At 62.2% G+C, this 56950-nt stretch carries 54 protein-coding genes and 3 pseudogenes (1 of these 57 cut by a window edge); 36 read left to right on the forward strand and 21 right to left on the reverse strand.

Features of this window, described 5'->3' with window-relative positions; genetic code table 11:
• Window positions 1-627, reverse strand: a 627-nt coding sequence (locus J5Y21_RS09085; RefSeq protein ID WP_210574762.1) for a M20/M25/M40 family metallo-hydrolase, incomplete at its 3' end; no start/stop codon positions are given.
• A 6-nt stretch (window positions 628-633) separates the two neighbouring features.
• Between J5Y21_RS09085 and J5Y21_RS09090 the strand changes: the two genes are divergently transcribed.
• From J5Y21_RS09090 to dapD, 3 genes are all read left to right on the forward strand, one after another.
• Window positions 634-1566, forward strand: a complete 933-nt coding sequence (locus tag J5Y21_RS09090; protein ID WP_210574764.1) for a succinyltransferase — start codon at window positions 634-636, stop codon at window positions 1564-1566.
• Between the two features lie 95 nt (window positions 1567-1661).
• Window positions 1662-3032 carry an amino acid permease gene (locus tag J5Y21_RS09095; protein WP_210574766.1) on the forward strand — a complete coding sequence of 457 codons (1371 nt, stop codon included), beginning with the start codon at window positions 1662-1664 and terminating at the stop codon, window positions 3030-3032.
• A 129-nt stretch (window positions 3033-3161) separates the two neighbouring features.
• Window positions 3162-4127, forward strand: a complete 966-nt coding sequence (gene dapD / locus J5Y21_RS09100; RefSeq protein ID WP_210574775.1) for a 2,3,4,5-tetrahydropyridine-2,6-dicarboxylate N-succinyltransferase — start codon at window positions 3162-3164, stop codon at window positions 4125-4127.
• An 81-nt stretch (window positions 4128-4208) separates the two neighbouring features.
• Here dapD and J5Y21_RS09105 read toward each other — a convergent pair whose 3' ends face one another.
• The 8 genes from J5Y21_RS09105 to typA form a co-directional block, all read right to left on the reverse strand.
• On the reverse strand, window positions 4209-6071 hold the full coding sequence (locus tag J5Y21_RS09105; protein WP_210574777.1) for a hypothetical protein: 1863 nt from the start codon (window positions 6069-6071) through the stop codon (window positions 4209-4211).
• Between the two features lie 36 nt (window positions 6072-6107).
• The gene (locus J5Y21_RS09110; RefSeq protein ID WP_246875130.1) at window positions 6108-6641 is read right to left on the reverse strand and encodes a GtrA family protein; all 534 of its coding nucleotides are present in this window, start codon (window positions 6639-6641) and stop codon (window positions 6108-6110) included.
• Window positions 6642-6825: 184 nt separating this feature from the next.
• Window positions 6826-7929 carry a succinyldiaminopimelate transaminase gene (gene dapC / locus J5Y21_RS09115; RefSeq protein ID WP_210574779.1) on the reverse strand — a complete coding sequence of 368 codons (1104 nt, stop codon included), beginning with the start codon at window positions 7927-7929 and terminating at the stop codon, window positions 6826-6828.
• A gap of 5 nt (window positions 7930-7934) precedes the next feature.
• On the reverse strand, window positions 7935-8258 hold the full coding sequence (gene fdxA / locus J5Y21_RS09120; RefSeq protein WP_210574781.1) for a ferredoxin: 324 nt from the start codon (window positions 8256-8258) through the stop codon (window positions 7935-7937).
• A gap of 44 nt (window positions 8259-8302) precedes the next feature.
• Window positions 8303-8689, reverse strand: a complete 387-nt coding sequence (locus tag J5Y21_RS09125) for a hypothetical protein (RefSeq protein ID WP_210574783.1) — start codon at window positions 8687-8689, stop codon at window positions 8303-8305.
• Window positions 8689-9573, reverse strand: coding sequence for an N-acetyl-1-D-myo-inositol-2-amino-2-deoxy-alpha-D-glucopyranoside deacetylase (gene mshB / locus J5Y21_RS09130; protein ID WP_210574880.1), 885 nt, complete (start codon window positions 9571-9573; stop codon window positions 8689-8691). Before mshB ends, J5Y21_RS09125 begins: the two co-directional genes overlap by 1 nt.
• Window positions 9563-11266: an ABC transporter family substrate-binding protein gene (locus tag J5Y21_RS09135; RefSeq protein ID WP_210574785.1), complete on the reverse strand. Its 1704-nt coding sequence runs from the start codon at window positions 11264-11266 to the stop codon at window positions 9563-9565. The genes mshB and J5Y21_RS09135 overlap by 11 nt, the downstream gene beginning before the upstream one ends.
• Before the next feature lie 46 nt (window positions 11267-11312).
• The gene (gene typA, locus J5Y21_RS09140; protein WP_210574792.1) at window positions 11313-13229 is read right to left on the reverse strand and encodes a translational GTPase TypA; all 1917 of its coding nucleotides are present in this window, start codon (window positions 13227-13229) and stop codon (window positions 11313-11315) included.
• A 255-nt stretch (window positions 13230-13484) separates the two neighbouring features.
• Here typA and J5Y21_RS09145 point away from each other — a divergent pair, with 255 nt between their 5' ends.
• Together J5Y21_RS09145 and J5Y21_RS09150 are read left to right on the forward strand one after the other, a co-directional pair.
• Window positions 13485-14219, forward strand: coding sequence for a hypothetical protein (locus J5Y21_RS09145; protein ID WP_246875122.1), 735 nt, complete (start codon window positions 13485-13487; stop codon window positions 14217-14219).
• A gap of 38 nt (window positions 14220-14257) precedes the next feature.
• A complete protein-coding gene (locus tag J5Y21_RS09150) occupies window positions 14258-14848 on the forward strand; it encodes a DUF402 domain-containing protein (protein WP_210574894.1) in 591 nt (196 codons plus the stop codon).
• A gap of 10 nt (window positions 14849-14858) precedes the next feature.
• Here J5Y21_RS09150 and J5Y21_RS09155 read toward each other — a convergent pair whose 3' ends face one another.
• Window positions 14859-15233: a DUF2218 domain-containing protein gene (locus J5Y21_RS09155; RefSeq protein ID WP_210574794.1), complete on the reverse strand. Its 375-nt coding sequence runs from the start codon at window positions 15231-15233 to the stop codon at window positions 14859-14861.
• Between the two features lie 77 nt (window positions 15234-15310).
• Here J5Y21_RS09155 and J5Y21_RS09160 point away from each other — a divergent pair, with 77 nt between their 5' ends.
• The 3 genes from J5Y21_RS09160 (at window position 15311) to J5Y21_RS09170 (ending at window position 18910) form a co-directional block, all read left to right on the forward strand.
• On the forward strand, window positions 15311-16222 hold the full coding sequence (locus J5Y21_RS09160; protein ID WP_210574796.1) for a DUF808 domain-containing protein: 912 nt from the start codon (window positions 15311-15313) through the stop codon (window positions 16220-16222).
• An 11-nt stretch (window positions 16223-16233) separates the two neighbouring features.
• Entirely contained in the window at window positions 16234-17421 is a 1188-nt protein-coding gene (locus J5Y21_RS09165; RefSeq protein WP_210574798.1) for a hypothetical protein, read from the forward strand.
• 67 nt (window positions 17422-17488) lie between these two features.
• On the forward strand, window positions 17489-18910 hold the full coding sequence (locus J5Y21_RS09170) for a DUF4185 domain-containing protein (RefSeq protein ID WP_210574800.1): 1422 nt from the start codon (window positions 17489-17491) through the stop codon (window positions 18908-18910).
• A 26-nt stretch (window positions 18911-18936) separates the two neighbouring features.
• Here the strand turns inward: J5Y21_RS09170 and J5Y21_RS09175 are convergent, their stop codons facing one another.
• A complete protein-coding gene (locus J5Y21_RS09175; protein WP_210574802.1) occupies window positions 18937-19359 on the reverse strand; it encodes a DUF4298 domain-containing protein in 423 nt (140 codons plus the stop codon).
• Between the two features lie 113 nt (window positions 19360-19472).
• Here J5Y21_RS09175 and J5Y21_RS09180 point away from each other — a divergent pair, with 113 nt between their 5' ends.
• The 4 genes from J5Y21_RS09180 (at window position 19473) to J5Y21_RS09195 (ending at window position 24834) form a co-directional block, all read left to right on the forward strand.
• Window positions 19473-19886: a cupin domain-containing protein gene (locus J5Y21_RS09180; RefSeq protein WP_210574808.1), complete on the forward strand. Its 414-nt coding sequence runs from the start codon at window positions 19473-19475 to the stop codon at window positions 19884-19886.
• Between the two features lie 347 nt (window positions 19887-20233).
• On the forward strand, window positions 20234-22300 hold the full coding sequence (locus J5Y21_RS09185; protein WP_210574810.1) for a bifunctional UDP-sugar hydrolase/5'-nucleotidase: 2067 nt from the start codon (window positions 20234-20236) through the stop codon (window positions 22298-22300).
• A 152-nt stretch (window positions 22301-22452) separates the two neighbouring features.
• The gene (locus tag J5Y21_RS09190; protein ID WP_246875124.1) at window positions 22453-23898 is read left to right on the forward strand and encodes a DHA2 family efflux MFS transporter permease subunit; all 1446 of its coding nucleotides are present in this window, start codon (window positions 22453-22455) and stop codon (window positions 23896-23898) included.
• A gap of 75 nt (window positions 23899-23973) precedes the next feature.
• Entirely contained in the window at window positions 23974-24834 is an 861-nt protein-coding gene (locus J5Y21_RS09195) for an SDR family oxidoreductase (protein WP_210574812.1), read from the forward strand.
• A gap of 265 nt (window positions 24835-25099) precedes the next feature.
• Here the strand turns inward: J5Y21_RS09195 and J5Y21_RS09200 are convergent, their stop codons facing one another.
• Window positions 25100-27289, reverse strand: a complete 2190-nt coding sequence (locus J5Y21_RS09200; protein ID WP_210574814.1) for a YhgE/Pip domain-containing protein — start codon at window positions 27287-27289, stop codon at window positions 25100-25102.
• Window positions 27290-27452: 163 nt separating this feature from the next.
• Window positions 27453-29852 carry an ATP-dependent DNA ligase gene (locus tag J5Y21_RS09205; protein WP_210574816.1) on the reverse strand — a complete coding sequence of 800 codons (2400 nt, stop codon included), beginning with the start codon at window positions 29850-29852 and terminating at the stop codon, window positions 27453-27455.
• A gap of 64 nt (window positions 29853-29916) precedes the next feature.
• On the opposite strand from J5Y21_RS09205, the gene J5Y21_RS09210 reads away from it, so the two are divergent.
• From J5Y21_RS09210 to J5Y21_RS09230, 5 genes are all read left to right on the forward strand, one after another.
• Entirely contained in the window at window positions 29917-30867 is a 951-nt protein-coding gene (locus tag J5Y21_RS09210) for a Ku protein (RefSeq protein ID WP_210574832.1), read from the forward strand.
• Window positions 30868-30921: 54 nt separating this feature from the next.
• Window positions 30922-31611 (forward strand): type 1 glutamine amidotransferase domain-containing protein, encoded by a 690-nt coding sequence (locus J5Y21_RS09215; RefSeq protein ID WP_210574834.1) that lies wholly within the window; start codon window positions 30922-30924, stop codon window positions 31609-31611.
• 10 nt (window positions 31612-31621) lie between these two features.
• Window positions 31622-32713 (forward strand): hypothetical protein, encoded by a 1092-nt coding sequence (locus J5Y21_RS09220; protein WP_210574842.1) that lies wholly within the window; start codon window positions 31622-31624, stop codon window positions 32711-32713.
• A gap of 223 nt (window positions 32714-32936) precedes the next feature.
• Window positions 32937-33617, forward strand: coding sequence for a hypothetical protein (locus J5Y21_RS09225; RefSeq protein ID WP_210574844.1), 681 nt, complete (start codon window positions 32937-32939; stop codon window positions 33615-33617).
• Window positions 33618-33687: 70 nt separating this feature from the next.
• Window positions 33688-34365, forward strand: a complete 678-nt coding sequence (locus J5Y21_RS09230) for a YoaK family protein (RefSeq protein WP_210574846.1) — start codon at window positions 33688-33690, stop codon at window positions 34363-34365.
• Here J5Y21_RS09230 and J5Y21_RS09235 read toward each other — a convergent pair whose 3' ends face one another.
• Entirely contained in the window at window positions 34366-34917 is a 552-nt protein-coding gene (locus tag J5Y21_RS09235) for a DUF1707 domain-containing protein (protein ID WP_210574847.1), read from the reverse strand. It abuts the gene before it with no gap.
• Between the two features lie 105 nt (window positions 34918-35022).
• On the opposite strand from J5Y21_RS09235, the gene J5Y21_RS09240 reads away from it, so the two are divergent.
• The 5 genes and pseudogenes from J5Y21_RS09240 (at window position 35023) to J5Y21_RS09260 (ending at window position 39577) form a co-directional block, all read left to right on the forward strand.
• Window positions 35023-35676, forward strand: coding sequence for a hypothetical protein (locus tag J5Y21_RS09240; RefSeq protein ID WP_210574849.1), 654 nt, complete (start codon window positions 35023-35025; stop codon window positions 35674-35676).
• Window positions 35677-35914: 238 nt separating this feature from the next.
• Entirely contained in the window at window positions 35915-36994 is a 1080-nt protein-coding gene (locus J5Y21_RS09245) for an FUSC family protein (protein WP_210574859.1), read from the forward strand.
• A gap of 21 nt (window positions 36995-37015) precedes the next feature.
• Window positions 37016-37246, forward strand: a pseudogene (locus J5Y21_RS09250) (alkane 1-monooxygenase); the annotation flags it as partial.
• Between the two features lie 82 nt (window positions 37247-37328).
• Window positions 37329-37688, forward strand: coding sequence for a metalloregulator ArsR/SmtB family transcription factor (locus tag J5Y21_RS09255; RefSeq protein ID WP_210574861.1), 360 nt, complete (start codon window positions 37329-37331; stop codon window positions 37686-37688).
• The gene (locus J5Y21_RS09260) at window positions 37685-39577 is read left to right on the forward strand and encodes a cation-translocating P-type ATPase (RefSeq protein ID WP_210574863.1); all 1893 of its coding nucleotides are present in this window, start codon (window positions 37685-37687) and stop codon (window positions 39575-39577) included. The genes J5Y21_RS09255 and J5Y21_RS09260 overlap by 4 nt, the downstream gene beginning before the upstream one ends.
• 78 nt (window positions 39578-39655) lie before the next feature.
• Here the strand turns inward: J5Y21_RS09260 and J5Y21_RS09265 are convergent, their stop codons facing one another.
• Window positions 39656-40636 carry an NAD(P)-binding domain-containing protein gene (locus tag J5Y21_RS09265; RefSeq protein WP_210574865.1) on the reverse strand — a complete coding sequence of 327 codons (981 nt, stop codon included), beginning with the start codon at window positions 40634-40636 and terminating at the stop codon, window positions 39656-39658.
• Between the two features lie 240 nt (window positions 40637-40876).
• Between J5Y21_RS09265 and J5Y21_RS09270 the strand changes: the two genes are divergently transcribed.
• From J5Y21_RS09270 to arfB, 4 genes are read left to right on the forward strand one after another with little or no spacing between them, the layout of a single operon-like run.
• Window positions 40877-41122 (forward strand): ribbon-helix-helix domain-containing protein, encoded by a 246-nt coding sequence (locus tag J5Y21_RS09270; protein WP_210574867.1) that lies wholly within the window; start codon window positions 40877-40879, stop codon window positions 41120-41122.
• A gap of 45 nt (window positions 41123-41167) precedes the next feature.
• Window positions 41168-41518, forward strand: a complete 351-nt coding sequence (locus J5Y21_RS09275; RefSeq protein WP_210574869.1) for a VOC family protein — start codon at window positions 41168-41170, stop codon at window positions 41516-41518.
• Between the two features lie 48 nt (window positions 41519-41566).
• Complete coding sequence (locus J5Y21_RS09280) at window positions 41567-41824, forward strand: hypothetical protein (protein ID WP_246875125.1); 258 nt, start codon at window positions 41567-41569, stop codon at window positions 41822-41824.
• A 19-nt stretch (window positions 41825-41843) separates the two neighbouring features.
• The gene (gene arfB / locus J5Y21_RS09285; protein WP_210574871.1) at window positions 41844-42287 is read left to right on the forward strand and encodes an alternative ribosome rescue aminoacyl-tRNA hydrolase ArfB; all 444 of its coding nucleotides are present in this window, start codon (window positions 41844-41846) and stop codon (window positions 42285-42287) included.
• A 7-nt stretch (window positions 42288-42294) separates the two neighbouring features.
• Here arfB and J5Y21_RS09290 read toward each other — a convergent pair whose 3' ends face one another.
• Together J5Y21_RS09290 and J5Y21_RS09295 are read right to left on the reverse strand one after the other, a co-directional pair.
• Window positions 42295-42600 (reverse strand): HigA family addiction module antitoxin, encoded by a 306-nt coding sequence (locus J5Y21_RS09290; protein ID WP_035012354.1) that lies wholly within the window; start codon window positions 42598-42600, stop codon window positions 42295-42297.
• 8 nt (window positions 42601-42608) lie between these two features.
• A complete protein-coding gene (locus J5Y21_RS09295; RefSeq protein WP_210574873.1) occupies window positions 42609-42890 on the reverse strand; it encodes a type II toxin-antitoxin system RelE/ParE family toxin in 282 nt (93 codons plus the stop codon).
• Between the two features lie 128 nt (window positions 42891-43018).
• On the opposite strand from J5Y21_RS09295, the pseudogene J5Y21_RS11725 reads away from it, so the two are divergent.
• Window positions 43019-43264 (forward strand): annotated as a pseudogene (locus J5Y21_RS11725) (alkane 1-monooxygenase); the annotation flags it as partial.
• A 46-nt stretch (window positions 43265-43310) separates the two neighbouring features.
• Here the strand turns inward: J5Y21_RS11725 and J5Y21_RS09305 are convergent.
• Window positions 43311-43700, reverse strand: coding sequence for a heavy metal-responsive transcriptional regulator (locus J5Y21_RS09305; protein WP_005290994.1), 390 nt, complete (start codon window positions 43698-43700; stop codon window positions 43311-43313).
• Window positions 43701-43798: 98 nt separating this feature from the next.
• Between J5Y21_RS09305 and merA the strand changes: the two genes are divergently transcribed.
• The 6 genes and pseudogenes from merA (at window position 43799) to J5Y21_RS11730 (ending at window position 48189) form a co-directional block, all read left to right on the forward strand.
• Window positions 43799-45220 (forward strand): mercury(II) reductase, encoded by a 1422-nt coding sequence (gene merA, locus J5Y21_RS09310; protein WP_210574875.1) that lies wholly within the window; start codon window positions 43799-43801, stop codon window positions 45218-45220.
• Window positions 45217-45567, forward strand: a complete 351-nt coding sequence (locus J5Y21_RS09315; protein ID WP_034970986.1) for a hypothetical protein — start codon at window positions 45217-45219, stop codon at window positions 45565-45567. The genes merA and J5Y21_RS09315 overlap by 4 nt, the downstream gene beginning before the upstream one ends.
• A 191-nt stretch (window positions 45568-45758) precedes the next feature.
• Window positions 45759-46150: pseudogene (locus J5Y21_RS09320) on the forward strand (peptide chain release factor I).
• A gap of 86 nt (window positions 46151-46236) precedes the next feature.
• Window positions 46237-46584 carry a VOC family protein gene (locus J5Y21_RS09325; RefSeq protein ID WP_154878772.1) on the forward strand — a complete coding sequence of 116 codons (348 nt, stop codon included), beginning with the start codon at window positions 46237-46239 and terminating at the stop codon, window positions 46582-46584.
• Window positions 46585-46760: 176 nt separating this feature from the next.
• Window positions 46761-47462, forward strand: a complete 702-nt coding sequence (locus J5Y21_RS09330; RefSeq protein WP_246875127.1) for a DUF998 domain-containing protein — start codon at window positions 46761-46763, stop codon at window positions 47460-47462.
• A 373-nt stretch (window positions 47463-47835) separates the two neighbouring features.
• The gene (locus J5Y21_RS11730; RefSeq protein WP_016423158.1) at window positions 47836-48189 is read left to right on the forward strand and encodes a type IIL restriction-modification enzyme MmeI; all 354 of its coding nucleotides are present in this window, start codon (window positions 47836-47838) and stop codon (window positions 48187-48189) included.
• Between the two features lie 70 nt (window positions 48190-48259).
• Here the strand turns inward: J5Y21_RS11730 and erm are convergent, their stop codons facing one another.
• Both erm and J5Y21_RS09345 read right to left on the reverse strand, forming a co-directional pair.
• Window positions 48260-49114 carry a 23S ribosomal RNA methyltransferase Erm gene (gene erm, locus J5Y21_RS09340; protein ID WP_016456425.1) on the reverse strand — a complete coding sequence of 285 codons (855 nt, stop codon included), beginning with the start codon at window positions 49112-49114 and terminating at the stop codon, window positions 48260-48262.
• Between the two features lie 955 nt (window positions 49115-50069).
• On the reverse strand, window positions 50070-51260 hold the full coding sequence (locus J5Y21_RS09345) for an IS1249 family transposase (RefSeq protein WP_210574899.1): 1191 nt from the start codon (window positions 51258-51260) through the stop codon (window positions 50070-50072).
• A 1108-nt stretch (window positions 51261-52368) separates the two neighbouring features.
• Here J5Y21_RS09345 and J5Y21_RS09350 point away from each other — a divergent pair.
• The 3 genes from J5Y21_RS09350 (at window position 52369) to J5Y21_RS09360 (ending at window position 56027) form a co-directional block, all read left to right on the forward strand.
• A complete protein-coding gene (locus J5Y21_RS09350; RefSeq protein ID WP_024058948.1) occupies window positions 52369-52677 on the forward strand; it encodes a helix-turn-helix domain-containing protein in 309 nt (102 codons plus the stop codon).
• 171 nt (window positions 52678-52848) lie between these two features.
• The gene (locus J5Y21_RS09355) at window positions 52849-53148 is read left to right on the forward strand and encodes a hypothetical protein (RefSeq protein WP_024058949.1); all 300 of its coding nucleotides are present in this window, start codon (window positions 52849-52851) and stop codon (window positions 53146-53148) included.
• Between the two features lie 1547 nt (window positions 53149-54695).
• Window positions 54696-56027, forward strand: coding sequence for an ATP synthase F0 sector subunit B (locus tag J5Y21_RS09360; RefSeq protein ID WP_024058951.1), 1332 nt, complete (start codon window positions 54696-54698; stop codon window positions 56025-56027).
• Window positions 56028-56596: 569 nt separating this feature from the next.
• On the opposite strand, the gene J5Y21_RS09365 is transcribed toward J5Y21_RS09360, so the two are convergent.
• Window positions 56597-56950: the 3' portion of a single-stranded DNA-binding protein gene (locus J5Y21_RS09365; protein ID WP_016456430.1), read on the reverse strand. It continues 72 nt past the right edge of the window; the window shows 354 of its 426 coding nt (coding positions 73-426); its start codon lies beyond the right edge, outside the window; it ends in the stop codon at window positions 56597-56599.

The following is a 56950-nucleotide window of genomic DNA, read 5'->3' on the forward strand; positions in this document are numbered from 1 at the left end:
GAGGTCGTGCGCGGCGTTGTGGCCGAGCCACGCGCGCGCTGAATGCGCACGGGTGCCGCGCGCGGTGACGGTGACGCGGATACTGCCCTGGCAACCAGCTTCGATGATCGCGCCGGACGGTTCGCCGAGCAGCGCCAGCGAGCCCTGGAGAAGCTCCGGCTCGTCGCGTTCAAGATGCGCGAGACCGTTGTACTTAGCGGCGACTTCTTCCGCTTCGTAGCAGATGAGCGTGAGGTCAAACTGCAGGTCGGCAGAGTTGCACAGCATCGCGAAAGCGTGGAGGTAGCACGCCATTCCGGACTTCATGTCGACGGCACCGCAGCCCCACAAGATGTCGCCTTCGACGTGGTGGGGCACGTTATCGGCGATGGGCACGGTGTCGATGTGCCCAGCGAGAACGATCCGTTCGCCAAGATCGCGGTTGGTGCGCGCGACGACGGTGTTGCCGCGGCGGGTCACCTCCACGCCGTCCAAGGTCTCGAGCGCGGCCTGGATCGCGTCGGCGATCGCCTTCTCCTCGTGGGAGGGCGACGGGATGTCGACCAGCGCTTTGGTGAGCTCGACAGGGTCAGCAAAAAGGTCCAGATTCACGGGGGCGATACTACCTGCCGGGTAAGCACGTACCATACAGCCATGCCCCAAGGAGCTCGCGCCACAGGAATCGCACATATCGCCGCCAACGGCACCGTCCTCGACAGCTGGTACCCCACCGTCGAGCTTATCGACGACATCTCCCACTCCCTCACCCGCCGCGTCAGCGCCAACGAGCTCTCGCCTCGGCTGCTCAACCTGATCGGCATGGACCGCGACCGCCACGTGGAAGTGGTGCCGGTGCGCACCGAGATCGCGGACCTGTCTGCGCCGGCTATCGACGCGCACGACGTCTACCTGCGTCTCCACTTGCTGTCGCACCGGAAGGTGAAGCCGCTGGAGATCAACATGACGGACGCGCTTGAGCACCTCGTCCCCGTGGCGTGGACGAATAAAGGTCCGTGCCTGCCCGACGACTTCGAGTACGTGCGCACCAACCTGCGCGCCCGGGGAACCATTCATGTCTACGGCATCGAGCGTCTGCCGCGCATGGTCGATTATGTCGTTCCCACCGGGGTGTCCATCGCGGAAGCCGAACGCGTCCGCCTCGGCGCGTATCTCAGCCCCGGGACAAGCGTATTCCGGGAAGGATCCGTGTCGTACAACGCCGGAACCCTCGGCCCGGCGCAGGTGGAAGGGCGCGTGCTGTCCTCGTGCGTCATCGGGGCGGGCTCGGACCTCGGGTTGTCGTCCTTCGTCATGACGGAACGCACCAATGGACACAACCGCTCTCCCCTGCGCATCGGCGAGAACTGCATCATCCGGCCGTCGGCAGGGCTCATCGACTTGAACATGGGCGACCGCTGCGAACTCGGATCCGGCATCATTTTGGAGCCCGACACCATTGTCTACGACACGCGCAATCCGCACGAGAAGACCTACGTCCCCGCTCACACGATCACTGAACAGTCGGACTGGACGATCATTAACGAACCTCACAGCGCTACTCCGGTGGTGAGGGAGAGGTCGCGGTAGAGGCCGGGCGTCGATAAGCGTGCTCTTTTTGCTTGAGCCTGCATTTAATTCACCCCGAATTATTGGCACGCGCCCATGGTTCCTACACTTGACTCATGTCGAACACCCTCAATAGCGGCTTGCAAACCCGCCACCTGACCATGATGGGACTGGGCTCCGCCATCGGCGCCGGACTCTTCCTCGGAACCGGCGTGGGCATTCAAGCCGCCGGACCGGCCGTCATCATCGCCTATGTGATTGCCGGCGCCGTCACCGTCTGCATCATGACGATGCTCGCAGAAATGGTGGCGTCGCGACCGTCCTCCGGAAGCTTCGCCACATACGCTGACCAGGCATTCGGCGCCTGGGCCGGCTTCTCCGTCGGCTGGTCCTATTGGATCATGCAGGTGCTCATCATCGGCGTGGAGATCACCGGCGCCTCCGCCATCATCTCCGGCTGGTTCGACATCGCGCCGTGGATCCCCGCGCTGATCGCCGTCGTATTCTTCGCCGCGATCAACCTCGCCGCCGTGCGCGGCTTCGGCGAATTCGAATTCTGGTTCGCCCTGATCAAAGTGGCTGCGATCGTCATTTTCTTGGTCGTCGGCGTGCTCATGGTCTTCGGCCTCTTCCCCGGCATGGACGCCGTGGGCACCAGCAATATCGACCACGTCGGCTTCATGCCCAACGGCATCGGCGGCATCGCCACCGCCATGCTCGCCGTCGCCTTCGCATTCGGCGGCATCGAGCTCGTGACTATCGCCGCAGCCGAATCCGAGAACCCCACCGCCGCCGTCAGCGCGGCGATCCGCTCCGCGATTTGGCGCATCGCCGTGTTCTACATCGGCTCCGTGGTGCTGATCATCCTGCTGCTGCCCTACGAACAGATCGCCGGCGCCGATTCCCCCGCCGAGTCCCCGTTCACCCTCGTGCTCGAGCGCGCGAATGTCTCCGGTGCCGCCACCATCATGGAAGTCGTCATCGCGCTCGCCCTGTTGTCCGCGTGCAACGCGCAGCTCTACGGCAACTCCCGTTTGCTGTACTCGATGGCGCGCGGCGGCGAGGCACCCTCCTACTTCGCTCAGACGAACGCATCGGGCGTGCCTGTCCGCGCGGTGATCGTCTCCATCATCTTCGGCTTCATCTCCGTCGCGATGCAGTGGTGGAACCCGCCGGGGCTTTTGACCTTCCTTCTCAACGCCGTCGGCGGCATCCTGATCTCGATCTGGGCGATGGTGATCCTGTCGTACATCCGCCTGCACCCCAAGCTCGTCGCATCCGGCGAAATCACGAATGTGCGCATGTGGGGCTACCCGTGGTTGCCGTGGATCACGTTCGCCACGCTGGGCGGATTCATCCTGCTCATGCTTTTCGACGCTGGCGGCCGCACCGAGCTCATCTCCGCCCTCGTCGTCGTCGGCGCGATCGTCGTGACCAGCCTCATCGTTCACCGCGGCAAGGCGTCCGAGCCGGCGCACATGGTGTAGCTGGCGCGACGCCGCCGCCGCGCGTGAAACCCAACACGCCGCCTGAAGATCTTCTAAGCTATGCAGCGCTAGCGCTTTTGCGCGGGCCGTGCATACGCAGACACCGTAAGAGAAAGACTGATTACTACTATGACCACCGCATTCGCACGAGGCTTGGCCACTGTCACCCACGATGGAACTGTCCTGGATGTCTGGTATCCGGCCCCGAAGCTCGGTGAGTCCGTCTCTTCCACCGGCACGACCCGCTTGGAGGAAACCCCGCAGCAGTTCGTCAATCTCGCCGGCCCCGACGAGGACCGTGGAGTCGCACGCGTGCCTGTGGCGACGTCCATCTCCGACATCTCCGCCGCGCCTGTTGACGCTTACGATGCGTACCTGCGCCTCCACCTTCTCTCCCACCGCCTGGTCAAGCCGCACGAGGCGAACCTCGACGGCCTCTTCGGCCTGCTCGCCAACGTCGTGTGGACCAACTACGGCCCGTGCGCCGTTTCCGATTTCCAGGTCGTCCGCAGCCGTCTGTCGGCGCGCGGCCCGGTAGTCGTATTCTCCGTGGATAAATTCCCGCGCATGGTCGACTACGTCGTTCCCACCGGTGTCCGCATCGGCGACGCCGACCGCGTGCGTCTCGGCGCACACCTCGCTGAGGGCACCACGGTCATGCACGAAGGCTTCGTGAACTTCAACGCCGGCACGCTGGGCGCCTCCATGGTCGAGGGCCGCATCTCCGCCGGCGTCGTCGTCGGCGACGGCACCGATATCGGCGGCGGCGCGTCCATCATGGGCACGCTGTCCGGCGGCGGCAAGGAGACCATCAAGATCGGCGAGCGCTGCCTGCTCGGCGCCAACGCGGGCATTGGTATTTCGCTTGGCGACGACTGCACCGTCGAAGCCGGCCTCTACGTCACCGCCGGCACTAAGGTCACCCTGTCCGCTGAGATCGCGCAGTCTGTCGGACGCTCTGAAGGCGACTCTGTAAAGGCCGTCGAGCTCTCCGGTGCCAACGGCATTCTCTTCCGCCGCAACTCCGTCACCGGTGCTGTCGAGGCCGTCAAGGCCAAGGGCGTGGAGCTCAACGCGGAGCTGCACAACAACTAACGCACTCGATGCTGTGGATTTCGCTGGCACTCCACAACGATCTTCGCACCAAAAGGCCAGGTCGCGAACGGTAGGTTGCGATCAAGAATTTAGTGCACAACCGGTGTTGAGGTGTTCAAGCTGAATAAATGCAGGCAGGAAACCAGTAACGGGATGGTACCCAGCCGCCGTGACCCACGCTGAAACGTCAGTTATTTGGTTAGCATCGATAACCTCGCACGTGACATGTGGACCGATAGAGTTTTCGGCAAAAACCGCATTCACTGCGAGGGACAATTCCTGATAGACGGCCACTCTGTCTGCGTATTCAGACTCGAACGCGACCGCCACCCTAATCTGATGCCTCCCACTGGCAGAGGTTGTTCTAGCATGAGCGACCCCGATCCACGACAGGCCTTTAGTGCAACAATGGCGCAGAGCTCTGCGAACGGCGGCGAGCGCGAGTGCCTGATTTGTGGCAGCTATTGATCGTGCCCCTAACGCACGGGGCCATAAAACGGGGAGTTCCAGCGACGTGGCCTGTGGGCGTACAGCGTTCGGAGAGGATGCGCTGACGCCGGCCTCTTTCGGCGGATCGGACCACAGTAGCTCAATCGGGAAGTCCGTAAAGGAATCGATGCCCAGGTCCCCGAGAACATCACACACGTCATGTGCCACAGTGCCGAGTGGTGCCTGTGCATCGACCTCAACTGTCAACAGTGGTTGATGAATGGAACCTTCTACAGCGGAGATGCTATTGGCACGCACGCTAAGCACGGAACACGAACTTGCGGTGCTGCCGGACGCGAGCCCCCAAGTGTTGAGAGATTCCCAGATCAGCGCCGATGTTACAGCTGCGGCGAGACAATCAGGATCAGCCATCGCCTTTTCCTGTTGTAACTTAGAAACAAGTTCCGAGGACGCGAGATAGCCACCGCGGTGAATTGCACGATCGACGATGCTTGTTCCTGGGATGAAGCTGCGTACCCGGATGATGCCGCTATCTGGGAGCCGACGAATACTTAGCGAAGTCCGTTGGGGAGGTTCTGTCAGTGCGTCATCACCCAACACCTGCGTCAAGGATTGGACAGGGAGAAGATCAGTGCTGAGCGGGATCCGGTACAGAATGATTGGCGTTTCTTCAGCATCCGGTTCATGGACGGTGCTGGGGAATGTCTGGTGGAAAATGATGTTGTGGAATACCGACCCACAATGAACACCACTTCCACATGCGCTAGCGAAGGCCTGTGCCCGGCCAAGGATGTGCCTCAACACTGATTCTGTGAAAAGAGGATCATCTTCTTGAACGTGCAGGGCGATCACCGGAGCGGTGGTTGCAGAGTCATCATTGACTTTGAACGCCACGCTATAGGCGAGGCGGCCACAACCGAGAACTTCCTGGGTGTTTAGAGAATCCGAACAAAGATCCTTTACGTACTTCCGAGTAAGTTCCCGTACTACCTCGCCCGTGAAGTATTCACGAACAGCAAGAGCTAGCAGCCCTAATGACTCGGCCATACTCCAGGCAGGAATATGTTCTGAAAGAGCCGATCCTATTGCGGAGTTGCTGAGGCGCTGAGCTGCAGCTAATGCTGCCTTCGGACTGTAGTCGGGGCGGCGATCCCTGAAGGAGTAGGTTTTGCTCTCGCACGCGCTATCGCTGACATCCAGGATGGCGAAGTCATGGTCGATGTCCTCATAATGCGTTAAACAGAGCTGCTGGTGGTACACATAATCCAGCACAGATTCATCACTAGGAGCTCCGGCTAGCAACCACTGGATATGTGTGTACTCACGCTCAATGTCCTCGAATGCTGTGGCGCGTCCCCCGGCGCTCTGGATCAAGATTCTTCCGGGAGAATCCCCCGGAAGAACAGCCAACGCCTGGCAGTTTCGCGAGATGGCTAAACCACTGGTCCATGCTGCAATTCCAATCCAGCGCACATAGTCAATGGACGTGGTCATTTTCGCCAGTTTAACCTTTTGGTTTTGCTGTCTCCCCTACGCCGCTGTGCTACTTCGCGCGGCCTTGGGTTTCCGGAATGTCCAGAGCTTGTTGATGATGAAGTTCACGGGCATCGCGATCAGCGTCGAGATCGCCTGCGCCCAATACGACTTGGTGCGCAGACCGCTGGAACCGTCGAAGACGTGGTCGGGCAGTCCGACGGGCGTCGTCGGGTTCATGAGCAGCGTCATGCACGTCAAGGACACCACGAAGGCGACAAGCCCCGTGGCAAGGAACGGGAAGAAGCCGCGCAGCCACGACCTTTTGACCATCCCGCCGAAAGTCCAGCTGCGGTTGAGCTGGTAGTTCCAGGTGTTGGCAAGTAGGAAGGCCAATGAGGACAGGAAGTGGTACCAGCGCACATTCCAGCGGGTAGAACCGATCTGGGTGATGATGTCGTCTGCTTCCAACCCGAAGCCGTGAAGTAGAGCCTTCGACGCGAGGTAGAACACCACGAAGTTGACCAGCACGCCGGAACCGCCGACGATGCCGAATTTGATGAATTCGCGGGCACCGTTCAGCACGCGCAAGGCGGTGCTGCCGCTCTTCTGCTGCGCAGGTGGCGCCGAGCGGGCGACATCGGACGTCGCGCCTTCAGCTATATCGTGTTGGGTCACCCCAGCCGCCTTCCTTCCTGCGGTACTGTTCTAAGTCTTTAAACTTGTGACAGTGTAGTCCCGCGAGGGCGACGAAATGAAAACGTTATGAGCTGCGCTACTGCGTGATACGGCGCGCGGCTGCGTCGATCTTCTTGTCGGGAGCGGTCAGCGCGATGCGCACATGGGATGCGCCGGCCGGGCCGTAGAAGTCGCCGGGGGCACCGAGAATTCCGCGGTCGGCGAACCAGTCGAGCGCCTGGCGGGAGTCCATTCCGTCGCGGCGCACCCACAGGTACAGGCCGGCATCCGAATGGTCGACGGTGAAACCGGCATCAGGCAGCGCCTTGAGCAGCTCGAGGCGGCGCGAGGCGTAGACGGAGCGTTGCATTTCCTCGTGCAGGTCGCTCTCCAGCGCCGCGACCATCGCGTGCTGGATCGGCCCGGGAACGATCAGGCCGGCGTGCTTGCGCACCTCGAGGAGCTCCTGGACGAGAGCTTCGTCGCCGGAGATCATGCCGCAGCGGTATGACGCCAGATTCGACGTCTTAGACAGGGAGTGCAACGCCAAAAGGCCGGTGTTATCGCCGTCGGTGACGGACGGGTGCAGCACGGAGACGGGCTCAACAGCCCACCCAAGATAGAGGTAGCACTCGTCGGAGGCGATGATCGCGCCGGTTTCGCGCGCGAAGGCGACCCAGGAGCGCAGCAGCTCAACGGAAGCCACAGCGCCAGTCGGGTTCGACGGGGAGTTGAGGAAAATCAGGGCGGCATCGCGAGGGGCTTGCGCCGGATCGTCGCAACGCACGACATTGCAGCCAGCCATGAGTGCGCTGACTTCGTAGGTGGGGTACGCGACTTCCGGGATGACGACGGTCTGGCCGCGCAGGCCGAGCAACGTCGGCAGCCACGCGATGGCTTCTTTGAGCCCGATGGTCGGCAACACAGCGCGCTCGTTCAGTCCGGTGATGCCGAAGCGGCGCTCCAACGCCGAGACGATCGCGGCGCGCAAGGCAGGCGTGCCCATCGTCTGCGGGTAGCCGGGCGCGGCGGAATTCTCCGCGAGCGCGAGCTGGATCGCGGGCGGGACGTCGTCGACGGGCCCGCCGACGGACAGGTCGATCAGCCCGTCCGGGTGCGACGCGGCTTTAGCTTTGACGTCGGCGATGGTGTCCCACGGGAAATCGGGCAGGACCTGGCTGAGCGGGCGGCGCGTCCCCATGTCCCCTACTCCTGGTTCATGGGTGGCAGCGCGGCCACGAACGGGTGGTCGAAGTCGTACGGGCCTTCAGCGGCGGCGCCGCCCGGAGAGCCAATCTTGTCGAAGAAGGCGACGTTAGCGTCGTAGTAGTCGTTCCACTCGTCCGGCAGGTCGTCTTCGTAGAAGATGGCCTCGACGGGGCATGCGGGCTCGCAGGCGCCGCAGTCGACGCACTCGTCGGGGTGGATGTAGAGCATGCGCTTGCCCTCGTAGATGCAGTCGACGGGGCATTCTTCGACGCAGGCGCGGTCCAGAATGTCCACGCACGGCTCAGCGATGATGTAGGTCATGGGCTCCTGTCACTCCTTATGACGAAAATTCTCACATCAGTATGTCACTTCCGCGCCGCGATGGGCCACACGGTCCCGGCACACGCGGCGGCGAGCAGGATAACGCAACGAATCTTATATTCGGCGATGATCGCGGCGGTCACCTCGGGCCCGACGGCGAGCAGCAGGAACCCGCATATCCACGCCAAAAGCGGAATGAGGGCGCCGAGCACGCGGCCGCGTGTCCACAGCAGCGCCGTGCGCGTGAACACCGCCCCAAGACCAGCTGCGGCGAGAATCGAGGGAACACCGTAGAGCGAGCTTATCGACGCCACCTCAACCAGCCCCGATCCCATCGCCCCCACCGACAGCCACATGAGTCCGGAGCGGGCTTCCGCCGGTGAGAAGTCGGTCCGCGTGATGGGACGGCGGGGTGAACCGGGAGCAGGCATTAGAAGTCGAGGCCGCTTGCGATATCGGCCCCGTGGTCCAGGGGCAATCCTGCGCCGAGGAGGTAGTGCTCGCGGCGGATGATGGGCTGCGCGATGAGGTTGGACAGCGCGTAGGTGGTCACCGGGCCACGCGCGATGGCGGGGTGGGGGTTGGTGAGGGAAATGGAGCCGTCGGCAAGCCAAATCTGCGTTGCGTGCGCTTTCATGGCTTCGGCCTTGGCGGCGTAGACGATGTCGTCCATTTCGACCCAGGTGTCGGTGGTATCAACGGCGTCGAGTTCGCCCGGTGCCGGGTGCGTCCAACCGGCGGGAATGTCGTCGGCGAAATTGGCTTCGAGTTCTTCGCGCAGGCGTGCTGCCCAGAGGATGCGCGGGATATCGACCTGCCGGGCGGCCAGGTGCGTGATCTCGTGGGCGCGGATGTGGTCGGGGTGGCCGTAGCCGCCGTTGGCATCGTAGGTGAGCACGAGGTGCGGGGCCTCGTGACGGAAGATCTCCACGAGGTCGTTGACCGCGCGCTCGCCGGAATTGACGAAGGCGCGGGGGTTACGGCTCGCCGGCGAACCCGCCATGCCCGAATCCCGGTAACGCCCGGCCCCGCCGAGGAATTCGCCGCGCACACCGAGGATGGCTAGCGCACGGGAGAGCTCGTGAATGCGGAACCCGCCGAGCTGGTCCGCCTCGTCGTTGACCAGACCTTGGTAGGTCTCCCCGATCACTTCGCCCTCTTCCCCGAGCGTGCACGTGACCACGAGGACATCGGCGCCACGGCACGCGAGATCCGCTAGTGCGCCGCCGGTCGAGATCGACTCGTCGTCGGGATGCGCGTGCACTGCGACGACGCGCAATCCCACCAGGTCGCGAGAGCGGCGGTCACTGCTCATGTTCGGGTTCGGGTTCGCGTTGTTCATCGTCGGCTCGGTCATCCTTTCTGTTGTCGTCGCGGTCATCATCCTCGGCTGCGGGCTCGGCCACCTTCCACTGGGCAGCGCCGGCGACGCCGTGGTCCCAGTCGTCGAGGGCGGGCGCGGGGCCGGTGATCCCGCGGCCGAGGGCCATGATGCGGCGTTCGGACAGCACAGGCACCCAGACAGCTTCACGACGAAGCGTGTCAGTAACAGCGCCGCGCACCTCGGAGTCGGGAATGCGACCGGACAAGATGTTGTCGGACATGGCGCGTGTGGAAGGCAGGCAAAGCCCGCTCAAGTTGCCGGAGACGAAGTCGGTCCCCTCGTCCGGGCACTGGATCTTGCTGGCCCACACGGCCGCTCCGCCATCGAGAGACCAGCCGACGACGGCATCGACGGTTCCTTCGCGCAGGCGTTGAGCGGTGTCGGTGGCATCGGCTGCGACAGTTTCAGCTTCAATGCCAGCGCGCACGAGCAGATCGGCTACGGCGCGGGCGGCGGGCATGGCTTGGTCATCGCGCGGGTCGGCGGCGATGCGGATGGGACCAGATTCAGCCGCGGCAGCGCGCAGCGCGTCCGGCTCATGGCCGAGGGGCAAAGTCGGGTCGGCGGCAGCCAGGTCGCGGGAACGGGAGGCGGCGATGCGGGCGATGAGGGGGACGTCGATAAGCGATGCGAACTCGCGGCGTACCTCTTTTGTGCCGAGAACCGGCGAGTTGACGGACATGGTGACTCCGAGTTCGCGCGGGCCTTCGACGAGGCGAAGCTGCGCGTCGGGGATCAGCGAGTAGGCGTCCCACGACGTCTCCCCCGGCACGTGGTCGACGAATGCGAGCTGGCCGGAGCGCAGGCGGTCGGCGGTGAGGTCCGTTGACCGGACGAAATTGAGCGTGAGCAAGTCGATGCTAGCTGGGTACGGCGCCCAGAAGCGGTCATTGCGTTTCAGGGCGATGACGCCAGCGCCGCGGTCGACCTTGTCCACCATGTAGCGCCCGGCGGAAGCGGGAATCGTCTCGGCGAGCGCCGTGGCGAAATCATCCGCGCGTGAGTCGAGCAGGTGCGACGGGAGGAGATAGTTGAACAGCTCGGGCCATGCCTCAGTGGATTCGCTGAACACGACGTCGACGGTCTTGCCGCCGGTGCCGCTGACGCGCACGTCTTCAATGGCGCGGTAGCCGGCGGGGTCGACGGTGCCAGGCGTGGTGGTCATGCCGCGCCAAAGGTAGACAAAGTCGGCGCCGGTAATCGGACTGCCATCGGACCATTGCGCGGCGGGGGCGATCACGTAGCGCACGGTCATCGCCGAGGTGGCTTCTTCGCCTTCTTCGCTGTCTTCGTCTTCTTCCAGCACTTCCGCTGATTCGAGGAGGTCGCTGTTGAGCTCGCCGTCGCTAAAAGCGCTGGGCAATGTGAGCTCAGCGAGGTCGCGGACGGTGGAATTCTCGTCGGCGACCAGGTGCGGGTTCAGGCCATTGCGGAGCGGCTCGACACCCGCGGCGGCCTTGGTGCGCGCGGCGGGCTGGGCTGTGGTCGTGGTTGTCTCCGACGTTTCGGACTCCTCCACAATCGGTGGTGGGCCCGGCTGCGCCGCGCACGACGACAACACCCCCAGCGCGAGAACAGGGGCGAGAATTCTCGCCGCCGTGGTCCTGCAACTGGGGGTGCGCATGAGCACTCATGCTACTGCATGGCGCGTGCGATTCGTCTACTCGCTGCTACTTGTTCATCTGCTTTGCGCGGGAGCGGGCGCGGCCGCGCTCGGTGGCGTTCAGGATGACCTTGCGCACGCGCATCACCTCAGGGGTGACCTCGACGCACTCGTCGTCGTCGCAGAATTCGATGGCTTCGTCGAGGGACAGGGCCTTCGCCTTGGCGAGAGTGACCGTGGTGTCCGCGGACGCGGCACGCATATTGGTCAGCTTCTTCTCCTTGGTGATGTTGATGTCCATGTCCTCGTCGCGGCTATTCGCGCCGACGACCATGCCCTCGTAGGTCTCCGCGCCAGGCTCGACGAAGAATTCACCGCGGTCCGCGAGCTGCATGAGGGCGTAGGAGGTGACCTGGCCGGAGCGGTCGGCGACGAGGGAGCCGGTCGGGCGACCCTTGATCTCGCCGGCCCACGGACGGTGCTCGATGGAGTACGAGTTGGCGATACCTGCGCCACGGGTCTCCGTCAGGAAAGTCGTGCGGAAGCCGATGAGGCCGCGGGACGGCACGTCGAATTCCATGCGGACCCAATCGCCGGAGCCAGCGTTACCCATGGCAGTCATCTGGCCCTTGCGGTTGGCCATCAGCTGGGTGACAGCACCCTGGTGCTCGGCCGGGGTGTCGATGACCATGTGGTCGTACGGCTCGTAGGTCTTGCCGTCGATCTCCTTGGTGACAACCTGCGGCTTGCCCACGGTGAGCTCGAAGCCCTCGCGACGCATCGTCTCGATCAAGACAGTCAAGGCCATCTCACCGCGGCCCTGGACCTCCCACGCGTCGGGGCGGTCCGTCGGCAGCACCTTGATGGAGACGTTACCGATGAGCTCCTGGTCCAGACGAGCCTTGACCAAGCGGGCGGTGAGCTTGTCGCCGCCGCCGCGGCCAGCCATCGGAGAGGTGTTCACGCCGATGGTCATGGAGATGGCCGGGTCGTCGATCTTGATGCGCGGGCGCGGCTCGACATGCTCCGGGTTGCAGAGGGTGTCGCCGATCATGATCTCGTCGATGCCGGAAACTGCGGCGATGTCGCCGGCGACGACCTCGCCTTCGGCAGGCACACGCTCAAGTCCCTTAGTAACGAGGAGCTCGGCGATCTTGACGTTCTTGACGTGCTGCTCGCCGTCGGCGTCGTAGTGGACCCACGCGACATTGTCACCCTTCTTCACCGAGCCGCGGTAGACGCGGATCAGGGCGATACGGCCGAGGAAGGAAGAGGAGTCCAGGTTGGTGACCTGAGCCTGGAACGGAGCGTCGATATCCGCGGAGGGCTCGGGAAGAACGTCATAAATGACGTCGAACAGCGGCTGGAGATCCTCATTGTCCGGCAGCCCGCCGTTGCCCGGGTTATTGAAGGAAGCACGGCCTGCGCGGCCGGAGGCGTAGAGGACGGGCAGCTCGAGCAGGTTCTCGGCAGCTTCGGCAGCCTCGGGGTCTTCGAGGGAAGCACCGAGCTCGAGCAACAGGTCCTGGGCCTCGTCGACAACTTCGTCGATGCGCGCATCCGGACGGTCGGTCTTATTCACGCAGATGATGACCGGCTTCTTAGCCTCGAGGGCCTTGCCCAAAACGAAGCGGGTCTGCGGGAGGGGGCCTTCGGAGGCGTCGATCAGCAGGACGACGCCGTCGACCATGGACAGGCCGCGCTCGACCTCGCCACCGAAGTCCGCGTGGCCCGGAGTGTCAATGACGTTGATGACCAAGTCCCGGCCATCTTTGCCGGCACCGGCGCGACGGATGGAGGTGTTCTTGGCCAGAATGGTGATTCCGCGCTCGGACTCGAGGTCGCCGGAATCCATGACGCGGTCTGCAACCTCGCCGTGATCGCCGAACGCGCCGGACTGCTCCAGCATGCCGTTGACGAGAGTGGTCTTGCCATGATCGACGTGGGCGACGATGGCGACGTTACGGAACTCAGGGTGCGACACTTCTACGTCTGCTCCTTAGATAGGCGTACTGCACACGGCAGTTGAACGGTTAAACCCTACTCCCATAGGGCGCTACGTGCGATACCGAAAATACACGGCACCGAAAGACCCACAGCCAAGTCCACTTTTCAGCCTTGACAGCGGCGAAAAAACTTCAAATAGTGGGACTAATGTTGCAATTGTTGCAAACGTCACTAGAGTTACTGACGTTATTAATGTTCTAATGTTGTTTTCCTGCGACAAAGGATCAGTTCCTTGAAGATAGCAACAGCCGCCCACGCTCCTGCCCGCGTCCGCACTGCCGTCATCTCCGCCGCAACTGCCGCAGCGCTTACTGTCGGAGCCTTCGCCGTCCCCGCTTCCGCACAGGCGGCGCCCGCACCCGCCCAGGCTGCTTCTGCACTGTCCGCAGGTTCTTCTCTCGTGGATCATCTCGGCCGCCCCACCCCCCAGGTGCAGCGGGCTGTCAAGGACTTCGCGAACCGCCCCGGCGTGCCGCCCCAGGTCCGCGACGCATTGTTGAGCGCTCTCGCGTTCTTCGTTGGCGATGCTTCCGGCAACGGCGGCGGCCCCGGCCTGCCCGAAGGCGGCCCCGCGTTCCGCCAAGGCTTCTGGCCGACGGTGTCCCGCAACTGCATGGGCCCCGGCATGAACTCCACGGGCTCCCTCATCGCGGTCCCGGGACCGGCACACATTCCAGTGCCGGCTCCGAAGGCTGGGCAGGCCACATTCGTGTTCACTGCTTTGGGCACGAAACCTGCATCGCCCCAGCAAGGGGCCATGAACGTGCACTGGATCAACCTGGCTAACCTGCGCACCGGTGTAACGCCCCTTTTGAACAAGGGGATAAATAAGACAGGACCGGCAACGCTCTCCAACGTCGCCGACACGGGCTCCGGCCCAGTGCTGGCGGTGGTCTCCGGGGCAGTCAAAACAGACGGCCGCAGCTGCGGCTTCCCCCCGACGGCACTGAGCGTGACGGTGAAGTAGGTATCAACATGAAGCAGCACGGACAGCAGGTGAACGGAATGGCCACATCCGACACGGGCCACGCAGACGCTCTTGACGCTGAGCGCGCAGACGTTCCCGATCTGCACCCGGTCAAGCAGGAGACCTTCGACACCACCTCGAAGATCAACACTGACCCGAAGGGTTTCCTCCGCGAAGTGGACACATTCCGGGTCACGGACTTCGGCCTGTACATGGCGCGCGGTGCGAACCACCCGAAATTCGGCTACCTGGAAAGCTGGCTGCTGCCGCAGCTCAATCTCCGCGCGAATATCTTCCACTTCCGCGAGGGCGTGGACATGGAGCAGGACTTCTACTTCGATATCGCGGACATCGACGTCGAAGGCGAAGTGTGGCGTACACGCGACCTGTACGTGGATCTCGTCGCGGTGCAGGGAGAAGCGATCGACGTGCTCGATATCGACGAGCTCGCGGCGGCGACATCCGCAGGCTTCATCACCGCAGCAGAGGCAGAGAAGGCGATCGAGGCCACACTCAATGCTGTAGAGGGCATCACCCGCCACGATGACGACGCAATGGAGTGGCTCCGCGCGCTGGGCATCGAGTTGACCTGGGCCGACGAGGTCGAGCTCACCCCGGCAGCATCCTGATCCGGCGCAGCTACGCCGAGGTCAGTTCTTCGCGGGTGAATCGCGCGCGGCCACGGTCGGCGCGGGCGAATTCCACGACGATATCCTGGTCCTGCGCGAGGTGAATGAGACGCGTGGCCAACTCGCGTTCAGCATTCTCAACTGCGGTTTCAGCTCCCTCGACGCTGAGCATGAGTACGCCCTCCGTGCCGATCACGTCACACGTGGCAGCCCCGTTGCCGGGAGTTTCCAGAGTGCCGGCGGACGGGAAGGTGAACGTGCCTTTGGAGGTCTCGGGGTCCCACGCGACGTCGATAAGCTGCTCAAAATAGCTGGCCAACAGCTTGCCGTAACGTGCGGGGCGGTCGATCCGCACGCGCGCGGTCGAGGTGACGGTTTTGGGCATGGACCACACCCTACCCAAAATGCGCGCACACATTAGTATTTGTGTATCGTACCCCTCCCCGACAGAAAGGCACGCGCATGGCCGGCGGTCTCCTCGCATTGCTTGACGACGTCGCTCTCATCGCCAAAACCGCAGCCTCCAGTATGGACGATGTTGCGGGCATGACAGCGAAGACATCCACGAAAGCCGCCGGCGTTGTCATCGACGATGCCGCGGTGACCCCGCAGTACGTCACCGGCGTTACCCCCGCGCGCGAGCTTCCGATGATCTGGAAGATCACGAAGGGTTCGCTGCGCAACAAGCTGATCATCATCCTGCCGATCGCCCTCCTGCTCAATGCTTTCGCACCGTGGGCCCTGGTTCCGATCCTGATGGTTGGCGGCACCTACCTATGCTTCGAGGGCGCGGAAAAGATCGCCGACAAGCTCCTCCACGACGAGACCGAACAGCAGGATCAGGCGGTCAACCGCGACGAACAAGGCGAGGATGCCCTGGTCAAAAGCGCGGTGCGGACCGACCTGATCCTGTCTGCGGAGATCATGATCATCTCCCTCGACGAGGTCGCCGACCAGCCCTTGCTCATGGAATTCATGGTGCTCGTCGCCGTAGCGATTTTCATCACCATCGCCGTGTACGGCGCCGTCGCGCTGCTGGTCAAGGTAGACGACATCGGACTGGGCATGATTGAGCGCGACAACGCCCCCGGCATCGGACGCGCCCTGGTCAACGGCATGCCGATCGTGCTGAAGATCATCGGCATCGTCGGCACCGTGGCCATGCTGTGGGTCGGCGGCCACCTGATCATCCGCGGCCTCCACGAGGTCTTTGGCTGGCACTGGCCGCACGATGTCCTCGCCCAGCTTTCCGAGGCCGTTGGCGGCGGCGCCCTCGGCTGGCTCGTTGATACCGCTGGCTCCGCGCTCGTCGGTCTCCTGGTCGGCTTCGCGGTGCTTGGCGTCGTAGCGGGTGTGCGCAAAGTACTGCGCTAGAGTCGAGGTCCATGGAACCTCTGCCCCGCTACCCGCTCGCTCCGTTCGCCATCGGCGGCGGATCCGACCTCAGCGTGGGCAGCCTCATCGCGGCCACCCTGTTCACGTATGCCGGCACTCCCGATGCCAGCGATCCCCTGAACACCACAGTCGAGCTTGAGCCCGATCCGCTGACCGGCGCGTGGCGTGTGCGCTGGCCTGCCGCGCACGGCAGCATCATCGGCGATATCACCGCGCACGAGCGCGCGCCGTTCCACAGCGTCGGCACCCTCCACGAAGCCGGCTTGGTGCCTGCCGCGCAGGCCACGATCACCTTCGACCGGCTCACCGCCGCCCACCGCGTCGTTGTCCACCTCGCCCCACCGGCATTGTGCGTGCCCCGCAATAACCTGCTGCCCGGTGCGTTGCTGCTGCCTGGCACCGTTGCCGGCGAGTCCCCCGTGTACGTCCACGTCGCCGACGGTGAATTCACCGCCGCGGAAACCATGCTCATGTCGCCCGGCCAGTGGCTGGTCGGATTGCACCTGCACGGTCACACCGTCGTGGTCACCTGCGGCGGCCGCGTTCTTGGCACCCTCGATGCCCGCCAGTCCGGCCCCGTGCGCGAGAAACTCGCCGCCTTATTCGCCCAGAATGTCGACGTGAAAGCCCGCGCCTGGGCTGTCGACGGCTCCATCAGCGTCGATGTCACCCGCACCCCGGGCATTTTCCCCGTCCGCACCCTCCCACCGCTGCCGTTGCCCGCCGGTCCCGAGATAGATATTCCCGCCGCCGAGGTCTACGAATTCACCGACGGCTCGCTCGTGGTCACCGTAGATCTCTCCGCCGCCATCGACCCCGAGGATTGGGTCTACCCCCGCCCGGGTGCACGCACCGTCGACCCCGTCCACCCCGCGCAGCCCGCCGCACCGCGCTTCCCCGAAGAACCGCTGGTCCAGCCGGCTGCACCCGAAGCGGCGCACCACGCGGAATACCGGGAAGAGTCCGCGCAGGACGCGCCCACCCAGTACTTCCCTGCCTTCGTGGACTTCAACCCGTCGCACACCGACGACGGCGAAGCCGCGGCCAGCGAGACCTACCTCACCGAAGTGGAAAAGGTCCGCCTCCGCCGCGCGCGGCGGAATTCGCACGGTCCGAAGCACAGCCGGGACGACGTTGCGCCGCAGGAGTACACCGGCCGTCACCGGCGCGACGATTAGCCCGGGCTTTGCTAAAGTTCCGTTGCGGTTCAATCATTTTCCCTCCGTGTCTTGAAATGAGTCCGCAATGCGATCGTTCCGCCGTTCCATCTTGTCCATTGCCATCGTCGGCACCATTGCGGTTACTGCGGTTGCCCCAGCCCCCGCAACGGCGCAGAGCTCGCTGAGTTCGACGAGCTCCGGCAGCTCCAGCAGCTCCCGCAACCTGATCAGCGAGATGGGTGGCGCCCTGTCGGACTCGCCGAACCCCGATCCAGCTCCCAAGCCGAAGCCGAAACCAAAGCCGAAGCCGAAGCCGAATCCGAAAACCCGCACCGAACAGGGCCTTGTCGTGGAGATGCTCGGCGACCTGATGGGCAAGCACCAGCCCAACCTGGGGCTCGGGGCCGTTGACTTGGGCATTATGGTGCCGCTGATCAACGAGACATTCGCGGTCGTATTCGGCGACTCATTCACCGGCAAGTACTTCGGCGAAGGCAAGTGGCTCAGCCCAGTCGGTCTCGTGGCCAAGCGCGATGAGAACGGCCGAATCATCTTCACCCGCCCGCTTAACGACGGCAAGACCGCCGATCAGCTGATCAACTACAAACACTACGACAACCGCACCGTCATCCCGTCCGACGTGATCAACCTGGACGGCACGCTCTACATGCAGGGCATGTGGAATGAAGGCATCGGCAATGTGCGTGAGACCGAAATCTGGAAGTCCACGGACTACGGCGCGAACTGGACGTCTGTCGCGCAAACGACGTATCGCTACATGGATGGGCTTGGCAACCTGATCAGCTGGGAGAAGGGCCCCGACGGCTACATCTACGTCGTGTCCTCCGAATTCCTCCGCGACGACCCTGTCTACCTCTCCCGCTTCCGTGAAGAGCAGATCGCGGACCGCAAATCGTGGGAGATCTACGACCCCTCCACGGGCGAGTGGAGCAAGAAGCGGCGCACCCCGATCCTGTCCAAGAACGTCCAGGCCGGCGAGATGTCCCTGCGGATGGTCGAGGGCCACTGGGTGCTGGCAATGTTCAACGAGGAGACGGCATCTATCGAGGTGCGCATCTCGAAGACCATCGCCCGTGACTGGGATTCCATCGAACCCGCTCGCGTCGTCGTCGCCGGCTCGGGCGGGTGGCGTGCCGAGCAGAACGCGAGCAACTTCACTCAGCTCTACGGCGGCTACATTGTCCCAGGATCCACGCTCGCCAACATGGATCTCGTCGTCTCCCAGTGGAATACTTCGGATAACTCGCGGTACATGTCCACCCAGTTCAACGTGAAGGGCTTGGACAAGTTCTTCGGCATCTCTCCGGAGCAGCCGGAGAGCGCGGAATCCGCACCGCAGGGTACAGCGCGCGCCGCAGCGCAGACCGGCGACCAGAACGCCGTCGCAGTCAATGAGACCGCGGTGTCGCCGGAGGCCGTCAACCGTCTCAGCGACGAAGAGGCCATGGAAAAGGCCGCGGACAACCCGGCTGACACGCTGAACTAGCTCGGCGGCACCGCGCCGCCGGGGGGTTACGGCTCGTCGATGATCTCGGCGCCGGCCCCGTCAGCCGCGTCGTCGATAAGCTCCTCGTCCGTCGGCGTTGTCCCCGGATCGACCTCGGGGTCGTTGTCGCGCTCGTACTCGCGGACGATGCGCGCCGCCGTGTCCGCGATCTCCTTCATCGACTGGTAGAAACGCCCCATCTCGTTCCACACGCCGTCTTCGGAGAGCACCCCGTACTGGGCTTCGGGGAAGTCGCGGACGTCCTCGCGCCAGACGGATTCGTAGTAGGCAATGAGCTGCGCCATCGTCTCCCAGTCTTCGGCGAGGCGCTCTGGGATTTCTTCCCAGCGGTCATTCGCTTCGACGAAGTGCGCGAGACGCGCGTCGTTGGAAATTATTCGTTCCGGGATGTCGTCGGCCCCGGGGAAATCAGGCTCACCAGTGGTCATGGCCGTCACTGTACCCCGCTTCAGTCCCCTAAGCGGGGTTATCGACAAGGAACCGGCGCACGAAAATCCGCGTACGGTGGGAAGCGGTTGAACCCCACGGCAAGGAGGCCATTATGACTGCACAGAAGGGCAACGACCACGGCCCGAACCCCTACGTCGTCGATATTGAAAAGGCGACCGTCGACAACGAGGCTTTCCGCGACACCCTGTGGACCGGCAAGAATCTCCAGCTCACTGTCATGACCATTCCGGCAGGCGGCGAGATCGGCGCTGAGATCCACGACGGCCACGACCAGTTCCTCCGCCTCGAGGAGGGCGAGCTCCGCGCCCAGATCGGTACGAGCGAGACCGACCTCGAGATCGACCAGGTTGTCGGTGCGGACTGGGCTGCATTCGTCCCGGCCGGCAAGTGGCACAACTTCGTCAACGAGTCCGACGCACCCGCGAAGCTCTACTCCATCTACGCCCCGCCGGAGCACGAGCCGGGCACCCACCACGAGACCAAGGCGGACGCCGACGCCGAATAGACGCACGGCATCCACGCATAGCCCAGCATTTGAACTGCTCCCCATTAGTTGGACTGAGAAATCAGTTACCGACTAGTGGGGAGTAGTTCATTTCAGGGGCTAGTTCATTTTCGCTGGGCTTTTCGCTTATCGACGTCCGGCCCTTCCCATTTACTTGCCTCCCCCAACCACGGGTCATGTGCTTTTCACTTACCAGTAACGGGCTAGCCATATAACCGTCACAACAGGTCCATTTGCCTGGCTTAGTTTTGACATGCCCTGGTTGGAAGCTGGCAACCACAGCATCGTGAGCTGGCTGCTTTCCAACCGGTTACTTCATTCCACCGCTGCCCGAAAGGTTCCCACCGATGCGTAACCGCGTTCTGTGCGCCACCATCGCCGCGCTGTCCGTCAGCGCGGGCGTCCTCTCCCCCGTCACCGCTACCGCCGACGAGAAGACCGCCAAAATCTCGATTTCGAACATCACCGACTTCCACGGTCGTTTCGCTCCTAAAGACGTGAACGTTCGTGGCACAGATACACGTGACGACAAGAAGTCCATCCCGGGTGCCGAGCGCCTGAAGTGCGCTATCGACACCGAAGCCGAAGGGTTCGGCAACGCGCACATCCTGACTTCTTCCGGCGACAACATCGGCGCTGGCCCGTTCGAGGCAATGCTGCTGGACGATGCGCCGACCATCGATGCCCTTAACGAGATGGGTCTTGAGGTCTCCGCCGTGGGCAACCACGAATTCGACAAGGGCGCAAAGGATTTCTCCGAGCGCGTCATCCCGGATGCGAAGTTCCCGTACCTCGCCGCTAACGCCAAGTCTGTCGCAGGCACCGACGACCACTTCATCAAGGAGATGGACGGCGTCAAGGTCGCATTCATCGGCACCGTCACCGACACCATGCCGCAGCTGGTCAGCCCTTCCGGTATTGAGGGCATCAAGTGGAACGACCCGATCGAGACGACGAACAAGCTCGCGAAAGAACTGAAGGACAGCAAGAAGGCCGACGTCGTCGTCGCTCTCGTCCACGAGGGCGGCTACACCCCTGACCAGTTCAAGAATGTCGATGTCGCATTCCTCGGCCACACCCACACCGTGATCACCCAGGATGCTAAGACAACTCCGATCGTGCTCCAGGCAGGTCAGTACTCCCAGGGCTTCGCCAACGTCGACCTGAGCATCGACCGCGCCACCAAGAAGGTCACCGTCGACGAGGCGAAGGTCGTGGAGGGCACGACTCTCCTCGACTGCACGGACAAGAAGTACCCGGAAATCGCGGCCATTGTTAAAGCCGCTGAAGCAGAGGCTGCTGAAGAAGGCAAGAAGGTGGTCGCGTCCACCTCTACCGATTTCGCCCGCGGTTCCAACGCCGGAAAAGAATCCGGCTCTAATCGTGGTGTCGAGTCTTCCCTCAATAACCTTCTGGCCGAGGCTGCAAAGTGGAGCATCGACGCCAACTCCGATGTCACTCCCGATATCGGCGTGATGAACGCCGGCGGTGTCCGCGACGACCTGCCGGCCGGCGACATTACTTATGCTGATGCCTTCTCCGTCCAGCCATTCGGCAACGAGAACACCTACCGCACTCTCAAGGGCAAGGATTTCAAGGAGGCGCTCGAGCAGCAATGGCAGCCGAATGGCAAGCGCCCGGCCTTGTCCCTCGGCCTGTCGAACAACGTTTCTTACACCTACAACCCGGATGGCGAGCAGGGCAACCGCATTCTGTCCGTCACTATCGATGGAAAGCCACTTGATCCGGAGAAGGATTACATCGTCGCAGGCTCCACCTTCCTGCTCGAAGGCGGCGATGATTTCACCGCCTTCACGAAGGGGTCCGAGCCGGTGAACCTCGGCCTGATCGATCTTGAAGCCACCATCGATTTCTTGAAGCAGAACAAGGACATCAAGCCGCGTGGCCAAGCTGGCGTCGGTGTGAAGGTCGAGCAGCCGCTCAAGGCTGGTGCCGAGAACTCCATCGACCTGACCTCCCTGATCTACACCGAGGGCAACCCGGCGAAGAAGGTCACCGTGAAGCTGGAGGATGCCAACGGCAAGGAACTGGCCTCCGCTGAGTCCGACATCGACCCGGACTTCGGTACAGAAAACTTCGGCGAGGCTGGCAAGGCCTCCGTCAAGCTCGCCGTCCCGGCTAAGGTTCCGGCGGACGCAATCCTGCGTATCACCACTGATAAGGGCACCGACGCGACCATGCCGGTCAAGATTGAGGGTGACCAGGAAGGCGGCCAGGAGGGCTCCTCCGGTTCCAGCAACGACGGTTCCAGCGCTAAGCCGGTTCTGATCGGCCTCGGCGTCACCGGCCTGCTTGCTGCTCTCGCCGGCGTCATCGTGGCGTTCGTCCCGCAGTTCGCACCGGTCCGCGACCAGATCAACGCCGCACTGAAGGACTTCGGCATCCAGATCTAATTCAGCGCTGAGTCTGCACTCAACCAGAACCAGCCCTCTTCTCCGCATAGGGAAAGGGCTGGTTCTTTTTGTGCGGTCGGCCAGCGGGGATAGACCCTTTCGGCGTGAAGGGGTAGATTGCCGGTGTTGGAATAAAGGGGTCAGGAGGCGCAATGACACAACAGGTTTCGGCGTCGCAAAGCTCCCCGTGGCCGGCGCTGTGGTCGATGATGGTCGGCTTCTTCATGATCCTGGTGGACTCCACCATCGTCGCAGTCGCCATCCCCGCGATCGCGGAGAGCCTGAACGCCACGTACAACGGCGTGATCTGGGTCAATAGCGCGTACCTGTTGGCATACGCGGTGCCGCTGCTCATCACGGGGCGCCTCGGCGACAGGTTCGGACCGAAGCGACTGTACATGCTCGGCCTCGCGGTGTTCACGGTGTCGTCGCTGGCGTGCGGGCTGGCAGGGTCCGTCGGAGTGCTCATCGCGGCCCGCGCCTTCCAAGGTCTCGGCGGTGCGATGCTCACCCCGCAGACGATGTCGGTGATGATCCGCACGTTCTCCCCCACCCAGCGCGGGAGCGCCATGGGCGTGTGGGGCGCGGTCGCCGGTGTGGCCACGATCGTCGGGCCGCTGCTCGGCGGGATCTTCGTGGACCTCGGCGGCTGGGAGTGGATCTTCATCATCAACGTGCCTTTCGGCATCATCGGCCTGCTCCTGGCCTGGAAGAACGTGCCGAAGCTCGAGCTGACTGCCCGCCGCCTCGACTGGCTGGGCGTCGCCTTGTCCGCGGTGGGCATGTTCTGCCTCATCTTCGGCATCCAGGAAGGCTCTAACTTCAACTGGGATGTGCGCGCGATCGGGCTCATCGTCATCGGTGTCGTCTTCATCGCCGCGTTCATCATGTGGCAGGCGCGCACCACCCGTGACGCGCTCGTGCCGTTGTCACTGTTCGCCGACCGGAATTTCGCGCTCGCCTCCGCGGCGATCACCACCGTGGGCTTTGCGGTGTCTACCTTCGCTATTCCGCTGATGATCTACGTGCAGCGGGTGCAGAATTTCAGCCCCACGGTGGCCGCGCTTCTGCTCCTGCCCTCGGGTTTGGTGTCCGGCGCGCTGTCCGGGTTCATCGGCAAGCAGACGAATACGCACGATCCGAAGCCGTTCGCGATTACGGGGCTGGCGGTGACGTCGATAAGCATTTTTGCGACAGTATGGATCACCGACCCGCAGATCAGCCCGTACTGGATGCTGTTGATCAGCGTCTTCTACGGCCTGGGCAACTCGATGATCTGGGGGCCGCTGTCCATGATCGCGACTCGCAACCTCGATCCGGCGCTCGCGGGCGCGGGTTCGAGCGTGTACAACACGGTGCGGCAGGTCGGCGCTGTCATCGGCTCGGCGGCTGTGGCTGCTGCCATGTCCTCGCAACTCGCGCAGCGTCTCGGCGACGACGCAGCGGGCCATTCGGAGACCGGTCCCCTTCCCGAGTTCCTTCATGAGCCGTTCGCTGAGGCGATGAGCGTCGCACTGCTGCTGCCCGCTGGTGTTCTCGTCCTCGGCGTCGCAGTCGCCGCCCTGTTCGCGAAGACCCGCACGTGGAGCGACAACTAGCCCGCTGTGTCTTAGCGCACATTTAAACACCCATTTGCCCCGCGCCATACACATTCCGGTTTTAGAGTGTTTTCTATGTGGAATCCATTTGCCAAGCCATTTCATGAAGACACGAACGAGACCCCCTATGTGAAGCCCGCGGAGTTCATTGCCGACGCCGCCTCCCGCCCCGCCGCGTTCATCACCGGCGGCGCCAGCGGCATCGGCAAAGCCACAGCGCAACGGCTGCTCAACCTCGGCTGGACCGTCGGCGCCTACGACATCCAGGACGTCACCTGGGGCACCAGCGACATCCCCGAAGGGCAGCTCATCACCGGCCACCTCGACGTCACCGACCGCGACGAATGGGACACCGCCCTGGCGGACTTCACGTCCCGCACCGGCGGCCGCCTCGACTTCCTGTTCAACAACGCCGGCATCATCATCGACGGGCTGCTCACCGAGCAAGATCCGGAGAAAATCCGCACGCTGGTGGACATCAACTGCCTCGGTGTCACCTTCGGCGCGCAGGCGGCCTTCCCCTACCTCAAGGCGACGAAGGGCGCAGTGGTGATCAACATGAGCTCCGCATCCGCCATCTTCGGCCAGCCGGAGATCTCCACTTACTCGGCCACGAAGTTCTACGTCAACGGCATCACTGAGGCACTCAGCGTCGAATGGCGTAACGACGACATCCGCGTCCACGACCTCATGCCCCTCTGGGCCGCCACGCAGGTCGCCAACGTCAAAGCCCAGTCCGTCAAGACGATGGGTGTGAACCTCACCCCAGGCGATGTCGCCGACGAAGCAGTCCGTGTCCTGACCAAGAACGCCCCCTGGGGCAAATGGGTGCCCCACTACGCCGTCAGCCTCACCGACCGCCTGCTCAAGTGGCTGCGTAAGCCGTTCCCGGACCCGATCGCCCAGCTGCTCATGCGCTTCGTGGCCACCTGGTAAGCCACACCCACTTCTCCACTCCAAACCAAGAAGGGCCCCGACTGGGGCCTTTCTTTCAGCCCGGTGTGCCCTATGCGGTCTGCCCTATGCGATGGATAAAACCGCAGGTCGCGTCCGCCCATTGTTCGACATCGCATAGTGCACACCGCATAGTGCATACGGATAGGGCGGCCAATACCTGAGCCCCCGGGCATTAGCTCGGGGGCTCGGGGCTCAGAGCCGGAAGGACCGGCAGCGCCGGCAGGACCGGCAGGACCAGCAGCGCCTAGCGGGAGAACACCGACTGCAGCGGCTCCTCGCCTTCGCGGATTTCGCGCTCGTACTTCGCGCGCTCGCGCTCGTTCTCGTTCGGATCATCGATGAACAGCGCGTTGCGGCGGGCGTCGTAGATCACAATGGACGCGCCCAGAGCCAGAGCGGTGAACACCAGCAGAACCACGATGGCGATCCAGAACGTGCCGTCGTAGATACCGTCGACCGAGCGGACGAACAGGTTGCGTGCGTGGCTCATTGGGTGCAGCGGGTTCATGAACGCCAGCGGGGCCGGCAGGGTGGACAGCGGCCAGACCGCACTGGAGACAAACAGGCCCAGGGCGAAGAAGCCGATATTGAACATCGCGCCGACGACTCGGCCGAACAGAACGCGGAAGAACTGGAAGATGGTGGTGCCGGCGACGTCGATAAGCAGAAGCGCCGCACCAATGATGAACCAGTTCTCCGGGCGCCAACCGAGGGTGATGGACACAAATCCCAGCAGCGCGGTGAGCGCGACGTTGATTCCGAGCATGCGGGCCCACGCGCTGAGCACCGGGCCGGCGGCACCGGACGCCTTGTGGCGGCGACCGATGGCGTGCGGCAGAAGAATGGACACGACTGCCATCAGCAGGAAGTTGATCACGATCAGGCCGAGGATGGAGAAACCGCTCGACGGCTCCTTCTTCGTCGGGTCTGCCGGGTCAACCACGACCTGGGTCGGGTGCAGGTTCGCCTCGTCGAAGATGATCGGGACTGCGATCTGCTCGGAGGACTTGTCCATGGCCTTGACCTTCGGCGCACGGCCAGCACCTTCGTCGAGCTTGGTGGACAGCTCCTCGGAGCCGTCCTTCAGGCGGTTCATGCCGTCTTCGAGCTGCCCGCCGCCGTCGACAAGCTGTTGCGTACCGTCGGTGAGGCGGCTAGTGCCGTCGTTGAGCTGCCTTGCACCGTCATCCAGCTGGTTCGCGCCGTCCTCGAGGCGGGAGACACCGTCGGTGAGCTGGCCCGTGCCGTCCACGAGCTGATCGGAGCCGTCGATGAGGCGGTCCAGGCCGTTGCGGTACGGCATCTCCGGGTCAGAGAGGTTCGCGTAGAGTTCGCCGGTGCCGTCGCGCAGACGGTTGAGGTCGTTGACCACGTTCTCCGGGTTCTCCGGGTCTAGCTGGCTGACGATACCGTCGAGCTTGTCCGCCTCGGCGTGCAGGCCGAACTGACGCAGCGTGTCCACGATGGGCTTGAGCTGGCCGACGCCGCCCTGGACGTTCTCCAGCAACGGGATCAGCATGCCGGTCAGCTTGTCCACGCCCTCGTCAATCTGGCGTGCGCCGTCGGCGAGCTGGTCGGTACCGTCTTCGAGCTGGTACAGACCGTCGTTGAGTTGCTTCGCACCGTCATCCAGACGCCCAGCACCGTCGCTCAGCTCGCCGACACCGTCGGTCAACTCACCAGTGCCGTCGACGAGCCGGCCTGTGCCGTCATGGAGTTCATTCGCACCGTCGTCGAGCTTGTTGATGCCGTCGACAGCCTTCTTGCCACCGTCTTTAAGCTCGCCGACACCGTCGTCGAGCTGCTTCGAACCGTCGGCAGCCGCGCGAATACCATCGCCAAGTTCGTTGATGCCGCCGAGGACTTCCTCCGCATACGTCTTGGCAACCTCGGCGCGGACCTCGGATTGGATCTGCGGGACCAGACCCGCGGTCAGGATCGCGCCGTTACTGCCGTTGTAGTCGTTGAAATCGACCATGATACTGGCCTGCTTCGGCTCCGGGTCGATGACCGTGACCACGTTCTTGGAGAAGTCCTCCGGGATCGTCACCGTGAACAGGTACTTGCCCGTCATCAGGCCTTTTTTGGCATCCTCTGAATTGACCACGTCGAAGTCGAGGTAGTCCCGGCTGGTCAAGCCCTCTACGACATCGGCGCCGAATTCTTCTAGGCCAGCCCCTTCGCCACGGTCAACGCCCTTGTCGTTGTTGACCACTGCGAGCTTGGTGTGGGGCACCGAACCAGTCGGATCCCACATCGCCCACATGAACAGACCCGCGAACAGCAGCGGGAACACGAGTGCCAGAATGATAATGGTGCGTGCGACCGTGGAGAACGGACGCCACATCAACAGGCGTTCAAGCGGCCTTAATACCCTGCCCCCGCGCTCAGTGCGCGGTGTGTCTGCATCGCCGCCGGTGACTTTCGTGCTCAACGCAAGTACCTCATTCCTCTTCGTGTTCCGTATCCTCGCCACGCTCCTTTGCGGCGGAGCACACTCGGATTGATACGTGACTTAGATTACTTTGTAGAGGAATATAGTAGGTTCAAAACAAAAATTCAGGCTTTTATTTACTGTGGCGAAAATTTTTTCTCATTCATCGCTGAAGCTCGTCTGTCCAGCGAACCTCGCCGGGATCCTTGTCGTCGCGCCAGCCACGCCACACAGCATGCCGCACCTTACCGTCGCGCGTTCGACCAGCTAGAGCGACTTCACCGACGAGTTCAGGGGCCACCCACCACACGCCGTCGCGGTCGGCATCGGGCACATCGCTTATCGACGCCTCCTCTACCTCCTTTTCCCTCAATTTCCCCTCCATTGCCTGCAGCTGGCTCGCACTGAACCCCGTTCCCACGCGCCCGGCATAGGCGAGCTCCCCTGTCTTTTCGTCCCGCACTGCCACGAGCAGCGAGCCGATTCCGCCCGCGCGGCTGCCCTTTCCTTCCCTGACGCCGACCACGACGACTTCTTGGTGAATCTGGAATTTCATCTTCAGCCATGCAGATCCACGTTTTCCAGGCAGGTAGATCGATCCGAGCCGCTTAGCCACGACCCCCTCGAGTTTCAGTGCCCGGCTCACCTCCATCGCTTCTGCGAGTGCCCCAGTGTGCGCTGGCGGCACAGTGATGTGTTCGCCTTCCGGCACCGTTTCTCGGAGGAGCTCCCGACGCTCCTCGTATGGCGTCCGCAACTGCGACTGTCCCCCATCTTCTGGATGTCCCAGCGCGAGAATGTCGAAGACCATGTACCGGATCTCCACTGCTTCAACATCCACCTCACCCGAATGGAGAGCCTGCAGCGCGCCGAAATCCGGGCGCCCGTCCTCACCCAGCGCGACGACTTCCCCATCGAGCACCGCCCCACCCGAGACCAACTCCGCCAGCTCCTGCAGCTGCGGGAAGTAGTCCGTGTAGTCTTTCCCGTTCCGGCTGGAGAGCACCACTTTCCCGCCGCCCACACCGGCGAGAATCCGGTAGCCGTCCCACTTCATCTCGAAAGCCCACTTCTCGCCCTCTTTCTTGCTGAGCCGGATATCCGCCTCCGTGCCTGCGGTGGCCAGCATCGGTTCTGGCAGGTCGGCCAGAGTCACGGCATTCGTCGGTGCAGCCTGGGACTCCCCCTCGGGCTGGCCTTTCATGAATTTCATGAGCCACTGGTCGTTGTCCTTGCCCGCTCCCATTCCAGCGGTGTGAATCATGGCGTAGCGGCGCGGCACCCCGCCCAGACCGCCATCTGTCTGCCCGTGGAGAACAGCAATGACCTCTTTACCTTCGCGCCATTTCTCCACCTCAATGGTTCCGGAATCCCAGATCTTCACCTCGCCGGCACCGTACTCGCCCTTCGCGATCGTCCCGGAAAACGTGGCGTATTCGATCGGGTGGTCCTCGGTCTGCACCGCCAGACGGTTCGTGTCGGGGTCCAGCGGCGGCCCCTTCGGCACTGCCCAGGAGACGAGCCCCCCGTCGCGCTCGAAGCGGACATCCCAGTGCAGGGAGGAGGCGTGGTGCTCCTGGATGACAAAGATCGGGTCTTCGCCGGTCCTGTCGCGCGGTGCTGCAGCGGGCACCGGTTCGGCGGTCTTTGAGGGATCGCGCATGGAACGGTACGTCGATAAGCGATCTTGCTTTTCTGCGCCGAGTGGCGCGATCGGATCTGTATCCTCCGCGACGCGCTGCAGCACCTCCGTGTATTCGAGCTGGCGCAGGTCCGGGTCCTCCAGCTCAGACCAGGTGCGCGGCGCCGCCACCGTCGGGTGTTCGCGGCCGCGCAGGGAGTACGGCGCGACCGTCGTCTTCTTCCCGTTGTTCTGACTCCAGTCGATAAAGACCTTGCCGTGCCGCTGCTCTTTTTTCATCACCGATGTCACGCTGTCCGGGTTGTCCGCTTCGAGCGCGCGGGCGAGCTTCTTGGCCACGGCCGCCACTTGCTCAGCTGTGCTGGCGCCGTCGAGCGCCGCATACAAGTGGATCCCCTTCGATCCGGACGTGACCGGGACCGATTCCATGCCCATGCCATCGAGGATCTCCTTGCACCAACGCGCCACCTCCGCGCATTCGGCAAGCCCCACGCCCGGCCCCGGGTCCAAGTCGAGCACCAGCCGATCGGGATTAGCCGGGTACCCGTGCTCGCCGAAACGCCACTGCGGGGTATGCAGCTCCAACGCCGCGACCTGCGCGAACCAGGCCAGCACCGCCGGCTCCTCGACGAGCGGGTACCGGTTCGTCGATTCTTTGTGCGCGAGAATTCCGAAAGGCAGCCACTCCGGCGCGGAATCCTCCAAGTCCTTACGGAAGAATGACTCCGCGTCCACCCCGTCCGGGAAGCGCTTCCGCGTCACCGGGCGCCCTGACACCTGCGGGATGAGCGCACCTGCGACCTCGAGGTAGTACTTCATCACGTCGGCCTTCGTCGTCCCCGTCGCCGGGTAGAGAACCTTGTCCAGGTTGCTCACCGACAGAATTCGGTCGCCCACCTGATACTCGTTCTTCTTCGGCATTGCCGCGCCCACCTCCTTTCTGTCGCCCCGGGTCCGCTGCACTCGTCGCACGTACACTGCAGGCATGCGCGCAATCTGGAGCGGGTCCATCACCTTCGGCCTCGTCAACGTTCCCGTCAAAGCCTACGGAGCAACCGACGACCACGACATCTCTTTCCACCAAGTCCACAACGAAGACGGCGGCCGTATCCGCTATGAGCGGCGCTGCGAGGTGTGCGAGGAGATCGTGGAATACGACGACATCGACAAAGCCTTCGAAGAAGACGGCGAGACGGTGGTGCTCACCGACGACGACTTCGATGCCCTACCGGAAGCCGATAACAACGAGGTCGAGGTCGTCCAGTTCGTCCCCGCGGACCAAGTCGACCCGATCATGATGGAGAAGTCGTACTACCTCGAGCCGGAAGGCAAGACCCCGAAGTCGTACCTGCTCCTGCGCGAAACGCTCAAGGAGACTGACCGCACCGCGATCGTGAAATTCGCTCTCCGCCAAAAGACCCGCCTCGGCGCTTTGCACGTGCGCGGCAATGTCCTCGTCCTGCAAGGCATGCACTGGGCTGACGAGGTCCGCGACGTCGACTTCAAAGGCGCGAACTCCAAGGCGAAGATCGGCAAGAAGGAACTCGAGCTCTCCTCCGCACTCGTCGAGCAGTACTCCTCCGATTTCACGCCCGAGGAGTTCGAGGACGACTACCAGACCGAGCTGCGCAAGCTTATCGACGCCAAATTCGCCCAGGGCGACACCCTCGACACCGAGGAGACCTTCAGTGAGAAATCCGGCGCGAAGAAGGACTCGGACGATGACGGCGAAGACGCTGATGTCGTCGACCTCATGGCTGCACTCGAAGCCTCCCTCGGCCGCAAGTCCGGTAAGGCGGGCGCGAAGAAGTCCGCAAAGAAAACTACCAAGAAGACGGCCAAGAAATCGTCGAAGAAGACAGCGAAGAAAACAACGAAGAAAGCCGCGAAAAAGACCACGAAAAAGGCGAGTAAGAAGTCGTCCAAGAGCGCGTAACCTCCGCACCGGTGGCGCAACGCCACCTCGCCGAAAAACCTATGGTGGGGTGACATGAAAGTACTAGCTATTTCCACCAGCGCCAGCCGTTACGAGAAAACCGGTCACCGCACCGGCATGTGGCTGGGCGAATACACCCACTTCTACGACGTTGTGACTGAAGCCGGCCACGACGTGACCCTGGCCAGCATCGCAGGCGGCGAGGTCCCCATTGACCCAGTGAGTCTCCAGCCACCGGTGATCAACCTGGGTGGCACCTCGAAGCGGTACCAGGACCGCGAGTTCATGTCGCAGCTCGACGACACCCCAGCTGTCTCCGACCTCGAAGCCAACGATTTCGATGCCGTTTACCTCATCGGCGGCCACGGCACCCTGTTCGATTTCGATGCCCCGGCGTTGAAGAGTCTTCTCGCCGATTTCGCTGAGAGCGGCAAGATCGTCTCCGCCGTGTGCCACGGCCCGAGCGGTCTACTCGACGTTGCACTCCCATCCGGCGGAACGCTCCTTTCCGGCAAGAAGGCCACCGGTTACACGTGGGCAGAGGAGAAACTCGCCCGCCGCGCCGACGCAGTCCCCTACTCGCTGGAAGAAAAGATCGGGAATGAAGCCGCTGAGTTCACCACTGCGAAGATCCCGATGACCGAGCACGTGGTCACCGACGGCACACTCGTCACCGGCCAGAATCCGATGTCCGCCACGGGTGTAGGCAAAGAAGTGGTACGCCTACTCGCCGAGCGCGATTGATTGAACGCCCATGAAGATGAAGTATTTCTTCGGCGCCGACACCGCCCTCAAACTCGGAAACCAGCTCGGCATCGACGGTGAGGAGTACGCGGCCTGGGTCGCTTTGCGCGTCGACGACCTGGAGATCAAGGATCGTGTCGGGGTCTTCGCGAGGGGCCTGCGCGAGCGGCTCCCGGGGGATTACGGGGAGGCGGTGGCGGGGGTCGTCGATAAGCTCGGTCCTGAGCTCGCGGAAGGCGAAGGCTACTTCAACCACGCATTCCACCTCTGGCCCATAAGCCGCTTCATCGAGGACTACGGCCTCGACCACCCCGAACTTTCCCTCGCCGCGACCGAGGCGCTCACCCGCGCATTCACGGGCGAGTGGGCCGTGCGCCCGTACCTTACGCACTACCCCGCGCTCACTATGGAACGCGTCGAGGAATGGTCGCGCTCGCCAAGCCACAACGTGCGCCGCTTATCGACGGAAGGCCTCCGCCCCCGCCTCCCCTGGGCCCCCGTTCACCGCCCGTTTCTGGATGATCCTGCACCTATCATTCCGGTGCTGGACCGCCTCTACGCAGATACCTCTTTATATGTGCGCACCTCCGTAGCCAATAACCTGAACGACATCGCGCGCACCCACCCTTCGCTCGCCATCGCCACCGCTGAGCGCTGGCTCGCTGAGTCGCCGTCCCCGGCGGTCACCTGGGTCGCTGAACGCGGCCTGCGCGGATTGATCAGGCAGGGCGACCCCGCTGCCCTCGCTGCCGTCGGTTTCGCCGCCACCGACAACATCCAGCTGGTCTCCGCAGCTTTCCCGCCCCGTGTCGCGGTCGGCGAGAAAGCCGAGCTCACAGCGCGTGTGGTCAATGCTTCAGATGAACCCCGCGACATTCTTGTCGACTACCGCGTCCACTTCCTCAAGAAGAACGGCACCCGCCGCCCCACCACCTTCCGCCTCGGCCGGCTCACCCTCGCCCCCGGCGAAGAACGCGACCTGACCAAGCGGCATTCATTCGCTGTCACCAGCACCCGGGTCCTCTACCCCGGCACACATGCTATTTCCGTGGTGATCAACGGTGTCGAGGGCGAGCCGATCCCCTTCGAGCTCGTGGGGTGAGCCACCAGCGAACAGTCTCGGCAGCCCCGCCCCGACACGCCCCCGCCCGAGAGGCCACGTGGATCTACTATCACTTTGACCGCCGCCTGCTCGACAAAACCCCAGGTCAGATTTAGTCAACACGGAAATGATTCCAACTATATCCACGGCCCTCATCACACTGGCGTGCAACCGACCTTAGACGACCTCTCCGGTGTGTCTGAATCGTGCTACTTTGAGCAGCATGACTTCCCGACGCCGTGCCACGCGTTTTACCAGCGTCATCACCGGCGCCTCCCTGCTTCTCGCAGCCTGCGGCGGTACTGACTCCACCGAAATCCCCCAGGCGGCGCCGGAGGAACCTGCCGGCGATGTCGAGATCGTCACCGTCACGCAATACAACGACGGCACGGTTCTCGGACCCGATGACGAAGCCGAGGGCGACGAGGACGAACCCGAGGCCGTCGACGCTGCCGATGGCGAAGAGGATCACGGCGACACAGGCGAGGGCGACGACGCTGGCGAGGACGCCCAGGACGAAGAGTCCAGCGACCTCGCGCCGGGAGAGTTTGAATACATCGGCACGGTGGAAAAACAGACCACCGAAGAGGTCTTAAACGGCGCGCCGGATCCGAACCCGGACTACAGCAAGCCGTCGGACAGGTACTACGTGCTCGTGCTCGATGAGCCCACCGAAATCACTGCGAGAAAGGCGGGCCCCGAGCCCTACGCCCGAGTCAATGAGATCATCTCCCTCGGGGACAACAGCACCCACTTCGATTCGAGCGAGCGGTGGGAGCCGTACGTGGGTAAGCGCGTCCGCTTGATCGTTGAGAATAGATACCTGAACTACCCTTCCGACACCAGCCTGCCGCTCGGCGCGATCAGCCTGGTGCATGATCGCGGCAGGGTGGAAGAGCTCTAGGGGCCAGCGCCGTCGTCGATAAGCGTGCGACGACCGCGACTTTCATGGCTGCGTGTTATAGCTTGAGCTCATGAAAGGTTACCGCACGGGCGAGCACCTCCTCGCCGTCTATCTGTCGTCGATCACGGGGTTCATCGACGCGCTCGGCTTCATGTACCTCGGCGGCTTCTTCTTGTCGTTCATGTCCGGCAACACGACGCGCCTCACAGCAGCGCTTAACGACGGCCACCTCGACGTCGCTTCCAAAGCCGCCGGCCTCATGCTTCTCTTCCTGGTCGGGGTCGCGATCGGTGCGCTGATCAGCCAACTCGGGCAACGGTATCTGCCGCCGACGCGGACGCGTGAAGCGATCTTGTTATTCGTGTGCCTGACCTCCGCGATCGCGTCGGTATGGGTAGCGACGGGGCATGAAGACTTGGCGGTCTACAGCTTGTCGTTCACCGTCGGTGCGATGAACTCCACCTTCGAGCGCAACGGCGAAGTATCGATCTCCCTGACCTACATGACCGGCACCCTGGTGAAGATGGCACAGCGCTTCGTCGCCGCTTTCTTCGGCGGATCGCACAGCGCCTGGCTGATCAATTTCGCACTGTGGCTCTCGCTCGCATGCGGCGCACTGATCGGTGGCCGCTGCTATGTCGAGTTCGGTCTGTACTCCGTGTGGGTAGTCACCGCGCTCCTCGTCGCAGGGACCGCGGCTGCCCTAGTGAACCGGCACATCCGCCGTTCCCGCGGACTGCACGTCTAACTACTTGCCCAGCTCCTTGCGCCGCTGGTGCGCGATGCGGAGACGCTCCGCGCGCTCCTTGCCGCGGTCCTCCAAAATCTTGTCGAGCATCTCGTCTTCTTCGTCGCCAATGTCGTAGTACGAGTACAGGCCCCAGGTGAGCACACCCGCCACCGGGAACACCACCCAGAAGTAATCCCCCTCAAAAACGAAGAGCCAGAGGAAAAACGCTGCCATCGTGATCGACCAGAGGATGCCCAGCGCACGGTTCAGCTTCTTCTTCCGGTCGAGCGCTTCATCAAGCTCACGGTCGGAGTACTCCGCGTTCGCTACCGTCGAGCCGTTCTCAATCGTCGCTGGCACAGGCGCCTGCTGTGCTTGACCACCCGGCAGGTCACCGAATAGCGCTGTCAGATCCGCCCGTGTGCGCGCCGCTGCTGCCCGTCCCGTACGTTCCTCGAACTCGTTGACGTCAAGGTAACCGTTAGCGAAGTGCTCCCCCAACCGGTCCAGCGCCTCCGAGCGCTCCGGGTCTCCCACGCGCACCTGGTTCGGATCGAAATTCTCAGTCACGAGCGTGGACCTTTCTAACTAGTCGCGGACTCCGCCAAAGAGCGCGAGCCCGTTCGCCATCAACTTATCGCATTTTAGCAGTCTAATCCGCATAGAATTCTGCCTATGAACTGGATCATCGTGCTCATCGCATTAGCACTTTTCACCGTTGTCGCCGTGGTCTTCTTAATGGTTTATATCGCCGAAGACGTCACGCCGCACCCCGATCCGGGTCAATGGGGTCCGCCGCCGGTGTTCCGGGGCAGTCCACGCGTCGTCGCGCTCGCCCAAGCTTTGTATCCGCGTTTGCTCGGAACGATGTTCACCATCACGACGACACCTTCGAGCATGGTGATCCAGACCCGTCGGGACAATATCGTCAGAGAATACGCCACCGAAAGAGAAGCCTTCGACGAGGAGCGCGTCGTGATCCTGCACGACCGTCCCGAAGGATTCGTGCGCGAGGATCGCATCATTCGCCATGGCACCGAACAGGGACCGAATTCGACCAGCAAATTCAGCTCCGGTTTCATGGGCACGGCGTTTAGGGCCGACCTGAACTGGGAGGTGTGGCGCGACGAACGCGGCAAATGGGTCAAACGCAGAACGAGCGGACCGAACCTGGATAGCGAGATCCACAAAGCAATGAAAGAAACCGGGGTGAAATTCGCGCCGTTCAAATTCAAGGAGCAGGACCTCAACACACAGATCGGATGCGTGGCAGCAATCCTCGGTCTGACGGTGGCGTTGGTCATTTTTGTAGTTCCGTTCGCCTTGTAAACACGCAGCGGGTGAACGGCTGTTGAATTCTGTTGTGGCCTTCCACACTATGCGATCGCAGTTTTCGGCCGATGCCGACCTGGGGTTTTGTACATCGCAGAGGGGACATCGCATAGGGCACATCGCATAGTGCCCTGCCTGTCCACCCTCGGCCCCTCCCCGAGCAGCTCCCCAGGGACCCCGTTACAGTGTTGCAGGTTCCAAAATTTTCCGGAGATCACTGCCGAGGAGGTCGTCGTTGCTCAAATCCAGCCCGCTGTTCCAGATGGGCCCTGCCCAGCGCGACCACATCCCGGCATTCCGCACAGCGCTCGGCGTGGCCATCCCGATGTTCACGCTGCTGGCACTCGGGCGGCTCGATTTGGCAATCTACGCGAACTTCGGCGCGTTCACCGGTGTGTACGGTCGGCACGCGACCCGTGAGAAGCGACTGAAACACCACATTCTCGCCGGGATCGCCCTCACCCTGTCTGTCACGATCGGCGCGACAATCGCTTGGTTCGACCTGAGCCCCTGGTTCCTCATGGTGGTGACGGCGATGGTGTCCTCGCTGTGGGCGACAATCGCATTGTCGGCGGACATGAAACCGTCTGGTTCGGTCTTCGTGGTGTTCTCCGTCGCGGCGGTCGGCTCCCTGAGAAACCCGGTCCATCCCCTACTGGCCTTCGCCATCGCCGGCAGTGCGGCTTTGCTGTGCCTCGTGCTTGGTCAGCTGTCCCAGTTCATCGGCGAGGGGCCCGGCGGCAACGCGAAGCCGAACGAAGTCCCGACACGCGCCCCGGGCGCTGCGCGCCTCCCCTGGCAGCGGTTAGCAGTCGAAGCCAGCCGCTTCTTCTTCTCGCCGCTCATCGCCGGCACGCTGGGGCTCATCTCAGTGAGTCTTTTCGACCCGCTCTCCCACTCGTACTGGGCGATGGTCGCCGCGGTCGCGCCGCTGGTCAACTCCCGGTTCAAGATGCAGTACTACCGCGCAATCGAGCGCGTGGTCGGCACCCTCACCGGCATCGCCGTGGCGGGATTCCTCCTCTCCCACTCCCCCGTCGGGTGGCAGATCGTCGTGTGGATTGTGGTTCTGCAGTACCTCACGGAGATGTACGTGACGCGGAATTACACAATCGCCGCGACCTTCATCACCCCGACCGCATTGCTCATGGTTCAGACTGTCGATGCCGCACCTATTGCCCCCATGCTGCTGGCCCGCACCGCTGAGACAGTTCTAGGCGCCTTCGCCGCACTGATCATCATTGCCGTTGGCTACGTGCGGACATACCCCAACGTGGTCTTGCCGCGCCGCGTTCAGCGTCAACCGGAGTCCTAGCTACGTAACCTGCTCAATGTCGGCTCCACCACCTTCGGCCGCACCTACGTCGCCGAGCCGGACAAGCTCATTGAGCAGCTCAAGGCCGACCCCGCCGTCATGTCCGCCGACACCCTGCTCATCACCATCCCCACCGGCATGGGCGTGGACGTCAACGTGAAGATCTTGGAAAACTTCCCCACCCACGTCGCCCCTGCGCTGGGCTGGCGGCCGAACAGCGAAGGCTCCGTTACCGGCTACCCCATCGAGTAATTCCTGCAGGTTGCAAGCTCTTCGTCCCAACGTCAGTTCAGTATGTGTTGAATAGTTCAGTTAATACTGTATAGTTCAGCACATGCTGACTATTGCTTCGCGCCTCGACGTCATGAACCGGCTCGGCCGGGCCATGGCGGATCCGACGCGCTCCCGAATCCTGATGACCCTACTCGACGGCCCGAGCTACCCAGCCGTGCTTGCGCGCGACCTGGACCTGACCCGCTCGAACGTCTCGAACCACCTGACCTGCTTGCGCGACTGCGGCATCATCGTCGCCGAGCCAGAGGGCCGCAAGACCCGCTACGAAATCGCCGATCCGCACCTCGCGGCAGCGCTCGACGCACTGGTGAACGCAACGTTGGCTGTCGACGAAAACGCCCCGTGCATCGACCCTGAGTGCTCGGTGCCCGGCTGCGGCGAGAAGGAGGCGGACGCATGAGCTCGGCGTGTGGATGCGAACACGAAACCGCCACGGAGATTGAAGAGCTCGATCGGCCATGGTGGAAGGACCCCGAGTTGCTACTGCCGATCTTCTCCGGCGTAGCCCTCTGCATAGGCCTGGCGCTGGACTGGTCCGGGCTGGAGACACCCGCGACGATACTGTTCTGGGTCGGTCTGCTGCTAGGCGCATACACGTTCGCGCCCGGAGCGATCCGGAATCTTGTCACGAAGCGCAAGCTCGGCATTGGTTTGCTGATGACGATCAGCGCGGTTGGCGCGGTGATCCTCGGCTTCGTCGGAGAGGCCGCAGCGCTGGCGTTCCTGTACTCGATCGCTGAGGCGCTCGAGGACAAGGCAATGGACCGGGCCCAGGGCGGACTGCGGGCACTGTTGAAGTTGGTACCGCAGACCGCGACGGTGCTGCGTGACGGCGCGGCGGTCGAAGTCACAGCGAAGGACCTCGTGGCTGGCGAGCTGATGCTTGTGCGCCCCGGGGAGCGGATCGCCACGGACGGCATCATTCGGTCCGGGCGCTCCAGCCTTGACACCTCAGCGATCACCGGAGAATCCATTCCGGAGGAGGTAGCGCCCGGTGATGAGGTGCCCGCGGGAGCGATCAACTCCGCCGGTGTGCTGGAGGTCGAGACGACCGCAGCTGGAACGGACAACTCGCTGACCACACTCGTGGACCTAGTCGAGCAGGCGCAGGCGGAAAAGGGCGACCGCGCCCGGATCGCCGACCGGATTGCCCGACCCTTAGTGCCCGGGGTGATGATCCTGGCGGTGCTAGTCGGCGTGATCGGCTCGCTGCTGGGCGACCCCGAGACGTGGATCACCCGTGCGCTGGTGGTCCTGGTCGCCGCATCGCCGTGCGCGCTGGCAATCTCCGTGCCGCTGACGGTCGTGGCCGCGATCGGCGCGGCCAGCCAGTTTGGCGTGGTCATCAAGTCCGGCGCGGCATTCGAGCGGCTCGGCGGCATCCATCACCTAGCGGTGGACAAGACTGGAACCCTCACCCGCAACCAGCCCGAGGTAACCGGCGTGGTCCCGGCAGACGGATTCAATCGGGCGCAGGTGCTTGCTTTCGCCGCGGCAGTTGAGCAGCAATCGACGCACCCCCTCGCCGCGGCGATCGCGGCGGCGGGGCCCGAAGCGCCCGCTGCCCTGGACATCAGCGAGGAAGCCGGGAATGGCATCGGCGGCACCGTCGAGGGACGACGGGTGCTGGTGGGCAGCCCCCGGTGGATCGACGCCGGGCCACTGAAGGCCGATGTTGAGCGCATGGAGTCCGAGGGGCAGACTTGCGTCCTGGTCACCGTCGATGACGCCCTTGCCGGGGCGATCGGGGTCCGCGACGAGCTGCGGCCCGAAGTGCCCGAAGCCGTGCAGACCCTTCACGCCAACGACGTGGAAGTGAGCATGCTTACCGGTGACAACACTCGCACCGCCCGGGCACTGGCTGAAATCGCCGGAATCGACGACGTGCGCGCCGAGCTACGCCCGGAGGACAAGGCGAGCATCGTCGCCGAACTCTCCTCCAAGACGCCCACGGCGATGATCGGCGACGGCATCAACGACGCGCCGGCACTGGCGGGCGCAACGGTGGGCATAGCGATGGGAGCAACCGGCTCCGACGCCGCGATCGAATCCGCTGACGTCGCCTTCACCGGCCATGACCTCCGGCTGATCCCGCAGGCTCTGCAGCACGCCCGCCGAGGCAGCAGGATCATCAACCAGAACATCGTGCTGTCTCTGGCCATCATCATCGTGTTGATGCCGCTTGCGATCAGCGGCGTGCTGGGCCTGGCCGCCGTCGTGTTGGTTCACGAGGTCGCCGAAGTCATCGTGATCTTGAACGGCCTGCGGGCTGCGCAAGCGAAGCGCTGAGCCACACTTTCGCCCAGCGCGCTGGCTCTCCAACGCGGATCTTGGAAGGATCGAGCTGCTCAGGAACCAAGCGTCATCTCAAAACTTTTGATGCCGAGCTTCATCGACACGGCCCGCGACTACCTGGGCAGTGTGTTTGGCAAAGGGCCCCACACCCATCAGCGTTGCCGATCCGTCGCCAGTCCAGTTGCCGTAACCGACTAGATGCAGATTCTCCACTTCAGGTTCGCGGTCGCGCATGAGGTGGCGGAATGGGCCGAGGGCCGGACGGAAACCGGTGCACCAGATCAGGTGGTCGTGGTCGAGCTCGCTCAAGCTATCGAAGATAGGGGTAGCGGTGAGCTGGCCAGAGTTGCGGAGTTCACGTAGATGAGGAAGCGCGACAATGTCCCCGAGGTTCGGGCCGGAATCGCCGCCGAGAATCCGGCGGCGACTGTTGAGAAAGAGATCGCGGCCATCGACGTCGTCAGGCATCCAACGCGGTTGCTCACGTGTGAACCATGTGACCTCCGACGTCCCGATGAGGTCTGCGGCGATCTGGGCACCCGAGTTCGCCGCACCGACCACCGCGACCTTCGCGCCGCGGAATGGTTCGGGACCGGGGTAGGTCGACGAGTGCCACTGGCGTCCCTGGAAGGTACCGGGATAGTGGGGCACGAAGGGCGCGGACCACGTGCCTGTGGCCGCGATAACGTGTTCCGCTGTGAATTGACCGGCGCTCGTATCTAGGGAGAACATCCCTTCGTCATGGGACACGCTGTGAACGTGCACTGGGCGCCTAACCGGGAGGTCGTAGCGTTTTTCGTAGCCTTCCAGATAGTCGATGACATGGCTTGCGGGCGGGTACCCCGGGTACCGCGGCATAGGCCAGCCGGGCAGATTGGAGAACTCCGCGGCCGAGAAAAGTGTCAGCGAAGGCCACGTGTGCAACCACGCTCCACCGGGTTCCTCTTGGTTGTCAAGGATCAAGAAGTCCACTTTGAAGCGCCGCAGGTAGTATGCCGTGGCTAGACCGGACTGGCCACCACCGACGACGATGGCCGTGTGATGCTCAGCCACTCGGTCACCCCTCCATAATCTCCCAGAAGCGACACTTCAGTATCGTTTCTCACCTCATCGGGCACATGCCCAACCAGTTGTGTCTCCGCGAACTCACCAACAGGGAGAGCTTGTCAGCAGTAGTCAACAATCACCACCTTAACGCCCCGCGTTACACGTTGAACTTGAGCTCCACGGATTGTCGAAAGACTATAACCTCCCCCGAGCCGCCAAGCCCTTTTCCGTATTACGATTACGTGCATGGAAACTATCAACGGGAAGCCAGTCAGCGAAGAGCAAATCGATGCGTGGGTAACCGAAGCCGAGAAAGGCTACGACGTAGAGACACTTCGTCGACGTGGAAGGAAACCTCGAAACGAAGATGCTGCGAAGGTTATCTCCATTCGGCTTTCCCCCGGCGAGATATCGGACCTCGACAAGTATGCGGCTGCAAACGGATGGTCACGCTCTCAGGCAATCCGCGAAGCGCTAAAGAATGCTATTTAGAAATGCACGTAGCAAGCGTCAGATCCCATCCTCATAATAGAGACCATGAATGATGCCAATCTCACGATCCGGCAGATCACCTTCGACTGCCACGATCCCTCAAAGCTCGCCAAGTTTTGGTCCGCCGCAACCGGTTGCGAAATCGCCGCGGATTACGGCGATTTTGTGATGGTTAATTCCACCCCGGCGCTGGGATTTCAGCGCGTCAAGGATCCGACACCTGGGAAAAACCGCATGCACATCGACGTTGGCGGGGCGGAGCGCGAAACTTTAATAGAACGCCTCAAAGACCTAGGCGCTACCGAACTCACCACCCACGAGGCGCCGGGATTGGTGTGGACTGTCATGCAGGACCCGGAAGGCAACGAGTTCTGCGTGGGTAACCCCGGGGACTAGCTACACTACACGGAACGTCTCCAGGTCCAGAGCTGGCGTCAATCTGTGATGTCGCTAGCGGGAGACACGGTCAATGCTGCGAACCGCGCCCGTCAGGCTGCGGTGGATCAGGCGCAGAAAGCCACCGAGAAAATTCGCGACATGAACGACGACCGGCTACTTGCGAAGGCCGCTGAAATCGAAGCCCGACGGGAGAAGGAAGAGCGAAAAGCACTCGACTCAACCGACGACGAGAATAATTCTGAGACAGATTCCCGTCCGTCGCGACGCGGTCTTCGTTTTCGCCGAGACAAGAACGACTCGTAGGGCACCTAGACTGGGCTGCATGAAAGACCTGACCATCGCGCCCGGCCCGGGGATCCCCGACGGTGCAGTCATCGCCGCTGCCGACCTAACGGAGCGGTTCGCGAAGTCGTCTGGTCCGGGCGGCCAGGGCGTCAACACGACCGACAGCAAGGTCCAACTTTCCATCGATATCGCGGAAAGCGCATCGCTTACCGACGCCCAACGCCGCCGCATCTTGCGCAACCTCGAGCACCGCTTGGACGGCTCCGTCCTCACCGTGTCTGCGTCGACCCAGCGGTCGCAGGTGCGCAACCGAGCTGAGGCACGCGAACGCATGGCCTCCCTGTTGCGCGAGGCCCTCGCGCCACCGCCTCCCCCACGGCGTAAGACGAAGCCGACGAGGGGCTCGGTGCGGCGCCGACTCGAAGCGAAGAAGCGGCGCTCGGAGCTGAAGTCGACGAGGCGACGGCCCCAGATTCCCTAATTCGGGCCTATGCCGAGGCAGCTTGGATCGGCTGAATCCGCTCGATCTCAGCGAGGGCCTTATCCTCCGCCACCTCAATCTCATACTGGTTCTGCAGATTCATCCAGAAGATCGGCTCGACGCCAAAGTATTTTCCGAGCCTGAGCGCGGTGTCAGCTGTAATTCCGCGTTTCCCGTGCACGATCTCGTTGATTCGACGAGGGGGCACCCCGATCGATACGGCAAGCTTGTGCTGAGTGATTTCAAATCCCTCAATGAAATCCTCGAGAAGAATCTCTCCAGGATGAATCGGTGGGTAAAGCTTCTCCGACATGGCGTTCCTTAGTGGTAGTCCTCGATGGTCACTTGCTCGGGCCCCGCGCTCGTCCAGCGAAAAGTGATTCTCCACTGGTCATTGACCCGGATGCTGAAAGTCCCTTTCCTGTCGCCCTTGAGCGCCTCTAGACGGTTCCCGGGCGGCACACCGAGGGAGTCAAGAGAGACTGCCGCATCAAGCTGGTGGAGTTTCTTGTTCGCCGACTTGTGGATCCGAGGATCCAATTTCGGAACCGGCTCACGCAGAAACACCAGTTCTGTTTGTCGATTCCCGAACGACTGGATCATGCTTCACCCTATCCCCCATAACGCGAAGCGTCAATAACGCATCGCGTTAAACGTTGAACTTGAACTCGACGGTATCTCGTTGCAAAGTTACTCCCTCTCGTTAACACCATCAAAAGGAGTGTTATCCAATGAAAGCGTTCGGCTTCTTAAGCTTCGGGCATTACGCCTTCGGCAGCTAGTGCGGGCCATCTGCGGAAAAGATCGCCAAGACTCGTCTGGAGATCACCCAGGCTGCGGACGAAATCGGCGTGAACAATGCGTCCTTCCGAGTCCACCACTTCGCGCTGCAGGCCTCCGCCCCGATGCCGCTGCTGTGTGCTATCGCGGCCACCACCAAGATCATCGAGGTGGGCACCGGCGGCATCGACATGCGCTAGCGCATATCGGGGTTGTAGCGTTTGAGTCATTGACTCCCGCCGTCTACAAGTACCTACACACTTGATCGGTGCTGCACGTTTCAGGATCCGGGTGCGCGGCGTCCTGGCTAAGGTCCGCGATAGTGTCGCGCAGCACGGAGAGCTGCGCGATCTGCTGCTCGATCTCAGCGAGGCGCACGTCAAGCAGGTCGCGCACGTGCTCGCAGGGCGCATGGCCGCCGTCGCGGATGTCGAGGATCTGGCGGATCTGGGCGAGGGTGAGGCCCGCGGCCTGGCCGCGGTGGATGAAGTCGATCCGAGCGACCGTCTCGGGCGCGTAGTCGCGGTATCCGGACGGCGTGCGCTCGGTCGGGGGCAGAAGGCCCTGTTCCTCGTAGAAGCGAAGGGTCTTCGCGGTAGTGCCCGCCCTCTCGGCGAGTTCTCCGATCCACATTGCTGTCTCCCTCCGTGGCCGCGCTTGACCTTCCCCTGCACTGGAAGGTCCAGTATGGCTGAGACAGAGCAGAAAGCCAAGAGTTGACAGGAGTAGCGATGCCTACGAAGTACGATCTCGCCATCATCGGATCGGGAGGCGGCGCGTTCGCCGCTGCGATCCGCGCCAGCACGCTCGGGAAGTCGGTGGTGATGATCGAGCGCGGGACGCTCGGCGGCACCTGCGTGAACACGGGCTGCGTCCCGTCGAAGGCGCTCATTGCCGCGGCCGGCGCGCGGCACGTCGCGGTCGACGCCGCAACCCGGTTCCCCGGGATCGCGACGACGGCGGATCCCGTCGACATGCCCGCGCTGATCGCTGGGAAGCAAGCGTTGGTGGAGTCGCTGCGCGGCGAGAAGTACGCCGACGTCACCGACTCCTACGGCTGGCAGGTCCTCCGCGGCGACGCCTCGTTCGTGGGCACCCCTAATGCGCCGGTTCTCGATGTTGCCGGATCCGACGGAAGCGTCGAGACCATCGAGGCCCACCACTACCTGGTCGCGACTGGTTCTCGCCCGTGGGCACCGCCGATCGACGGCCTGGAGGAGACCGGATACCTGACCTCGACCACGGCGATGGAGCTGACGGAGGTCCCCGAGTCGCTGCTGGTGCTCGGCGGCGGCTACGTCGCCCTGGAGCAGGCGCAGCTGTTCGCCCGCCTCGGCTCGCAGGTCACGCTGCTCGTGCGGTCCCGGCTCGCCTCGAAGGAGGAGCCGGAGGTGTCGAAGGCGCTCCAGGAGGTGTTCGCCGACGAGGGCATCCGCGTCGTCAGCCGCGCAGTGCCCACCCGGGTCTCCCGCGGCACGGGAGGCGAGGCCGTCGTGACCGCCGCCTTGTCCGGCGGCTCGCAGGAGTTCCGCGCCGACCAGGTCCTGGTCGCCCTCGGACGCCGTCCCGTCACCGATGGCCTGAACCTCGATGCGGTCGGGGTGAATACCGGAGACTCCGGCGAGGTGGTCGTCTCCGACCGGCTGCAGTCCTCGAACCCGCGGGTCTGGGCCGCGGGCGACGTGACCGGGCACCCCGAGTTCGTCTACGTCGCCGCCCACCACGGCACCCTCGTCGCCGAGAACGCGTTCGCCGACGCCGACCTGTCCGTCGACTACGCCCGCCTGCCGCGGGTGACGTTCACCGGGCCCGCGATCGGCGCGGTCGGGATGACCGAGAAGGACGTCCTCGCCGCGGGGATCCGCTGCGACTGCCGCGTCCTGCCCCTGCACCACGTGCCCCGCGCCTTGGTGAACCGCGACACCCGCGGGTTCATCAAGATCGTCGTGAACGCCGAGACGAAAGAGATCCTCGGCCTGACCGCCGTCGCCAAGGACGCCGGGGAGCTCGCCGCCGCAGGCGTCCACGTGCTCGGCAGGACCGTCGCCGAGGTCGCCAACGCCTGGGCCCCCTACCTGACCATGGCCGAGGGCATCCGGATCGCCGCGAAGGCCTTCACCACCGACCCGTCGCTGCTGTCGTGCTGCGCATGAACGGCAACACAGGCAATCGGGGAGATCTCATCCTGAAGCAGACGATCAGCGCCGATCAGGACCGCGACGAATGGCGCGCCGGTCCCGTCGTCGCTGCAGTGACCGGGCTGCTCTTGCTGGCATGCTGCGCGCTTCCGTCGCTGCTCTGCTGCGGCCTGCCGTTCATCGCGGCGGGCGGAGCACTTGCAGGCGTCGGTGGGCTCCTCGGTAATCCCTGGATCATCGGTGCCGGGACCGCCGTCGTGATGGCCGTCATGGCGGGGATGCTCGTCAGGCTACGGCGGCGGCACCGGCGCCGCAGGTCCGGCTGCTGCGAAAATCCTTCGACCGCTGATCGGAACCGGTAGTTCGAGGGATCCAGCGATCACTGCCACCTGCGGAGGCCGCTGAAATCGAAGCCCGACGGGAGAAGGAGGAGCAAAAAGCGTTCGAATCAACCGGTGACGAGGATAATACTGAGGCTGGATCCCGGCCGTCGCGACGCGGTCTCCGCTTCCGCCGAGACGAGAAAGGGTTGTGGGCACCTAGGCTGGGCGGCATGAACGACATGACCATAGCGCCCGGCCCGGGGATCCCCGACGGTGCGGTCATCGCCGCCGATCTCGCGGAGCGTTTCGCGAAATCGTTGACTCCGGGCGGCCAGGGCGTCAACACGACGGACGGCAAAGTCCAGCTTTCCATCGATGTCGCCGAATGCGCATCGCTTACCGACGCCCAGCGTCACCGTATCTCGCGCAACCTCGAGCACCGCCTAGACGGCTCCGTCTTTTACCGTGACTGCGTCGACTCAGCGGTCTGTGTTTCGCTAGTGGTCCTCTCGCTTGCACCTGCGACACAGCCTCGTGCCCCCCGGGCCGTAGCGTTCGGGGGAGCACAATAGCCCCAGTCCTCATCACGTCCCGGGATCAAAGAGTTCATCGCAGAGGTTAAGCACTACACGTTGAACTTGAACTCGACCACGTTCCGTAGCCGAATAACCTCTTGACCGGCACTCCTCCAGAGGGAAGCATGAAGGCATGAACATCGAACGCATCGTCCCCAACCTCACGGTGGCAGACCTCCGCAGAAGCGTCGACGAACACGCTGCGGTCCTCGGTCTCGAGGTGGTCATGGATCACGGCTGGATCGTCACACTCGCCGATTCCAGAGGCTGTCAGCTGAATCTCCTCACGAGAGATGCCACAGCCCGCGAGAATCCCGATGTCTCAGTCTTCGTCAACGATGTCAAAGCCGCCTACGGTCGCGCTGTCGAGGCAGGTCGTGAAATCGTGCACCCTCTCACGACCGAAGAGTGGGGCGTCACGCGCTTCTTCTACCGCGACGGATCAGGCAACGTCATCAACGTCGGCATGCATTCTCACTGAGCATCGTCGTCGTACGAAGGCCACTAATCGCAGTCACGCGACGCGCACCGCCGCATCCACCACGAGCTCGGCACCGGCTGCCTGCGCACGTTGAACACGTCAACGACCGCCGCTAGCATCTACCATACGATCGTATTATAGAGGAGGTCCGTATAAAGCGGTACCGCGTCGGCGCGATGGCCTGGGTGCTCAGCGCACTGGTGTTCCCGATTCAGTTGTTCGTGGCGCTGGGCTGGCCAAATCGCTACTCGCTTTCTCGCAACACCATCAGCGATCTCGGTGTGACCACCTGCGGGGAGTACTCCGAACTCGGTCAGCAGATACGTCAGGTGTGCTCGCCGGAACACGCGGTCTTCAACATCGGCATGGTCGCTTCCGGGGCTCTGGTCCTGCTCGGCGCGGTTGTCCTGCATGGATACTGGACTCGGCTCGCCGGCCAGGCCGGAACCATCCTGATGGCGATCGCCGGAGCCTCGGTCATCGGCGTCGGCCTTCTCCCCTGGGACGTGTCGCCGGCAGCCCACGACGGCTTCGCCCTGCTTCAAGCCGCCGCGCAGTGGATGGCCATGGCGCTCATCGCCGTCGCCGCCGGGCCGGGCAGATTCCGGAAGGTCACGGCCGCGGTCGTGATCCTCTCCGTCGCAAGCTTTATCATGTTCGCCGCAGCACTGGATGGGTACGAGATGCCTTGGATTGGGCTCGGCGGTGCCGAGCGGCTCTCCTTCGACTCGCTGACGCTCTGGACCGCGCTGACCGGCGTTGCCCTCATGAGGGCTCACAAGCTGTCCGCTCAGGTGCGGGAGCGGACCTCTCTGCGACGGCCATGCGACAGCACTGCTGTCTCGATGCGTGGGCCCTCCGCTGAGAACCGGACATGAGCTTTCGGCTAAACGTTGAACTTGAATTCAACGGAGTGTCGTCGATAAATGACTATTCGATGCGCAAAGTACAACGAAATACCGCTAGAAACAGACAACATATGGGGGTGCACAGAAACACATATAGGTTCTGCGGAAAACCTATAGGGTGCGTCGCTAAAAACCGCTGTGCGCGAAAAACATAAAGGGTTTACGGACCCGGTCCCAGACCCCTCAATACTCTGAGCCGGAAGAATGGAAAGTGGAAGGTTGATGTATCCCCACTATTTATTTTTTCCGTTTTTCGGAGTACATCGGGAGCTACAACTGCGGACCAGCTCTGTGTGAACTAGATGAGAAGGCGCAGCAGCGAATCATCGACGCTGGACAGTTGGTGCTGCGGGCACGCGAGCGGCACCCCCAGCGGTCACTCGCGGAGCACTACAACCCGTTATCGATGGACCCAATTCTGCTCAAGGCTCACAACAACTTGGACCGGGAAGTCGATAAGGCTTTCGATGTGGCACGCAAACTCACCAACGAGCGCCAGCGCCAGGAGCTACTGTTCGCCAGCTACGGGGAGTTGGCGAGGGGCTATGTCTCCTCGCTTTCATCAAAATCGAAACCACCAGCAGGGTCGTTCCCCGTGCGGGTGATTTTGATCGGTCCCGCTGCTGGGTGTAGAACCCTGTCGCTGGCAACGCCGGGAACTATGACTGTGCCCGACGAGAACACGTCACTGCCATAACGCGGCTCACGGTAGACGAACATGGGTCGTTCACTACTACTGGTGGATTTCGGTTTTGGTGGTGGGGGGATTACCGCCGCCGGCCTCGATTTTTCCGTTGAGGAGGGCGTTGACTACTTCCCGATTGTGAAATGGGCCGATGGCGCGGTGAAGAGGAACCAGTCACCTGGAAGAGATCGATCCAGTCGCTGGTGTGCAATCTGGGAGGTAGGGTTGCGGGGTCGATTCCTCGCGAGCGCAACCATGATTGTGTCTCTGAACGTGATGAAAACAACCCTGCCCTTCGGAGAATTTCCCCTATCCCGCGTCCCCGGGCGGTGAAAACGGTGTGCACCATCGCCTGAAAGGCTTTGCGTTGCTCTATCGGGATCTTCGGGTCACCCACCCGGCGGATCACTAAGATCCCCCCGTCAACGTTTGGCTGTGGCCGGAAAGCAGACCTTGGTACTCGGGAACCAAGGTGAAACGTGAACCATGGGGACCACTGAGCTGTCATCATCGTGCTTGCACCTACCCCGGCCCGGCGGCGAGCGACTTCCCACTGCATGAGGAGTACAGCGGCAGTCCATGCCGGCGCATGCAACAACTTTCGAAGAATGGCAGTGGTGAGGTGAAAGGGAATGTTTCCCACAATGACGCAGGGAGTGGCGGGTAACGGGAAGTTGAGGAAATCATCATGGACCACTTCGACCGACGCCGAGGCGGTCTTTTTTGTGAGTTTGGCAGCTAGTTTTGCGTCTACCTCAACTGCCGTTATTGCCCTCCCCAAGTGGGATATCGGGTGAGTGAGGGCACCGCTTCCTGGCCCGATCTCAATGATGGGGCCGGAGGTTTGTTTTACAAGATCGACGATGGAGTTGATGATCTTGTGGTCTGTGAGAAAATTTTGGCCATGTTCGTGACGGCCGTATCCGTATGTAGACATCAGGTGTGCTCCGTGGAGTTGAAACGGAGCCGGGCATGGCAAATGGCCGCCCGGCTAAAGGACCGGAGCGGTTTCTAACCTGCGGGAGGGAGAAAACCGCCTTAGCGGCTGGTGAGCGGCCGCATGAAAACGGAACCTGAAATCAACATGGGCCTATCGTATCCAATTAATTTCGCAGGGTCCAATACGGTGAGAAAGAAGACAACCGCACCGCAACAGTGCAAGACCTCTCTGGATTGGAATTTAATTGAACATGGGTTTGGGGTACGACGCGCCCTACTCGGAGTGGCACGGACACTACGGCTGCGCGCCCACACACAACAGTAAAGAGCTCGGCAATGCACAGACACGTAACGAGAGCGCCACAAATGTATGTACGTTTAAGTTACAGCATCGACACTGACGCTCCACATGGAGGGACGGCCGCAGCCCTGCAGCAAGCACACGGCAGGGTGTCTGCTTCGGGCGACGTGAAATTACGCAGAAAAATACGAAACACATCACCGCAGGTCACGGTAGGTATTTGCGGGTCATTTCGTAATCCCGTAAACGAAAAGAACAAAACTACGAAACACAAAAACATACGTTGAGCAGCGTAAATGGTTTTCGTTTCGTAATTTTTCCACTTTTTGAAGAAAATCTAAATAAGAAGAGACACCTTGATTGCGATTGTGTCCCGTGTCACATAGCTGCAACCCCTGCAGCGTGCCCTCAACGAGGACGCTCTGTGTCGTAGACATGTGCCTGCAATGCGTGTCTGTGTCTCTCTCTTAAAAGGTTTGGGTCGAAATACCGCAAAATTACGAAACACCGCCGAAATGTGACGTGTCTATGCAGGTCACAGCGTTATCGCGTGTCTCGTAGTTTTGTTCTTTTCGTTTGCGGAAATCACGAAACCGCAGGGTTAAGTAGCAAAAAGTGTGTCCGCTCGGCGTGTCGCCGGGCGGACATTTCTTTATTGCATGGGGCCTTTGCGGATTCCTATGTTGTGTTGGTATTCGGTTGGGATAGCGTTGTCGTAGAAGGCTGGTCGTCCTGTTTCTTGGTCGGCTGTGTTGTGGTCTTCTGGGACGAGATCGGGAACTTTGGCGAGTTGATCTTGTCCGTAATTGCACTGCCTGGCGATCTCGAGTGGGTCGTCAGGCAGTTGCGTTTTCGAGTGCAGGTACCACTCGAGCATCTTGCGTTGTCGTTCTCCGGATCTGCCGCGGTGGGCGTCTGCGATGCGTTTGAGTTGTGCGTTGACTCCGCCTTCTAGGCTGTTTGTGGTTGCTGCCCACCGGGCTGGTTCGAGTGCTTCTGGCGGGGGTTGGAGATAGGCAAACAGCCAGTTGTTGCGCGATAAGTGCAAAAGCGAGTTGTATGCCTTTCGGACCCGGATATGTGTGAATTCCCATTGGTGGCTGGGGGTGCGGCGCTCTTTGGGGACGGGTGTTTTCTCGTTCAGGAAGTCCTTGTAGACCACCCCGAACTCGTGCAGTCTGATGGTCCACTGGCGTGCCTGGTCCAAGGTGGTGATCTTGGTCAGTTTCAGCGCTAGGGCATAGATCGCTTTGCCAGCGTCGGTGCGGGGCCGTGATGTGGTGTAGCGACGGATGACGCGTTGGGCGTGGACGAGGCAGCGCTGGATCATGGTGGTGGGCCAGCAGGCTTTGATCGCTGAGTAGGCGCCTTGTCCGCCGTCGAGGACGACGCATAACGGTTGGGCGATACCGCGCAGCAGTTGTGTGTAAGCGTGGGTTGATTCAGTTCTGGCCCAGTGCCAGGCGATGACGTGGTCGTAGCTTGCTGCTACGAGCAGGCAGCCGGCGTCGGTGTAGGTGCCGTCGATGAAGATCTGGTCGTAGACCCTGTTGGGGTCTGGGGTGTTGGGAACATCGATGAGCCATAACGGTTCGAATCGGCGGTCGAGGGTCCATCTGCTGACTCTGGCATCGCAGGCGATCTCGGTGAGTGACCTCGTGGAGGTCACGTATCGGTGAAACGCTTTGAAGTCGCGGGTTTTAGTCAGATCAGGCCGACGGTAGGTGGTGGAAGATCCACAGTCAGGGTTCTTGCACCGCCATCTGGTCGTTCCTTTTGTGGTGGTGCCGTTTTTCTTCATTTGCCCAGTACATACTGGGCATCGTGGTCGGTTTGGTGTCACCGGCAAAGCTAACCAGCATCCAGCTACCACACTGAAGCGCCGTTCCCGCGGATTGAACGAGAAACGGGCCCGAATAAGGACTAAATCCTTATTCAAGCCCGATTTGTATAGTCTGATCTGCGGAAATCGCAAGAATCAGACACACATTCTGCTACTTAACCCAAACCGCAGGTAGAGCGTTTCGTAATTTTTTCGTATTTTGATCGGCAAATTACGAAACGAGGTCAAAACTACGAAACGAGCGCGCTACAGACGTGTCACAGGTCATAAAAAGGCGCGCCCCTTGCGTGTCACCGTGACGCAGCATCCCGGCCGTGTCACATAGCTACAACCCCTGCAGCGTGCCCTCAATGAGGACGGTCTATGTCGTAGACATGTGCCCGTAATGTGTGTCTGTGTCTCTCCCTTAAAAGGTTTGGGTCGAAATGCCGCAAAATTACGAAACATCCCCGAAATGTGACGCGTCTGTGCAGGTCACAGCGTTATCGCGTGTTTCGTAATTTGGTTTTCCGATTTTCGTAGTTCTACGAAACCGCAGGTAGAGCGTTTCGTAATTTTTTCGTATTTTGATCGGCAAATTACGAAACGAGGTCAAAACTACGAAACGAGCACACTATAGACGTGTCACAGGTCACAAAAAGGCGCGCCCCTTGCGTGTCACCATGCCGCCACACAACAGCTGCCCCACCACAACACCCCAGCCGTGCCACGTGGCGTGTAGAAACGTGCTCGGTTCGATTCGTAAAGATTAGGTCGCAGGCTATTGTGCGCGACGCATAAGTTCCGTACGATGGCCCCCAGACCGTATGTGGCGTTTTAATTCGTTTTTGGTTTAGCCAGCCGCATACGGGGGATAACCCCGAGGATAATTCATAAAGAGACAGCCTCTCGACCGTGATAGGCGCGGTTCCTCCGACGAGATAGACCGGTCGGCAACGGCATTGCCAACCACAAAAGCGGTCAGGTAGGGAGTAAGCGCTCCCGTAAAGCGATGGGACGGCAGACCACCGTTCTAGCGAGTTGAGCACGGCACTCCAAGCCGCCTGAATAGCAAGCCGGTAAAGCACCCCGCTCCGGGACAGATCAATCTGCCCAGGAGCGTTTTTCTATGTCCGAAAAGGACACGACTACCGCCGTCGCGCCACGCTTTTACACGCTGCAGGAACTCGCCGATCTCGGCGTCGGCTCCGAGTCCACGTTGCGAAAAGCTATTAAAGAGGGCCGTCTTTCATTCCACCGTTTCGGCACCGCCTATCGGATTCGCCAAGACGATCTCGACGCCTACCTCGCGGCCGCACGCCGCCCTGCCCCGCAGCTATTCGACGGCTTCGTCGATGCCGTCGTGAATGCAGCGCCCCAACTGACAGATGAGCAGCGCCAGCAGCTCGTCACGGTGCTGGGCGGTGTGAAGCACTAATGCGGACAAACCCGCCTACGACGAGATCCCGCCGCTTAGCTCAGCTAGTCAGGCTGGGTCTTGAACTGAGTGCGAGGGCTGATGGGTGATGGCCGTGCTACTACACACGCGCGCTCCACCGTCGTGCCCCGAGTTCAAATAAACAGTTCATTCAACCAAGGAGAACAAACCATGTCTTTCAGAGACGATTACGCAGCAGCGCTGCGCGATGAGCAGCAAGCAAAAGATACCGTGAACGAGGCGCGCCGTGCACACAAAGCGACAAAGGAGCGCCTTGCGCAGTTGCGCAAGTATGCCGAAGAGTTCGAGGTGAATCTCGACGGTGACAAGTCCGCCAGCACCGAAGGGGACGGTGACAAGTCCGCCAGCACCGAAGGGGACAGCGATACACCTGAGAACGGTGACGGCGACACGCCTGAGAGCACCGAGGGCAGTAAGCCGAAGCGGCATCTAGAAGTTGTACCCGACTAACCCTTTAGCCGTACACGCAATCACCTCATGTGTGTACGGCCACGCGGCGTGACGACGTACAGCCGTCACGTTTGATGTCGCCACACACCCCGCTCGCAAGGGCGGGGTTTTCGCGTGTGTGCGGGTGGCTGCGGCACCGCTACACGTGACACTGTCACGATGCTTGCGCCGGTATCGGCGACGGGGCATATACACGTCTGCCCCGTCGCCTGGATCATCCGCCACATGGCTGGCGGTATGTCGCGCTGCTGTTATGCGCGGTTCTGGCCGGCATAGTCTTGTGTGGACTTGAAATATGCCGAAGACGGGGCCGTGGGTGCAGCAAAGACAGCAGCGTGGACAGAGCAGATTTCAGCAACAGTCATGTTGCTGAAGTTGTGACCGCGACGGCAGATGGTATGCGGCGGACGCCGCATAATGCCGCGCCGTGAGATACGCCAATATCCATCTCGGCAGGCTTGCCGTGATGGAGCGTTTCGTGATGACCCAAACACGACACATCGATGCTGGCATATCCGAATGTATATCGACGTGATATATCGGATTGCCAGCAGTGTCGTAATACAGAGCATGGGTCATCACACAAGGTGCAGCGCCAGCTGCACTATTGGGCATCTTGACCGGAGCGCAAGCGGAGGGCAAGACAGCACCAGCCAGACCGAGCGAGCGAGGTCTGAGACTGGGGCTATAAGGGGCGGCGCGCCAGCGCCGGGCACCGGGTTATGCGAGCGCCAGCGAGTAGTAACACCCGGTGCAGTGCCTCGGCTATGCCGAGCGCCGGAGCGCAGCGGAGGCGTCGCACCCCCTTATGCCCTTTTCCCCCTTCTACCCCTATAACGACAAACATATAGGGGTTTTGACACAGAAGGGGGCTGCGACCTGCGTGTTTCGGGTTGTGACACGGTCTTCGACCCTTACCCGAAACGGCCCGTTGATGCGCGAAGCGCACATGGTGCCTACGCAAAATCTGCAGGTCGCCACGCTGTGCGCACCACATGCGGCGTCAGCCGTTGTATGTCGGTCTTAAAGTAAGGGCCGATGACGGGTGGAAACGCCGCTTGCGGCGTGTTCCCGCGTCATCGCGCACGCCGTGTGCAACGTGAGCTTGCGAACGTGCCACGGCGTCGAACCGAACGGCAAGACCGACATTGTTTACGTGGTGCGCACAGCCACACCCTGCACTCTGGCACCGCCGCCAGGCGGTTATTGCAGGGTGTTCCAAATCCCGCAGCGAGCCATCCGCCGCAAGGCGGTGTTGATGCTGCTGCGGGTGATAACAACACGGGTCGAATAACACACTCCATATCGGCCCGTGCCATAAGCACAGTATCTGTGCAGACGCATCACGTTCGCGGCGGCCATATGCGCGCAAGCGCATGTAACGAGCACCGCCAGCGACGTGTGTTTCGCAGCGCGTCGCGCTGCAGCAGATCCAGCGGCAGCTGTTGATGCAAATGTGTAGCGCCGCGACTCGATTGGTTCATCTTTGTGGCAGCGGCTGTACGGCCCTGTGGCGGCCGTAGACGCCTCGGATGGACGGAGTGCGCGTGCAGAAGAACAGTTTCAAGACGTCGCTGTTCGTCGTGTATCTGCCGAAGTCGATGTGCAAGGAGATCCCCGACTACTACACCAGTGAGGTGGACGGGCGCGAAGTGAAACGTCCGCGCTATGTCGCCCGCGACTACGAGGAAGCAAAGCAGTACCTCGAAGAGTCAATGCGCTGGCTTGCAGAAAACTTCATCCCCGGCGGTATCGACGCAGTCGCTGGCGGTGATATGAACTTTGACGAATCAACGCCACACATCCAGTTCCAGGCGGATACGTTCTCACCGAAGCCCGAAGATCCCGACAAGCTCCGTTGCCGCCCCGGCATCGCGTACAACACTGACACCTCAGTGCGGTACACATCCGGCCCGAAGAAGGGCAAGCAGATCTCGGGTAACCAGAAGTTCATCGACGCGCAACGGGGCCTGCGCGAACACATGCACTCGCTCGGCTATCCGGTGGAACTAGAAGTCTCCGAACGTCATGACGAGTCACTCAACCTCGACCGCTACACCGAGCAACAAGACCGGGAGCGCGATCTCGCCAAGCGCGAGGATGATGTGGAAGTCAAGAAGCGATCCGTGCAGCGCGACATGGACGCAATTGATCGTGACCGCGAGCAGGCTGCTAAGGAACTTGAACAGGCGCAAGAAGCCCGCGAAGCAGCCCAGCGCGTACAGGAGAATGCTGAAGCACAGGCTCGCGAGGTTGCCGAGCGTGTGCTCAAGGAAGCACGCGAGAAGGCCGAGCAAGAAGCCGAAGAGATCCGCAGCGAAGCACGCAAGGATGCTGAGCAGGAGTTGGGCCTGGCCGAAGCGCAAGCAGACGAGCTGCTCGAACGAGCCGAAGAGACTGCGCGGGCCAAGGCGGGCGATATTACAGCCGCAGCTCGCAGCGAAGCAGAGACGATCACTCGCAAGACCGACGAGGCCCGTAAGCAGGATGAGCGCGACGCCGAGACGATCCGCAGCAAAGCACGAGATGAGGCCACGAGCATCCGCGACGAGGCCACACGCGACGCTGCAGTAACGCGCAAGGATGCCCGCGATGAGGCTGATCAGATCCGCCGCAACGCGCACACGGACGCCGAAGATGAAGCCGCCATCATCATCGAAGAAGCGGTGAAGTCAGGACAACAGTTGGAGCACTTGGATAAGAAGTTCCTGGTGCAAGAACTGCATCGCAGCCCAGAGTTGCTTGAGCGTTACACGCTGTTCAGGCAGTCGCAGACCTCAGGCAAGAAGGGCGGGGCGCAGCAGCGTGCACGCGAGCGCATCGAGAAGCGCCGCCAGCAGCAACAGCAGCGTGATCGTGATGGCGGTATGGAGTTGTAGCACTGCTCTCCCCTGCCCTGTACGGCCTTCTGCGGGCCTAACAGGGGGCCGTCGGCGTCGTAGGTCATTGGCGGCGGGTAAACGGCTGATATTCAGCGAAAATCGAAGAAATCTCGGCTAGGCGGGGCCGGTGTCACTACGTTGCGCAGTGAATTGGCCTGTTGAGTGGCGGAGATAGTGCGCAGCACGTCGGTGTGTACGACGGGGCATGTGCTGCGCAGAAGAGATGTCCGTAGAAGGGCCGACAGAATGTCGTTGTCATTCTGTTGCGTAGTAAAGGTGTCAATAGGATGACAAACCACTTCACTGCCCAATTCACATGTCATTAAAGTGACAGGGCATTTGATTGCGCAGTAAACGTGTCGATGAAATGGGTGCCCAATACACAGTGCAACCTACGTGTTAATGAAATGTCACAGACACTACATAGTGCAGTGAGTTGCGCAGCAGAAACGCCAGTAAAAGCACCGCACCACTGCACCGTAAAACTGCACAAGTGATTCGCAGCAAATTGGCGTGTGAAATGGTTGAAAAAATAACCCCGCAGGTTTCCCTGCGGGGTTTCGTAGTTAGAACGGTACTTCTTCGCCCTCAGCGCCAGCCAGGGCGGCGGTCGCCGCCTCGCCTCCGCGACGGGCAGCGCGAGCAGCGGACTCCTTCTTGGAATCGATCAGCTGCACCGTGTCGATGCGCGCCACCAGCGGGTACTGCTTCACACCGTCCTTGTCGGTGTAGACGTCGGTCTTGAGCGAGTAGCTCACCGCAACGCGATCGCCGGAGCCGATGCAGCCGAACACACCGGGGTTCGCGGCGTCCTGGACGTAGCCGGTCAGCTCCACGATCTCGCTTTCCACCTTGCCGGTGGACTTGTTCTTGAAGGTGTTGCGCGCATAGACGCTGAGCTTCACCGTCGCGCCGCCGTT

The organism is Corynebacterium sp. Marseille-P3884 (genome assembly GCF_017942225.1).
Classification (GTDB): Bacteria; Actinomycetota; Actinomycetes; order Mycobacteriales; family Mycobacteriaceae; genus Corynebacterium.

Excerpts from the sequence above, each read along its gene's own strand:
- J5Y21_RS09260 (WP_210574863.1), top strand. The coding sequence starts at position 37,685 with ATGAGCTCGGCGTGTGGATGCGAACACGAAACCGCCACGGAGATTGAA.
- fdxA (WP_210574781.1), bottom strand. The coding sequence starts at position 8,258 with ATGACCTACATCATCGCTGAGCCGTGCGTGGACATTCTGGACCGCGCC.
- dapC (WP_210574779.1), bottom strand. The coding sequence starts at position 7,929 with ATGGGGACGCGCCGCCCGCTCAGCCAGGTCCTGCCCGATTTCCCGTGG.
- J5Y21_RS09350 (WP_024058948.1), top strand. The coding sequence starts at position 52,369 with ATGTCCGAAAAGGACACGACTACCGCCGTCGCGCCACGCTTTTACACG.
- J5Y21_RS09095 (WP_210574766.1), top strand. The coding sequence starts at position 1,662 with ATGTCGAACACCCTCAATAGCGGCTTGCAAACCCGCCACCTGACCATG.
- J5Y21_RS09135 (WP_210574785.1), bottom strand. The coding sequence starts at position 11,266 with ATGCGCACCCCCAGTTGCAGGACCACGGCGGCGAGAATTCTCGCCCCT.
- J5Y21_RS09305 (WP_005290994.1), bottom strand. The coding sequence starts at position 43,700 with ATGTGGATCGGAGAACTCGCCGAGAGGGCGGGCACTACCGCGAAGACC.
- J5Y21_RS09205 (WP_210574816.1), bottom strand. The coding sequence starts at position 29,852 with ATGCCGAAGAAGAACGAGTATCAGGTGGGCGACCGAATTCTGTCGGTG.
- J5Y21_RS09190 (WP_246875124.1), top strand. The coding sequence starts at position 22,453 with ATGACACAACAGGTTTCGGCGTCGCAAAGCTCCCCGTGGCCGGCGCTG.
- J5Y21_RS09290 (WP_035012354.1), bottom strand. The coding sequence starts at position 42,600 with ATGTCGGAGAAGCTTTACCCACCGATTCATCCTGGAGAGATTCTTCTC.
- J5Y21_RS09125 (WP_210574783.1), bottom strand. The coding sequence starts at position 8,689 with ATGCCTGCTCCCGGTTCACCCCGCCGTCCCATCACGCGGACCGACTTC.
- J5Y21_RS09215 (WP_210574834.1), top strand. The coding sequence starts at position 30,922 with ATGAAAGTACTAGCTATTTCCACCAGCGCCAGCCGTTACGAGAAAACC.
- J5Y21_RS09155 (WP_210574794.1), bottom strand. The coding sequence starts at position 15,233 with ATGCCCAAAACCGTCACCTCGACCGCGCGCGTGCGGATCGACCGCCCC.
- J5Y21_RS09295 (WP_210574873.1), bottom strand. The coding sequence starts at position 42,890 with ATGATCCAGTCGTTCGGGAATCGACAAACAGAACTGGTGTTTCTGCGT.
- J5Y21_RS09240 (WP_210574849.1), top strand. The coding sequence starts at position 35,023 with ATGAACTGGATCATCGTGCTCATCGCATTAGCACTTTTCACCGTTGTC.
- J5Y21_RS09230 (WP_210574846.1), top strand. The coding sequence starts at position 33,688 with ATGAAAGGTTACCGCACGGGCGAGCACCTCCTCGCCGTCTATCTGTCG.
- J5Y21_RS09105 (WP_210574777.1), bottom strand. The coding sequence starts at position 6,071 with ATGACCACGTCCATTGACTATGTGCGCTGGATTGGAATTGCAGCATGG.
- J5Y21_RS09315 (WP_034970986.1), top strand. The coding sequence starts at position 45,217 with ATGAACGGCAACACAGGCAATCGGGGAGATCTCATCCTGAAGCAGACG.
- J5Y21_RS09225 (WP_210574844.1), top strand. The coding sequence starts at position 32,937 with ATGACTTCCCGACGCCGTGCCACGCGTTTTACCAGCGTCATCACCGGC.
- J5Y21_RS09210 (WP_210574832.1), top strand. The coding sequence starts at position 29,917 with ATGCGCGCAATCTGGAGCGGGTCCATCACCTTCGGCCTCGTCAACGTT.
- J5Y21_RS09170 (WP_210574800.1), top strand. The coding sequence starts at position 17,489 with ATGCGATCGTTCCGCCGTTCCATCTTGTCCATTGCCATCGTCGGCACC.
- J5Y21_RS09090 (WP_210574764.1), top strand. The coding sequence starts at position 634 with ATGCCCCAAGGAGCTCGCGCCACAGGAATCGCACATATCGCCGCCAAC.
- arfB (WP_210574871.1), top strand. The coding sequence starts at position 41,844 with ATGAAAGACCTGACCATCGCGCCCGGCCCGGGGATCCCCGACGGTGCA.
- J5Y21_RS09355 (WP_024058949.1), top strand. The coding sequence starts at position 52,849 with ATGTCTTTCAGAGACGATTACGCAGCAGCGCTGCGCGATGAGCAGCAA.
- J5Y21_RS09175 (WP_210574802.1), bottom strand. The coding sequence starts at position 19,359 with ATGACCACTGGTGAGCCTGATTTCCCCGGGGCCGACGACATCCCGGAA.
- J5Y21_RS09220 (WP_210574842.1), top strand. The coding sequence starts at position 31,622 with ATGAAGATGAAGTATTTCTTCGGCGCCGACACCGCCCTCAAACTCGGA.
- J5Y21_RS09185 (WP_210574810.1), top strand. The coding sequence starts at position 20,234 with ATGCGTAACCGCGTTCTGTGCGCCACCATCGCCGCGCTGTCCGTCAGC.
- J5Y21_RS09270 (WP_210574867.1), top strand. The coding sequence starts at position 40,877 with ATGGAAACTATCAACGGGAAGCCAGTCAGCGAAGAGCAAATCGATGCG.
- J5Y21_RS09255 (WP_210574861.1), top strand. The coding sequence starts at position 37,329 with ATGCTGACTATTGCTTCGCGCCTCGACGTCATGAACCGGCTCGGCCGG.
- J5Y21_RS09275 (WP_210574869.1), top strand. The coding sequence starts at position 41,168 with ATGAATGATGCCAATCTCACGATCCGGCAGATCACCTTCGACTGCCAC.
- J5Y21_RS09160 (WP_210574796.1), top strand. The coding sequence starts at position 15,311 with ATGGCCGGCGGTCTCCTCGCATTGCTTGACGACGTCGCTCTCATCGCC.
- J5Y21_RS09325 (WP_154878772.1), top strand. The coding sequence starts at position 46,237 with ATGAACATCGAACGCATCGTCCCCAACCTCACGGTGGCAGACCTCCGC.
- J5Y21_RS09150 (WP_210574894.1), top strand. The coding sequence starts at position 14,258 with ATGGCCACATCCGACACGGGCCACGCAGACGCTCTTGACGCTGAGCGC.
- J5Y21_RS09280 (WP_246875125.1), top strand. The coding sequence starts at position 41,567 with ATGTCGCTAGCGGGAGACACGGTCAATGCTGCGAACCGCGCCCGTCAG.
- J5Y21_RS09165 (WP_210574798.1), top strand. The coding sequence starts at position 16,234 with ATGGAACCTCTGCCCCGCTACCCGCTCGCTCCGTTCGCCATCGGCGGC.
- J5Y21_RS09195 (WP_210574812.1), top strand. The coding sequence starts at position 23,974 with ATGTGGAATCCATTTGCCAAGCCATTTCATGAAGACACGAACGAGACC.
- erm (WP_016456425.1), bottom strand. The coding sequence starts at position 49,114 with ATGTCTACATACGGATACGGCCGTCACGAACATGGCCAAAATTTTCTC.
- dapD (WP_210574775.1), top strand. The coding sequence starts at position 3,162 with ATGACCACCGCATTCGCACGAGGCTTGGCCACTGTCACCCACGATGGA.
- J5Y21_RS09330 (WP_246875127.1), top strand. The coding sequence starts at position 46,761 with ATGGCCTGGGTGCTCAGCGCACTGGTGTTCCCGATTCAGTTGTTCGTG.
- J5Y21_RS09180 (WP_210574808.1), top strand. The coding sequence starts at position 19,473 with ATGACTGCACAGAAGGGCAACGACCACGGCCCGAACCCCTACGTCGTC.
- merA (WP_210574875.1), top strand. The coding sequence starts at position 43,799 with ATGCCTACGAAGTACGATCTCGCCATCATCGGATCGGGAGGCGGCGCG.
- mshB (WP_210574880.1), bottom strand. The coding sequence starts at position 9,573 with ATGAGCAGTGACCGCCGCTCTCGCGACCTGGTGGGATTGCGCGTCGTC.